This window comes from Streptomyces sp. NPDC051976 (assembly GCF_040680795.1).
In the GTDB taxonomy this organism is placed as follows: Bacteria; Actinomycetota; Actinomycetes; order Streptomycetales; family Streptomycetaceae; genus Actinacidiphila.
The window spans coordinates 56203-113873 of sequence record NZ_JBFAXL010000018.1 but is presented as its reverse complement, the minus strand read 5'-3'; the positions used below and the strand labels follow the sequence as shown (position 1 = coordinate 113873).

36 protein-coding genes, 1 pseudogene and 1 riboswitch (2 of these 38 only partly in view) are annotated in these 57671 nt (G+C 74.9%); of the genes and pseudogenes, 15 read left to right on the top strand and 22 right to left on the bottom strand.

The genetic code is table 11. The features are described from left to right. The 7 genes from AB0M29_RS19860 to hppD all read right to left on the bottom strand — a co-directional run. On the bottom strand, positions 1–1099 hold the 5' portion of the coding sequence (locus AB0M29_RS19860; RefSeq protein WP_365384202.1) for an alpha-hydroxy acid oxidase. Its footprint begins 5 nt before the window's first position; the window shows 1099 of its 1104 coding nt (coding positions 1–1099); it begins with the start codon at positions 1097–1099; the stop codon falls past the left edge of the window. Between the two features lie 6 nt (positions 1100–1105). Then, the gene (locus AB0M29_RS19855; protein WP_365384201.1) at positions 1106–1645 is read right to left on the bottom strand and encodes a YbhB/YbcL family Raf kinase inhibitor-like protein; all 540 of its coding nucleotides are present in this window, start codon (positions 1643–1645) and stop codon (positions 1106–1108) included. Between the two features lie 69 nt (positions 1646–1714). Beyond that, on the bottom strand, positions 1715–3526 hold the full coding sequence (locus AB0M29_RS19850; protein WP_365384199.1) for a pyridoxal-phosphate dependent enzyme: 1812 nt from the start codon (positions 3524–3526) through the stop codon (positions 1715–1717). Next, positions 3523–12138 (bottom strand): amino acid adenylation domain-containing protein, encoded by an 8616-nt coding sequence (locus tag AB0M29_RS19845; protein WP_365384197.1) that lies wholly within the window; start codon positions 12136–12138, stop codon positions 3523–3525. The genes AB0M29_RS19850 and AB0M29_RS19845 overlap by 4 nt, the downstream gene beginning before the upstream one ends. Then, a complete protein-coding gene (locus tag AB0M29_RS19840; protein WP_365384196.1) occupies positions 12135–15344 on the bottom strand; it encodes an amino acid adenylation domain-containing protein in 3210 nt (1069 codons plus the stop codon). The genes AB0M29_RS19845 and AB0M29_RS19840 overlap by 4 nt, the downstream gene beginning before the upstream one ends. Before the next feature lie 4 nt (positions 15345–15348). After that, a complete protein-coding gene (locus AB0M29_RS19835) occupies positions 15349–23916 on the bottom strand; it encodes an amino acid adenylation domain-containing protein (protein ID WP_365384194.1) in 8568 nt (2855 codons plus the stop codon). Between the two features lie 14 nt (positions 23917–23930). After that, entirely contained in the window at positions 23931–25022 is a 1092-nt protein-coding gene (gene hppD / locus AB0M29_RS19830) for a 4-hydroxyphenylpyruvate dioxygenase (RefSeq protein ID WP_365384193.1), read from the bottom strand. A gap of 339 nt (positions 25023–25361) precedes the next feature. Here hppD and AB0M29_RS19825 point away from each other — a divergent pair, with 339 nt between their 5' ends. The 4 genes from AB0M29_RS19825 (at position 25362) to AB0M29_RS19810 (ending at position 29144) form a co-directional block, all read left to right on the top strand. Then, positions 25362–25610, top strand: a complete 249-nt coding sequence (locus AB0M29_RS19825; RefSeq protein ID WP_365384191.1) for a hypothetical protein — start codon at positions 25362–25364, stop codon at positions 25608–25610. A gap of 75 nt (positions 25611–25685) precedes the next feature. Continuing rightward, positions 25686–26522 (top strand): SURF1 family protein, encoded by an 837-nt coding sequence (locus AB0M29_RS19820; RefSeq protein WP_365384190.1) that lies wholly within the window; start codon positions 25686–25688, stop codon positions 26520–26522. A 69-nt stretch (positions 26523–26591) separates the two neighbouring features. Beyond that, on the top strand, positions 26592–28379 hold the full coding sequence (locus AB0M29_RS19815; protein ID WP_365384188.1) for a glycoside hydrolase family 15 protein: 1788 nt from the start codon (positions 26592–26594) through the stop codon (positions 28377–28379). A 3-nt stretch (positions 28380–28382) separates the two neighbouring features. Then, positions 28383–29144, top strand: coding sequence for an SDR family oxidoreductase (locus AB0M29_RS19810; protein WP_365384187.1), 762 nt, complete (start codon positions 28383–28385; stop codon positions 29142–29144). A 21-nt stretch (positions 29145–29165) separates the two neighbouring features. Here the strand turns inward: AB0M29_RS19810 and amaP are convergent, their stop codons facing one another. The 5 genes from amaP to AB0M29_RS19785 all read right to left on the bottom strand — a co-directional run bounded on the left by amaP (position 29166) and on the right by AB0M29_RS19785 (position 31724). After that, on the bottom strand, positions 29166–29762 hold the full coding sequence (amaP, locus tag AB0M29_RS19805; protein ID WP_365384185.1) for an alkaline shock response membrane anchor protein AmaP: 597 nt from the start codon (positions 29760–29762) through the stop codon (positions 29166–29168). Between the two features lie 7 nt (positions 29763–29769). After that, on the bottom strand, positions 29770–30357 hold the full coding sequence (locus tag AB0M29_RS19800; RefSeq protein WP_365384276.1) for a DUF6286 domain-containing protein: 588 nt from the start codon (positions 30355–30357) through the stop codon (positions 29770–29772). A gap of 200 nt (positions 30358–30557) precedes the next feature. Next, positions 30558–30929, bottom strand: coding sequence for an Asp23/Gls24 family envelope stress response protein (locus tag AB0M29_RS19795; RefSeq protein ID WP_365384183.1), 372 nt, complete (start codon positions 30927–30929; stop codon positions 30558–30560). Continuing rightward, the gene (locus AB0M29_RS19790) at positions 30929–31129 is read right to left on the bottom strand and encodes a hypothetical protein (protein ID WP_365384181.1); all 201 of its coding nucleotides are present in this window, start codon (positions 31127–31129) and stop codon (positions 30929–30931) included. The genes AB0M29_RS19795 and AB0M29_RS19790 overlap by 1 nt, the downstream gene beginning before the upstream one ends. A gap of 91 nt (positions 31130–31220) precedes the next feature. Further along, positions 31221–31724 carry an Asp23/Gls24 family envelope stress response protein gene (locus AB0M29_RS19785; RefSeq protein WP_365384179.1) on the bottom strand — a complete coding sequence of 168 codons (504 nt, stop codon included), beginning with the start codon at positions 31722–31724 and terminating at the stop codon, positions 31221–31223. A 135-nt stretch (positions 31725–31859) separates the two neighbouring features. Between AB0M29_RS19785 and AB0M29_RS19780 the strand changes: the two genes are divergently transcribed. Next, the gene (locus AB0M29_RS19780) at positions 31860–32660 is read left to right on the top strand and encodes a nucleopolyhedrovirus P10 family protein (protein WP_365384177.1); all 801 of its coding nucleotides are present in this window, start codon (positions 31860–31862) and stop codon (positions 32658–32660) included. 10 nt (positions 32661–32670) lie between these two features. Here AB0M29_RS19780 and AB0M29_RS19775 read toward each other — a convergent pair whose 3' ends face one another. The 6 genes from AB0M29_RS19775 to AB0M29_RS19750 all read right to left on the bottom strand — a co-directional run bounded on the left by AB0M29_RS19775 (position 32671) and on the right by AB0M29_RS19750 (position 39181). After that, positions 32671–33462 carry an enoyl-CoA hydratase/isomerase family protein gene (locus AB0M29_RS19775; protein WP_365384175.1) on the bottom strand — a complete coding sequence of 264 codons (792 nt, stop codon included), beginning with the start codon at positions 33460–33462 and terminating at the stop codon, positions 32671–32673. 88 nt (positions 33463–33550) lie between these two features. After that, a complete protein-coding gene (locus tag AB0M29_RS19770) occupies positions 33551–33772 on the bottom strand; it encodes a helix-turn-helix domain-containing protein (RefSeq protein ID WP_365384173.1) in 222 nt (73 codons plus the stop codon). A gap of 353 nt (positions 33773–34125) precedes the next feature. Then, the gene (locus AB0M29_RS19765) at positions 34126–35724 is read right to left on the bottom strand and encodes an ABC-F family ATP-binding cassette domain-containing protein (RefSeq protein ID WP_365384171.1); all 1599 of its coding nucleotides are present in this window, start codon (positions 35722–35724) and stop codon (positions 34126–34128) included. Positions 35725–35910: 186 nt separating this feature from the next. Beyond that, a complete protein-coding gene (locus AB0M29_RS19760; RefSeq protein WP_365384169.1) occupies positions 35911–37281 on the bottom strand; it encodes a hypothetical protein in 1371 nt (456 codons plus the stop codon). 43 nt (positions 37282–37324) lie between these two features. Beyond that, positions 37325–38440 carry a prolyl oligopeptidase family serine peptidase gene (locus tag AB0M29_RS19755; RefSeq protein WP_365384167.1) on the bottom strand — a complete coding sequence of 372 codons (1116 nt, stop codon included), beginning with the start codon at positions 38438–38440 and terminating at the stop codon, positions 37325–37327. Between the two features lie 81 nt (positions 38441–38521). Next, positions 38522–39181, bottom strand: a complete 660-nt coding sequence (locus AB0M29_RS19750; RefSeq protein ID WP_365384166.1) for a class II aldolase/adducin family protein — start codon at positions 39179–39181, stop codon at positions 38522–38524. A 97-nt stretch (positions 39182–39278) separates the two neighbouring features. Here AB0M29_RS19750 and AB0M29_RS19745 point away from each other — a divergent pair, with 97 nt between their 5' ends. From AB0M29_RS19745 to cobC, 10 genes and pseudogenes are all read left to right on the top strand, one after another. Further along, a complete protein-coding gene (locus tag AB0M29_RS19745; protein WP_365384164.1) occupies positions 39279–40670 on the top strand; it encodes an FAD-dependent oxidoreductase in 1392 nt (463 codons plus the stop codon). A 266-nt stretch (positions 40671–40936) separates the two neighbouring features. Beyond that, complete coding sequence (locus AB0M29_RS19740) at positions 40937–42163, top strand: inorganic phosphate transporter (protein WP_365384162.1); 1227 nt, start codon at positions 40937–40939, stop codon at positions 42161–42163. A 34-nt stretch (positions 42164–42197) separates the two neighbouring features. Continuing rightward, positions 42198–42428: a hypothetical protein gene (locus tag AB0M29_RS19735; RefSeq protein WP_365384160.1), complete on the top strand. Its 231-nt coding sequence runs from the start codon at positions 42198–42200 to the stop codon at positions 42426–42428. A 169-nt stretch (positions 42429–42597) separates the two neighbouring features. Continuing rightward, positions 42598–42727, top strand: a riboswitch (cobalamin riboswitch). Positions 42728–42879: 152 nt separating this feature from the next. Next, the gene (locus tag AB0M29_RS19730; protein WP_365384158.1) at positions 42880–43878 is read left to right on the top strand and encodes a cobalamin biosynthesis protein; all 999 of its coding nucleotides are present in this window, start codon (positions 42880–42882) and stop codon (positions 43876–43878) included. Positions 43879–43895: 17 nt separating this feature from the next. Next, positions 43896–45392: a cobyric acid synthase gene (locus AB0M29_RS19725; RefSeq protein WP_365384156.1), complete on the top strand. Its 1497-nt coding sequence runs from the start codon at positions 43896–43898 to the stop codon at positions 45390–45392. Between the two features lie 55 nt (positions 45393–45447). After that, complete coding sequence (locus AB0M29_RS19720) at positions 45448–47493, top strand: putative cobaltochelatase (protein ID WP_365384155.1); 2046 nt, start codon at positions 45448–45450, stop codon at positions 47491–47493. Beyond that, positions 47493–48089, top strand: coding sequence for a cob(I)yrinic acid a,c-diamide adenosyltransferase (gene cobO, locus AB0M29_RS19715; RefSeq protein WP_365384153.1), 597 nt, complete (start codon positions 47493–47495; stop codon positions 48087–48089). The genes AB0M29_RS19720 and cobO overlap by 1 nt, the downstream gene beginning before the upstream one ends. Then, on the top strand, positions 48086–49597 hold the full coding sequence (locus AB0M29_RS19710) for a cobyrinate a,c-diamide synthase (RefSeq protein ID WP_365384151.1): 1512 nt from the start codon (positions 48086–48088) through the stop codon (positions 49595–49597). Before cobO ends, AB0M29_RS19710 begins: the two co-directional genes overlap by 4 nt. A 5-nt stretch (positions 49598–49602) precedes the next feature. Further along, positions 49603–49944 (top strand): annotated as a pseudogene (locus tag AB0M29_RS19705) (cobalamin biosynthesis protein); the annotation flags it as partial. A gap of 89 nt (positions 49945–50033) precedes the next feature. After that, entirely contained in the window at positions 50034–51077 is a 1044-nt protein-coding gene (cobC, locus tag AB0M29_RS19700; protein ID WP_365384274.1) for an Rv2231c family pyridoxal phosphate-dependent protein CobC, read from the top strand. 18 nt (positions 51078–51095) lie between these two features. On the opposite strand, the gene AB0M29_RS19695 is transcribed toward cobC, so the two are convergent. The 4 genes from AB0M29_RS19695 to AB0M29_RS19680 all read right to left on the bottom strand — a co-directional run. Continuing rightward, on the bottom strand, positions 51096–54137 hold the full coding sequence (locus tag AB0M29_RS19695) for an ABC transporter substrate-binding protein (protein WP_365384149.1): 3042 nt from the start codon (positions 54135–54137) through the stop codon (positions 51096–51098). Positions 54138–54308: 171 nt separating this feature from the next. Further along, positions 54309–55532, bottom strand: coding sequence for an SCO1860 family LAETG-anchored protein (locus AB0M29_RS19690; protein WP_365384148.1), 1224 nt, complete (start codon positions 55530–55532; stop codon positions 54309–54311). A 319-nt stretch (positions 55533–55851) separates the two neighbouring features. After that, entirely contained in the window at positions 55852–56943 is a 1092-nt protein-coding gene (locus tag AB0M29_RS19685) for an amidohydrolase family protein (RefSeq protein ID WP_365384146.1), read from the bottom strand. 26 nt (positions 56944–56969) lie between these two features. Then, a protein-coding gene (locus AB0M29_RS19680; protein ID WP_365384145.1) for a helix-turn-helix domain-containing protein crosses the window boundary here: on the bottom strand, positions 56970–57671 show its 3' portion. Its footprint extends 294 nt past the window's final position; 702 of the gene's 996 nt are visible here — the last part of the coding sequence; its start codon lies off the right edge, out of view; it ends in the stop codon at positions 56970–56972.

Below are 57671 nucleotides of genomic sequence, written 5' to 3'. Positions count from 1 at the left end.
CGGTCATTCCTTCCACTCGTGCGGTCAGCGCCCCGACCGCGTCCAGATCGCGGCATCCGGCGAGCGCCATGGCGTTCTCGAACTCGAGGCCGAACAGCCGCAGCGCCGCGGCCGCGCCCTCAGCGCCGTCGGTGGCCAGACCCCACAGTGCCGGGCGGCCCAGCATCGCGCCGGCCGCGCCGAGAGCGAGGGCCTTCAGCAGATCGGTACCCGAGCGCAGCCCGGAGTCCAGCAGCACCGGGCAGCGCCCGGCGACCGCGTCGACCACCGCGGGCAGCGCGTCCAGGCTCGGCAGCGCCCCGTCGAGCTGGCGGCCGCCGTGGTTGGACACCACGATCGCGGCGGCGCCCGCCTCCACCGCGCGCACGGCGTCGGCCGGATCGAGGATGCCCTTGAGGACCAGCGGCAGCCGGGTCCGCTCGCGGAGCCACTCGATGTCCGCCCAGCCGAGCGTGGGGTCGAAGATCTCGGCGGTGTGGACCATCGCCGCCGACTCCCCGTCCGCCCGCCGGTGCGCCGTCGAGGCCGACGCCCCGGCGAGGTTGGCGGCCGTGACGTCCCGCGGCAGCACGAAGGCGTTCCGCATGTCGCGCAGCCGGCGGCCCATGCGTGGCACGTCGACGGTGAGGACCAGCGCCGAGCAGCCGGCCGCCTCCGCGCGGGCGACGAGGTCCAGGGTCCTGGCCCGGTCGCGCAGCCAGTACGTCTGGAACCAGGTCGCGGCGCCGACCGCCGTGATCTCCTCGATGGGCAGGCTGCTCAGCATGGTCGCGGTGAACAGCACGCCCGCGTCCCGGGCCGCGGCGGCCAGCGCCGCCTCGCCCTCGGGGTGCACCAGGCGCTGGTACGCCATCGGTGCCACGGCGACCGGCATCGTCACCCCGGTGCCGAGCAGCCGCCCCGCGGTGTCCGCCCGCGAGGTGCCCGCGAGCACCCGCGGAACGACGTACACCCGGTCGAAGGCGCGCAGGTTGGCCGCGAGGGTGGCCTCGTGGCCGGCCCCGCCCGCCACGAAGTCCCAGACCTCGCGGGGCAGTCGGGCCCGCGCGGCCTGTTCGAAGTCGGCCAGGGTGAGCAGGGGTGACGATGCCGGTGCCATCGCGGATCAGCGCCGGTAGGTGACGACGAGCGTGGCGCGGGCCAGCTCGCTGCCGTGGATGCCGAAGCTCGCCGAGGCGGCGCTGTCGGTGTCCTCGAACTCCATGTCCTCCTCGTCCAGGGCGTGGACGGTGAAGAGGTACCGGTGCTCGCGGTCGCCGACCGGCGGGGCGGAGCCGGTGTACGCCAGCTCGCCGAAGTCGTTGCGCAGGTGCAGCGCGCCCTCCGGCAGCGCCTTGGTGTCGGCGCCCGCGCCGCGGGCCAGCTCCGTGACGTCGGCCGGTATGCCGCCGACGATCCAGTGCCACCAGCCGCACACGGTGGGGGCGTCCGGGTCGAAGCAGGTGACCGCGTAGCTGAGCGTGCCCTCCGGGGCGCCGGACCAGCGCAGGTGCGGGCTGACGTTCTCGCCACCGGCGTTCGCCTTGAGGTGCGCCGTCGGCACCTGCTCGCCGTCGACCAGGTCGTCACTGGTCAGCGTGAAGGTCGGCACCGCGGGCAGCAGGTCGTACGGGTTCGGGGCCTGGGGGCGGTCGAAGTTCGGCATGCTGTCGTCTTTCGTCGTAGGGGGATGAACGGGGTTCCGCGGTGCGGGCCCCCGCGTGGGTTTTCGGGACTACGGCCGCAGGGTGCCGGAGAACACGGCGTAGGTCTCGCCCGCCACGTCCTGGCGGGCGACGTCGGACACGCCCGCGTCGTGCATCAGCTGGGTGAGGTCCTCGTGGCTCAGGTAGTGCGAACGCCGCACGAAGCGGTACTCGACGCCGTCGACCGTGAGGACGCTGTCCCACCGCCGGGTCCTGGCGTCCAGGTCGGTGGTGACCACCTCGGTGAGGTCCACGGCGTGCTCACCGATCACCATGCTGGGATACGTGGTGCGGTGCGGGGCGGTGTCCTTGAGGTTCTGCTCCAGCGTGGTGTCGATGTACAGCCGGCCGCCGGGCTTCAGGCAGGCCGCGAAGCCCTCGACCGAGCGGCGCAGCGCCTCGCGGTCCGGCTCGGCGTCGGCGTCCCAGCTGCCCGCGTAGGGCAGTGCGCTGCCGCGGCACATCACGACGTCGAACGCGCCCGCGAACCGGTCGCCGACCTTCTCCCAGTACTCCTGGACCGCCTCGACGTCGACGCCGAGCGCGGCCGCGTTGGCGTGGAAGTACTCCAGCATCCGGGGGCTGCCGTCGGAGCAGGTCATGTCGTAGCCGCGGGCGGCGAGGTCGATCGCCGGGAAGCCGCTGCCGCACGCCGCGTCCAGGACGCGCAGGCCCTCGGGGTCGCCGAGCCAGGCGGCGATGCCGTCGACGGCCGCCTTGCGGTCCCACTCCAGGTGCACGCACAGCTCCCAGAGGGCGCCGATGTCCGGCGGACCGGCGTCGAAGGTGGCGACGACGCGCTCGTCGGTGATCCGCATCGGCTCATCGATGTCGACCGGTGTGCTGGTTTCCACGTGTACTTCTCCCTCGTTGTGCCCGTGCCGCTTCGTCGCGGGGGCGTGTGGTGTCCCGGGCGGCACGCTGCCGCCGGACAGGATGGCGACGGTGCCGCCGGGTCCCGGTGGCACCGCCCCCGCCAGATGGGCCGCGGTGGCGACCGCGCCGCTGGGCTCGGCGGTGATGCCGTACCGCTCGGTCAACCGGGCCATCGCCTCGGTGATCTGTGCCTCCGTCACGGTGACGATGTCGTCGACGCAGCGGCGGATGTGCTCCCAGGCGTGCGCGCCGACGACCGGGGCGCGCAGCCCGTCGGCCACGGTGCGGTAGGTCCGCTCCACCGGCCAGGTCACGCGGTGGCCGGCGCGCAGGCTGGCCCTGGCGTCGGCGGCGAGTTCCGGTTCCACGCCGACCACCCGGACGTCGGGTCGCAGGGCCTTGGCGACGACGGCGAGCCCGGAGAGCAGCCCGCCGTTGCACACCGGTGCCAGGAGGAGGCCGGTCTCCGGGAGGTCGGCCAGGATCTCCAGGGCGATCGTGCCGTGCCCGGCGATCACGTCGAGGTCGTCGGAGGAGACCACGGTCGCGCCGCGCTCCCGGGCGAGGTCCGCGGTGGCCGGGCCGCGCCGGCCGGCCGGGACGAGCACCGTCTCGGCACCCAACTCCCGTATCCGCGCGACCTTGTGCGCCGCGGCGGTGTCGGCGAGGACGACGGTGGCCTGGTGGCCGAACCGCCGGGCGGCCCAGGCCAGTGCGCGCCCGTGGTTGCCCGAGGACTGCGCGACGAGCCGCAGTTGCCGCCCGTCCGCGGCGGCGGTGAGGCGGGCGACCGCGTTCACGACGCCGCGGAGCTTGAACGACCGGGTGGTCTGGAGGTGCTCCGCCTTGAGCACCAGCGGGCCGCCGACGCCGATCAGCGGGGTGCGGGTGATGTGCGGGGCGATACGCTCCGCCGCCTCGTACACGTCGTCCAGGGTGACGAGGACCTTCGAGGCCGGTGTCATCGCGCCACCACCTCGTCCGGCTCCAGGGTGAGGGAACCGGCGTCGGGCAGTTCGTCCTCCATGTAGCGCAGCCGGCGGAACCGCAGGCCGAAGGCGCCCCACGCCGCCATGAAGATCCCCGACACCACCATGAACAGGGCGATCCCGCCGTGCGTCCCGGTGCCGACGACGCGGCCGACCGAGCCCGCGAGCGGGCCGCCGGGGGCGACCAGCGGCCGGAACACATGGTCGGCGAGCGGCCCGACGGTGAGGAAGCCCAGCGGCTGGACCAGCGTGGCCAGCGTGATGTTGACCGCCAGCACCCGGCCGAGCAGGTCCTCGCCCACCTTGGTCTGCAGCAGCGACAGCCAGTGCGCGTTGCCGATGTTCATGCACGCCAGCCGGATGAAGAAGCCGATCGCGATCACGGTCGTCGAGGGCACCACGCCCATCACGGCCACACCGACACCGGATCCGATGACGAACGCGATCATGCCGGTGGCGCGGCGGCGGGTACCGCCCCAGGCCACCACGATCACCGTGCCGATCACCGCGCCCACACCGCCGATCGCGGTCACCACACCGAGCCCGCCGGCCGAGCCGATGGAGAGCACCAGCGGGGTGAGGCCCACCCACATCACGGCGGTGAAGTAGTTCACGACGGCGAAGTAGCCGACCATCACCAGCAGCGGGCGGCGCCGCACGATGAACCGCCAACCGCCGGTCAGGGCGGAGCGGAACGGCTCCTCGCGGCGGAAGAACATCCGCTCGGGGAACCGTACGGCCAGCAGTGTGGCCACGCCGACCACGAAGGTCGCGGCGTCGATACCGACCAGCCAGGGCAGGCCGAGCAGCAGCACCAGCGGACCGCCGGCCAGCGGGCCCACCACCGTCCCGAGGCCCACACCGGCCTCGGCCAGTGCGCTGGCCTGCGTCAGATACGGCTTGGGCACCAGCTGCACCACGGCCGCCAGATACGCCGGGACCTGGAAGGCCGCCGCCGTCGAGGTGACCGAGACGACCGCGCAGATGCTCCACATGTTCAGCAGATGGGTGGCCATCAGCAGCGTCAGCACACCCATCGCGACGGCGCACACCATGTCGCAGGCGAGCATCACGCGCCGCCGGTCCACCCGGTCCGCGACCGCGCCGCCGACCGGTGTCAGCAGGATCATCGGGATCTGGGCGAGCGTCACCACCAGCGCCAGGTCGCTGATCCGCCCGCTGCGCTGGTACGCCCACACGCCCAGCGCGAAGGCGCTCAGCTCGTTGCCGATCACCGAGACGGCCTGGCCCACGGCGACGGTGAAGAACGCGCGCAGCCCGCGCCGCCGTTCCCTGCCGGTGACGAATCCGGCGTCGACGGGCTCCGGCAGATCGCCGTCGTCCCAGCGCGCGAGGCTGTCCCGCACGAGCGTGGCCAGGGCCTCGGCGTGGTCCCGCAGGAAGTAGTGCCGGGCGCCCGGGAGCACCGCCAGCTCGACGCGCTCGGTGAACGCCCCCCACTCCCGGTGCCGTTCCTCGTACAGCTCGGTGGCGCGGTCGAGGGAACCGACCACGCAGAGCACCGGGGCATTGAGCCGGGCCCGGCCCTCGTCGGCCAGCGCCGCGCCGAACCAGGACTGCGCGGCCCGCGCGTCGTGCCGCAGCGCCTTCACCGCGGTGGCCGCCGCCGCCTCGTCCATGCCCTCGACCAGGCCGCCGGTGGCCCGCAGCGTGTCGTTGAACAGCCGGTCGGACACCATGCGGTCACGCGGCAGGACCTTGTCCAGCCATGCGTTGAGCCGTCCCGGCAGCCGGGCCGCGGGGAAGCTGCCGCCCACGACGACCGCGGCGACGTGGCGGCCGTCGGCCTCCAGCCGCTGCGCCAGGGCGGTCGCGAGCGCCGACCCGACACAGTGCCCGTACACCACGACCGGGCTCGTCACCTGGCGGTCCGCCAGCTCGGCCGCCAGCACCGCCACCAGGTCCCCGACCGGCAGCGGTGTCTCGTCCGGCCGGGCGGCGTCGTGGCCGGGCAGTTCCACGGCCAGTACCTCGAAGGCGCTGCCGAGGGCCTGCGCGAACGGCTGGTACACCCCGGCCGTGCCGCCGCCGTACGGGACGCAGACCACGGTGGCCTGCGCCGCCACGCCGGGGGCGGGCCCGCCGAGCCGGTGCAGCAGCCGGCCGTCGTCGGCCGCCCCGGCGCCCCGGTCCAGCGCGGCGGCGAGCCCGGCGACGGTGGGGTGCAGGAAGAGGTCGATGACGCGCAGGCCGCCGCCGATCGCCCGCACCGCGGTGACGGCGGCGAAGGACTGGCCGCCGAGGGCGAAGAAGTCGTCGTCGGCGCCGATGTCCGGGATGTTCAGGATCCTGGACCAGACCTCGGCGACCCGTACCTCCGACGGTGTGCCCGGCGGCCGTCCGCCGGAGGCCGCGACCGCCGCCGCGGGTGCGGGCAGCGCGGCCCGGTCGATCTTGCCGTTCGCGTTCAGCGGCAGCCGGTCCAGGACGGTGAGCGTCGTCGGGATCATGTAGTCGGGCAGCGCGGCCCGGAGCGCCTCGCGGACGGCGGCCGCGTCGAGCGGCCGTCCGGCGTCCGGGACGAGCCAGGCGGCGAGCCGCCGCTCGTGGGCCGCGCCGACCGGCAGCACCACGGCCTCGGCCACCCCGGGCGCGTCCCGCAGCGCCACGGTGACCTCGCCGAGCTCCACCCGGTGGCCGCGGATCTTGACCTGGTCGTCGACCCGGCCGAGGAACCGTACGGTCCCGTCGAAGCCGACGGTGAGCAGGTCGCCCGTGCGGTAGCAGCGCACGTCCGCGCCGAGCGGGTCGGCGCCGAACCGCGCCTCGGTGAGGTCCGGCCGGCCGAGGTAGCCGCGCACGACGCCGGGGCCGCCGATGACGAGTTCGCCGGCCATGCCCACCGGCACCGGCTGCCCGTGGCGGTCCACCAGGTGGCCGACGACGCCCGGCAGCGGAGTGCCGAGCGGCACGATGCCGACCTGGGCGGACTCCGGGATCTCCTCCACCGCGCAGGTGAGGGAGATCATCGTGCTCTCGGTGTGGCCGTAGTGGCTCTGCACGCGCAGGTCCGGCTTCGCGGCGCGCACCCGCTGGACCAGCTCCCACGGGCACGCCTCACCGGCCAGGATCAGCAGCCTGCCGGGCAGTACGCCCGCCAGGTCGCCGTGTGCGGCGAGCAGTTCGAGGTGGCTGGGCACGCACTTGAGCACGTCGACGTCGTGGGTCACGAGGTAGGCCGCGAACGCCCCAGGGTCCAGGGCGGTGTCCCGGTCCACCAGGTGCACGACGCCGCCGGTGGTGAGGGCGCCGTAGACACAGGTGAGCCCGAAGTCGGCGGCGGGGGTGGACACCATCGCGAAGGACGCGCCGCGCGCGTCGAGGCGGTCCAGGATCCCGCCGAGGTAGTGCAGCACGTTGCGGTGCTCGACGGCGACGCCCTTGGGCGCGCCGGTCGACCCGGAGGTGAAGATCACGTGCACCAGGTGCGACGGGTCGACCGGCAGATCCGGCCGTGTGCCGGGCATCCCTGCCGTGGCCCCGGGGTCGTCGACCGCGATGACCGTGGAGGGTTCGCCGTCCAGCAGCCCGGCGAGGTCGGTGCTGGTGAGTACGGTACGGGCGCCAGCGATGGCGAGCATGTCGCGGATCCGCGACACCGGGTACCGGGTGTCGAACGGCAGATAGCCGCCCCCGGCCTTGAGGATGCCGAGGATCGCCACCGCGAGGTGGGCCCCGGGCTCCAGCAGGATGCCGACGGGCTGGTCGGCCCGGACGCCCTCGGCGATCAGCCGGTGCGCCAGCCGGTTCGCCCGGGCGTCCAGTTCGGCGTACGACAGGGTTCCCCGGGCGTCGATCACGGCTGCCGCGTCGGGGGTCCGGTCGGCCCAGCGCTCCACGAGCTGGTGCACCAGCGCCGTCTCGGCGGCGCGCTCGGGAACGGGCCCGGCGAGCGTGGGGCCGGTGACCGGCTCCAGCACGAGCGAGCGCACGGGGGCGTCCGGCGCCTCGGTGAAACCGCGCAGCAGCGCGGTGAACCAGGTGACCGTCCTGGCCGCGCGGGCCCGGTCGAAGATGTCGGTGCGGTAGGCGAGTTCGCCCTCGTAGCCGTCGGCGCCGCCGCCGAGGACGAGTCCGAGGTCGAACTTGACCCCGCCGGCCGCCGCGTCGAGGACGTCCACGGCGACGCCGCCCGGCGCGGGCATCGCCCGGTCGCTGTCCAGCACATTGAGCGTGGTCTGGAAGATCGGCGTGTGCGCGGTGGTGCGCTCGGGCCGCAGCCGGTCGACGATCCGCTCGAAGGCGATGTCGCCGTGCGCCATGGCGTCCAGCGCCGTGCCCCGCACCCGCGCCAGCACTTCGCGGGCGGTGGGGTCGCCCGACAGGTCGGTGCGCATCGGCAGGGTGTTGACGAAGCAGCCGACCAGTTGCTCGGTGTCGGGGTGGTGACGGCCCGACACCGGCACACCCACCACGACGTCGTCGACGCCCGCCAGCCGTCCGAGCAGCGTCTGCCAGGCGGCCAGCAGCACCTGGAACACGGTGGTGTCGGTCTCGGCGGCGATCCGCCGCACGGCGGCCGTGAGGTCCGGCGGCAGCACCACCGGCACGGAGCCCCCGGTCCCGGCGGCGACCGCGGGCCGGGGCCGGTCCGTCGGCAGGTCCAGCACCGGCGCGGCGCCCGCGAGCCGGCCCTCCCACCAGTCGAGGTGCGCGCTGTCCCGCGCCACGTCCTGGTGCCCGGCGAGCCACCTCGCGTAGTCGGCGTACTGCAGCGCCGCCGCCGGCAACGCGGCCGCCTCCCCGGTGCGCGCCGCGTAGAGCGCGAACAGGTCGCGCAGGATCAGGTCGAGCGACCAGAAGTCCACGGCGATGTGGTGGAACACCATGGCCAGGACGGTGTCGGCGGGGCCGGTGGTGGTCGCGGTGGCCGAGCCGGTGGCAGTGGCGGCGGTGGTGGTGGTGCCGGTGCCCGGGCTCGTACGCGTAACCGGGCTCGTACCCGTGAACAGGGTGAAGCGCGCCGGGGGTTCGCGGTCGAGGGTGAAGGGGCGGGCGGTGAGGGCCGCCACCCGGGCGTCCCTGTCCGTGGGCGACGGGTCGACGGTGATCGGCACGGAGGCGGCCAGTCGCGGGGCGGCCATCGGCTCGCCGTCCACGACGGCGACGGTGGTGCGCAGGATCTCGTGCCGCTCGACGAGGTCGCCGAGGGCCGCGGTGAGCGCGTCCGTGTCGACCGCGCCGCGAAGGCGCAGCACCAGCGGGACGTTGTAGGCGGAGCTGTCGGCGTCGTACTGCGCGAGGAACCACAGGCGCGCCTGGGCCGGGGTCAGCGGCACGGGGCGGCCGGGGTCCGCGCGGCGCGCGATCGCGGACAGGGCGCCCGGGGCGCCGGTGGCCGCGTCCGCCTGCTCGTCGAGCGCCCGCGCGAGATCGGCCAGCACCGGGTGGTCGAAGACCGTACGCAGCGGGACGTCGCGGCCCAGGCCCTGCCGCAGCCGGCCGGCCACCCGGGTCGCCGCGAAGGAGTGGCCGCCCACGGCGAAGAAGTCGTCCTCCGCCGCGGGGGCGGGGATGCCGAGCACCTCCCGCCACGCCTCGGCCACCAGGCGCTCGGTGGCCGACTCGGGCGCGCGGCCCGCTCCGTCCACGGCGCCTTCCGCCGCGTCGGGCACGGTCAGCGCCGCGCGGTCGACCTTGCCGTTGGGGTTCAGCGGCAGCGCGGGGACGATCCGCAGCAGCGCGGGCACCATGTAGTCGGCCAGCGTCCGGCGCAGCTCGCCCCGGATCCCGCCGACGTCCAGGTCGGTGCCGGGCTCGGGCACCACCCAGGCGGCGAGCCTGCGCTCGTGGGCGTCGCCCACCGGCAGCACGAAGGCGTCGTGCACTCCCGGCAGCGCGCGGCAGGCGAGCGCGACCTCGCTCAGCTCGATGCGGTGGCCCCGTACCTTCACCTGGTCGTCCAGGCGGCCCAGGAACTCCACCGTGCCGTCGGCCCGGACGCGCACCAGGTCGCCGGTGCGGTAGGCGCGCTCCTCGCCGAGCGGGCCGGGGGTGAAGCTCCGCGCGGTGAGTTCGGGCCGGTGCGCGTAGCCGCGGCCGACGCCCGCTCCCACCAGGGTCAGTTCGCCGGGCACCCCGGCCGGCAGCGGCGCTCCGGCGCGGTCCACCACGTGCACCGCGATGTTGGGCAGCAGCGTGCCGAGCGGCACGATGCCGTCCCGCTCGTCGGCCGGCACCAGCGCCGTGTCGCAGACGAACGAGAACATGCTGCTCTCGGTGGGACCGTAGTGCGTGTGGACGGCGAGCTCCGGGCGCAGCCCGCGGATCCGCTCGACGAGCGGCCACGGCACGGCCTCGCCGCCGAACACCAGGAGGCGGCGCGGCAGCACGTCAGCCAGTTCGCCGTGGGCGGCCAGCATGCTGAGGTGGCTGGGGACGCACTTCACCACGTCGACGGGGTGCCGCCGCAGGTATCCGGCGAACGCGACCGGGTCCGTCGCGGTCTCCCGCGGGACGAGGTGCAGTGTGCCGCCGGACAGCAGGGCACCGTGGAAGCCCGCCAGGCCGAGGTCGGCGGCGATGGTCGAGATCACGGCGAAGGACCCGCCGGCGGCGTCGCCGATCCGGTCCAGGAAGCCGTCCACGCAGTTGAGCACGCCCCGGTGCTCGATCATCGCGCCCTTGGGCTCGCCGGTGGAGCCCGAGGTGAAGATGGTGTGGGCGAGTTCCTCGCCCGTCATGTCCGGGATACGGGGACGGGTGCGCGGCAGGTCCGCGAGTGACGGGTCGCCGGTGAGGACCAGTCGCCGGTCGGCCGTGGCGGCGTCGGGGAGCGTCGCGGCCGTCGCCCGGTCCGTGACGAGGACGCGGGCCCCGGAGGCGTTCAGCATGGCCTCGATCCGCGCCGCCGGGAACCCGGTGTCGATCGGCAGGTAGGCGCCACCGGCCTTGAGCGCGGCGAGGATCGCGGCGGCCAGGTCGGTGCTGGGCTCCAGCAGGATCGCGACCGGTTCGTCGCGCCGGACGCCGAGCGCGGACAGCCGGTGCGCGAACTGGTTGGCGCGGCCTTCGAGGGCGCCGTACGCCAGCTCGCCGTCCGGCGCGACCACGGCGGTGCGGTCCGGCGTACGCTCCGCCCACTGCTCGAAGCGGCCGTGCACGGTCCCGCCCGCGGTGGGCGTCCGCGGCCCGGCCAGCACCGGCGCCGTGACCTCGGCCAGCGGGAGCGAGCCGACCGGCGCGTCCAGGTCGGACACCAGGCCGCCGAGCAGGTGCACGAACCACGAGCCCAGCGCTTCCGCCGTCGCGTCGTCGAACAGGTCGCGGCGGAAGGTGAACTCGCCGGACGCCGGGCCGCCGGGCTCGGCGTCGGAGAGATAGAGGTTCAGGTCGAACTTCGCCGCGTCGTTGGCCTGCATGTCGGCCTCGACCGCCAGACCGGGGAAGTCCGGCGTCGGCGCCTCGTCCGCCAGGTAGTTGAGCTGCACCTGGTACAGCGGGGTGGCGCCGGGCACCCGCTCGGTGACGACGCGCTCGACGACCTGCTCGAAACCGACCTCGGCGTGGGCGAACGCCTCCAGCACCCGGTCCCTGGTACGGCCCAGCAGTTCCCGTCCCGCCGGGTCGCCGGACAGGTCACCGCGCAGCACCAGCGTGTTGAGCAGGCATCCGACGACGCCTTCGGTCCCTGGGTGGCGGCGGCCCGACTCGGGGACGCCCACCGCCACGTCGTGGGTGTCGGCCAGCCGGGCCAGCAGCGCCTGGAGCGCCGCGAGGTAGACCATGAACGGCGTACCGCCGGTCTCGGCCGCCGCCTGCCGGACCCGGGTGGCCACCGCCGCGGGGACGGTCAGCTCCACCGTCCCGGCCGCGCCGCTGGGGACGGCGCGCCGGGGCCGGTCGGTCGGCAGCGCGGTGACGGCCGGCAGCCCGGCGAGCTCGGACGCCCACCAGTCGAGCTGGCCCTGGAGGGCTGCGCCGTCGGCCCGCGCGCGCTGCCAGGCGGCCACGTCCGCGAAGTCGAGGGCCGGTGCGGCCGGCGGCGCGGCGTGCCCGGTGCGCGCGGCGTACGCGGCGGCGAGGTCGGCGAGCAGCACGTCGAGCGACCAGGCGTCACCGGCGATGTGGTGCAGTGTCAGCGCCAGCACGCAGCCGCCGTCGGCCCGCGGGTACACGGCGGCCCGCAGCGGCGGCTCGGTGTCCAGCGCGAACGGCGTGTGCGCCATCCGGTGCAGCCGCTCGTCCAGGTCGTCCGCGGCCGGTTCGACGGTGATCGGCACGGCCTCCACCGGGACCGCCACGGCCATCGGCTCGCCGTCGATCTGCCGTACGACGCGGCGCAGGGCGTCATGGCGGCGGATCACGTCGCGGACCGCGCCGGTCAGCGCCTCGACGTCCACCGCGCCGGACAGCCGCAGCACCAGCGGCATGAGGTACGCGACGTCGTCCGGGTCGAGTTGGGACAGCAGCCACAGCCGGGCCTGCGCCAGCGACAGCGGGGCCGGCGCGGCGGGGTCGGGGCGGCGCGGGATACCGGCGGCCGGCCGGGTGCGGGCGGCCGCGATCTTACGGTCCAGCAGTGCCCTGAGGCGGTCCTCGACCGCGGTGCCGGTGGTGTCGGTCACGACGTCACCTCTTCCTCGAGCGCGGCGGCGAGACCGGCAAGCACCAGGCGCTCGACCGCGGCGGCGAACTCGGCCAGCGTCGGGTGCTCGAACAGCACGCGTACGGGCACCTCGCACTCCAGGGATTCCAGCAGCCGCCCGACGACCCGGGTGGCGGCCAGCGAGTGGCCACCGAGCGCGAAGAAGTCGTCGTCCCGGCCGATCGGCAGGTCACGGGCGGCGCCGATGGTCTCGGCCCACATCTCCGCGACGAATTCCTCCATCCCGGTCGCGGGCGGGACGAACGGCCGCTCGCCGCCGCCCGGGTCGGCCAGCGCGCCCCGGTCGACCTTTCCGCTGGGCAGCGTCGGCAGTGCGGGCAGCAGGACCCAGCGGCGCGGCACCATGTGGCGCGGCAGCCGGGCCGCCAGGAACGCCTCGACGGTGTCGGTGGCCACCGTGTCCGGGGCGACGAAGCCGACGAGCCGGGTGTCGGGCCCGCTCCCGGCCACCGCGACGGCGGCGGCCCGGACGCCGGGGCACTGGTGGAGGGCGGCCTCGATGTCGGAGGGCTCGATGCGGTGCCCGCGGATCTTCACCTGCTGGTCGCGCCGTCCGACGAACTCCAGCAGTCCGTCGGCGCGCCAGCGCACCGCGTCCGCGGTCCGGAAGCACCGGCCCCCGGGGCGGAACGGGTCGGCGGTGAACGCGGCGGAGGTGAGGTCGGGCCGGTTCCGGTAGCCGAGGGCGACCCCGGCGCCGCCGATCCACAGCTCGCCGACCGCACCGGGCGGCGCCAGCCGTCCCGCAGCGTCGACGACGTACAGCCGCGTACCGGCGATCGCGCCGCCCAGCGGCACCGTCGGGGCGCCGGACGCGTCGGTGTCGGCCGGGCGTACCCGGTGGGCGGTGGCGGTCACGGTGGTCTCGGTCGGCCCGTACATGTTCCACAACTCACCGACGTGACCGAGGAGTTCACCGGCGAGCGCGGCGTCCAGGGCCTCGCCGCCGGACAGCGCGCGCAGCTTCCCGTCGCCCTGCCATCCGGCGGCCAGCAGCATGCGGAAGCTGGTGGGCGTCAGATTGACCGAGGTCGCCCCGGTGTCCGCGATGCGCCGGGCCAGGGCGTGGCCGTCGAGGGCGCACTCGCGCTCGACGACGACACAGCGCCCTCCCGCGGCCAGCGTCGTCCAGATCTCCGACGCCGAGATGTCGAAGCTCAGCGGCGCGACGGCGAGCATCACGTCGGACGGGCCGACGCCGAGGTCGGCGCGCATCGCGGAGGCGAGCGCCGCGAGCGTGGCGTGCGTGACCTCGACGCCCTTCGGCTCACCCGTCGAGCCCGAGGTGAACAGGACGTACGCCAGGTCTCCGGCGCACGGCGCGGCCGGAAGGGCGCCGGGCGGCGCGGCGGGGTCAGCCACCACGAGCCGTGTCCCGTCGATGGCGGACGCCGCGGCGGCGGTGCCCTCGTCGGCCAGCACCACGCGCACACCGGCCCGTTCGGCCAGCCTGCCCAGCCACTGCGCCGGGTGGTCCGCGTCGAGCGGCACGTACGCGGCCCCGGCCCGCCACACGGCGAGCAGCGCGGCGGGCAGCCGCTGGTCCCGGGTCAGGCAGACGCCGACGGCATCGCCCGGCCGCACACCGGCGGACACCAGTTGTGCCGCGATCGCGGCCGAGACGGCGGTGAGTTCGGCCCGGTCCGCCGCGCGGGTGAGCACCGCGTCGAGCACCGTCGCCGGACCGGCGGGCAGCTCGGTACCGGCCCCGAGGCGCAGCAGGGCGTCCGCGGCCGGGCCCAGCAGGTCCAGCTCCGACACACGGCGCTCGGGGTCGCCCCCGAACTCCTCGGCCAGCCGCTCGAAGCAGCGGGCCCAGGCCGCGACCGTGTCCGCCTCGAACAGGTCGGTACGGAAGATGAGTTCGCCCGTGTAGCCGTCCGCCTCGGCCCTGAGGTCGAGCACCAGATCGGCCTGCGCGACGAGCGACGGCAGGTCGACCGGTACGGCCTCGGCGTCCCCGAACCGGAGGGCCCGCGACGACCCGTCGTCCTCCAGCAGGTTCAGCATCACCTGGACGACCGGTGTTCCGGCCAGGCTCCGCTCGGGCCGCAGCCGCTCCACCATCCGCTCGAACGGCGTCTCGGCGTGGCTGTACGCGTCCAGTACGTCCCCGCGGGTGCGGGAGAGCAGGTCGCACACGCGGGGGTCGCCCGACAGGTCGCCGCGCATCGGCAACGTGTTGACGAAGAAGCCCACGGTGTCGGCGACATCGGTGTGGTGGCGCCCCGAGTGCGGGACGCCGACCACCACGTCGTCCACGGCGGTGAGGCGCCCGAGCAGCACCTGCCACGCGGCGAGCACGGCCATGAACGGCGTGCACCCGGCGTCCGCCGCGGCGGCCCGCAGCGCCGCGGCCGCGGCGGCCGGGACACGTACCGGGACCTGGTCGGCGTCCCACCGCGCGACCGACGGGCGCCGCCGGTCGGTGGGCAGCTCCAGCAGCGGCGGCGCGTCCCCGAGCCGCCGCACCCACCACTGAAGGTCCTGGTCCGCGGCCGTACCGGCGAGGCGTTCGGCCTGCCAGGCGGCGAAGTCGGCGTACTGCGCGGCCTGCGCGGCGGGGAGCGGCGCGCCGCTGCCCGTCCGGTGCGCGTACGCCGCCGCGAGTTCGCCCAGCAGCAGGGCTTCCGAGTGCGCGTCGGTGGCGACGTGGTGGACGGTGACCGACAGGACGTGGTCGGCGGCGCCGAGCCGGAACAGCCGCACCCGGATCGGCGGTCGCGCGGCCAGGTCGAACGGCGCGGTGGCCTCGGCGTGCAGCGCGGCGTCCAGGTCGGTCCCGGCCACCTCCAGGACCGCGAAGTCGGGGGCCACGTCGGCGGGTACGGCCACGGGGCCGTCCTCGCCGTCCCGGAAGACGCTGCCCAGCACGTCGTGGCGGGCGATCACGTCCTCGACCGCGCCGCGTACCGCCGCGGTGTCGAGCGCGCCGGTCAGCCGGAGCACCAGCGGCACGTTGGCGGCGCCGTTGGGCTCCAGTTGCGCCGCGAACCACAGCCGCCGCTGCCCGGTCGACAGCGGCGCCGGGTCACGGCGGTCCGGCCGCCGCGGGATGCGGCTGCCGCCCGTCGCGACGGCGTCGCCGCTCAGCGCCGCGGTCGCGCGCGCCGCGAGCAGTGCCCGCACCGCGTCGGCCGGCGACTCCTTCAGATTCCCCGTCATGTGTTCAGTGCCCCTTTGCACTCTCTGCGTCCCCGTCGTGCTGGTCGTGCTCGGCGTGCTCGTGGTGCTCGTGGTGCTCGTCGCGCTCGTCGCGCTCGTCGTGCTGGCTGTGCTGGTCGGTGAACTCGACGATGGCGAGGCGCTCGACCTCGTGGGCGAAGTCGGCCAGCACGGGGTGTTCGAACAGGGCGCGCACCGGCACCCGCACCCCGAGGACCGCCGCGATCTGCGCGGTGACGCGCGTGGCGGACAGGGAGTGGCCGCCGAGCGCGAAGAAGTCGCCGCGGGCGCCGACGGGTTCGGTGGTCAGGACGTCGCTCCAGATCTTGGCGATCAGCTCGGCCACCGGTGAGTCGGGCGCCTCGTACCCGACGTCCACCGGGGCGGGCGCGGGCAGCCGTCCCCTGTCGACCTTGCCGGACGCCGACAGCGGCATCGCGTCGAGCTCGACCCAGCGGGTCGGGACCATGTAGTCGGGCAGCCGCGCGGCGGCGAAGGCCGCGACGTCCGCGATGCCCGCAGCCGATGCCGTGCCCGTATCCGCCCCGGCGCCCGCGTGCCCCGTACGCCACTGCACGTAGCCCACCAGGCTGTCCTCGCCGTCCCGGTGCACGGCGCTCACGGCGTTGGCCACCGCCGGGTGCTCCAGCAGGGCCGCCTCGACCTCGCCCAGTTCGACCCGGTAGCCGCGGATCTTCACCTGGTGGTCGCGCCGGCCGACGAACCGCAGCAGCCCGTCGGGCCGCAGCCACACGATGTCGCCGGTGCGGTAGCAGCGGCGGTCCCGGCCCGCGGCGAACGGGTCGGGGACGAAGACCTCGGCGGTCAGTTCGGGCAGGGCGCGGTAGCCGAGTGTCACCCCGGCGCCGCCGATCCACAGCTCGCCCGGGACGCCGGGCGGCGCCGGGCGGCCCGCGCCGTCCATCACATAGACGTGCTCGCCCGCGATCGGCCGCCCGATGGGCACCACGGCGCCCCCGGCGGTGTCCGCGGCGCCGACGCGGTGGATGACCGAGATGACGGTGTCCTCGGTGGGGCCGTAGAAGTTCCACAGCTCACGGCAGCGGTCCCTGACGTCCCGCGCGAGAGCGGGGTCGAGCGCCTCGCTCCCGGTCCATACGGTGAGGTCCGGGCGGCCCCGCCAGCCGGCGGCCAGCAGCATCTTCAGCGTGGTCGGGATGACGTGCAGGATCGTCGGCCGCTCCCGGTCCACCCGCCGGGCCAGCGCGTTGCCGTCGATCGCGGTGTCCCGTTCGACGACCGCGCAGCGGCCACCGGCGGCCAGCGGCACCCACATCTCCAGGCACGAGGCGTCGAAGACCAGCGGCGCGACGGCGAGCGTCGAGTCGTCCGGCCCGAAGCCGGGCCGCTCCCCGAGCGCGGCGGCGAGCGCGGCCAGCGTCCGATGGGTGACCTCCACACCCTTCGGCCGCCCCGTCGACCCCGAGGTGTACAGCACATACGCGAGCGCGTCCGGCCCGGCGGCCCGCGGCACGCCCGTGCCCCCGGCGGCCGCTGCTCCGGCGGTAGCGCCCCCGGCAGCCGCTTCTGCGGCCACCGCGTCCCCGGCGGCCGCGTCGAGGTCGACGACCTCCACGTCCGGGATCGCGTGTGCCGCGGCCAACGCGTCCAGGCCAGCAGCCCGCGGCACGCCCGCGTTCCCGGCAGCCGCGCGCCCGGCGCCTGCATCCCCGGCAGCCGCTGCTCCGGCGCTAGCGCCCCCGGCTGCCCCTTCTCCGGCAGCCGCGTCTCGGGCGCCCGCGCCCCCGACAGCCGCGTCGAGGTCGACGACCTCCACGCCCGGGATCGCGTGCGCCGCGGCGAGCGTCTCGCCGCGGGCCGCGACCACCCGGGCTCCGGCGTCCGCGGTGAGTGCGGCGAGCCGGGCCGTCGGGTGTTCGGGGTCGAGCGGCACGTACGCGGCTCCGGCCCGCCACACCGCGAGCAGCGCCGCGGGCAGGTACTCGTCGCGCGGCAGGCAGACCGCGACCAGGCGCTCCGGGCCCAGGTCCCGCGCGGACAGCAGGCGGGCGCCGTTGTCGGCGTACGCGGCCAGGGCGGAGTACGTCAGCGAGCCGCCGGGGCCGCTGGTGGCGACCGCGTCGGGGCGCCGCGCCGCGTGAGCGGTGATCGCGTCGGACACGGTCGGCGGGTGCGCGGGCAGTTCCGCGCCCCGGCCGGCGGCGAGCAGCGCGTCGCGTTCCGCGGCGGACATGACGTCGACCCGCGACAGCGGCGCGTCGAGCAGCTCCGGCAGCCGCTCCAGCAGGCCGACCAGCCAGCCGGCCCACCGCGCCACCTCCGGGGCGGCGAACAGGTCGGTGCGGAACAGCAGTTCACCGCTCAGACCGGCGCCGCCCTCGACGAGGACGAGGTCGAGCGAGAGGTCGGCGGGCGTCTGCGCCACCGGGGCCTCGACGGCCGTGACGCCTGTGCCCGGTCCCCAGCCGGTGTCGTCGTGCGGTCCGCTCTCGGTGAGCAGGTTGAACATGACCTGGTAGACGGGCCGGTTGGCCAGGCTCCGCGCCGGGGCCAGCGCCTCGACGACCCGCTCGAACGGTGTGTCCGCCCGGGCCAGCGCCTCGGTGACCTTCGCGTGGGAGCGGGCCAGCAGCCCGCGGACCGTGGGGTCGCCCGTCAGGTCGCCGCGCACCACGAGGGTGTTGACGAAGCAGCCGACCATGCCGTCCAGGTCCGCGTCACGGCGCAGCGAGTGCGGTACGCCGACGGGGATGTCGGCGGTGTCCGCGAGCCGTCCGAGGACGAGCTGCCAGGCGGTCAGCAGGACCGTGAACGGCGTGCAGCCGGTCTCGGCGGCGAGGCGGCGGACCGCGTCGGCGGCCGGTGCCGGGACGGTGACCGGCACGCTTCCGCACGACCAGTCGGCGACCGCGGGCCGGGGGGCGGCGGTGGGCAGGGCCAGGACCGCGTCGGTGCCCTCCAGCTCCCGGCGCCACCACCGTACGTCGGCGTCGGCCCCGGGCCCGGCCAGCACGGCGTTGTGCCAGTCGGCGAAGTCGGCGTACTGCAGCGCGGGCGGTGTCGGCCCCGGCAGGCCCTCGCACCGCGCCCGGTAGTGGGCCGCGAGGTCCGCGAGGATCGCCGGTTCGGAGTCGGCGTCGGTGGCGACGTGGTGCAGGGACAGCACCAGCGTGTGCCGGTCGGGGGCGAGGGTCAGCAGGTCGGCGCGGAGCGGCGGTTCGGCCGCGAGGTCGAAGGTCCGCAGGACGCGCTCGCGGACGGCGGCGTCCAGCTCCGCCTCGCCCACGGGCGTCTCGGTGACCGGCACGGCGTCGGCGGGGCCGGGTACGGCCACCGGTTCGCCGTCCTGCTCGGCGAACACGCTGCGCAGGACGTCGTGGGCCGCCGCCAGGTCGCGCACCGCCGCGAGCAGTGCCGCCGTGTCGAGCGGGCCGCGGAACTCCAGGACCAGCGGGACATGGTGGGTGGTGCTCTCCGGGTCGACCCGCCAGGCCAGCCACATCGCGCGCTGCGCGGCGGAGAGCCGCCGCGCCGCGCCGCGGTCGGCCGCCGGGGTGATCCCCGTACCGGCGTCGGGCGCGCCGCTGAGCGCGTCCACCGCCGTGGCGAAGTCGGCGAGCACCGGGCTGTCGAACAGTTCCCGGACGGTCACCCGTACGTCCAGTTCCCGCCGTATCCGGCCGACCACGCGGGTGGCGGCCAGTGAGTGGCCGCCGAGCGCGAAGAAGTCGTCGGTGCGCCCGACCCGTTCCCCGGTGCCGCTCGCGTCCGGCCAGATCGCCTCGGACCAGATCGCGGCGAGCAGCCGTTCGGTGGCGGTGGCGGGCTCGACCGTCTCCCGGGCGCCGCGCGGCGGTTCCGGCAGCGCGTTGCGGTCGATCTTGCCGCTGGTCAGGCGGGGCAGTTCGGGCATCAGCAGCCAGCGCCGCGGGACCATGTAGTCGGGCAGCCGCTCGGCCAGGAACGCCTCCAGCTGGGCGGGCGTCGTGGCGGTCGGGCAGACGTGGGCGGTGAGGTGGGCGGTGGCGCCGTGCCCCGCCACGCCGACCGCGGCGTGCTCGACGGCCGGGTGCTCGCGCAGCACGGCCTCGACCTCGCCGAGTTCGATGCGGTAGCCGCGCACCTTGACCTGGTGGTCCGTGCGGCCGACGAACTCGAGCTCGCCGTCCCCGCGCCACCGGGCCAGGTCGCCGGTGCGGTAGCAGCGGCCGTCGGGGCCCGCGACGAACGAACGGGCGGTGAGGTCGGGCCGGTTGCGGTAGCCGCGGGCGACCCCGGCGCCGCCGATCCACAGCTCGCCGACCGCGCCAGGCGGCGCGAGCCGTCCGGCGCCGTCGACCACGTACAGGCGTTCTCCGGCGATCGGCGGGCCGATGGGCACCGGCACGCCCTCGACGGTGTCGGCCTCGGTGACGACGTGCATGGTGGAGGTGATGGTGGCCTCGGTCGGGCCGTAGCCGTTCCAGAGCTGGCCCACGAGCGGCAGCAGCTGCCGGGCCAGCGCGGCGTCCATCGCCTCGCCGCCCGACACCACGCGCAGCCGCGGATCGCCCTGCCAGCCCGCGGCCAGCAGCATCCGCAGGCTGGTCGGGGTCAGCTCGGCGAGCGTGACCCCGCTGGCGGCGATACGGGCCGCCAGCGCGTGACCGTCGATCGCGACCGCGCGCTCGACGACCGCGCAGCCCCCGCCGACGGCCAGCGGCGGCCAGATCTCCTCGCCCGACGTGTCGAAGGTCAGCGGCGCCACGGCGAGCATCCCGTCGTCCGGACCCAGCCGGAGCAGCTCGCACCAGGCGGCCACCAGCGCGGCCAGGTTGCCGTGGGTGATCTCCACACCCTTGGGCCGACCCGTCGACCCCGAGGTGTACAGGACATACGCGAGATCGTCGGCGCCGGGCAGCCGCAGCCCGCCGCCCGCACCGCGCCCCTCCTCCCCGGCCGCCGGGGCGACCGACGCCAGATCGACGACCGGCACCGCAACCGCCCCCAGCGCCGCGGGCAGCTCGCCACCCGGCACCGGCACCGCGCCGCCCGCACCTCGCCCGTCCTCCCCGCCCGCCGGAGCGACCGACGCCAGGTCGACGACCGGCACCGCGGCGGACCCCAGCGCCGCGGGCAGCTCGCCGCGAATGGCGGCGAAGGTGATGCCGGCGTCCTCGATCAGTCCGGTGAGGCGGTCGGCGGGGCTCTCGGGGTCGAGTGGGACGTAGGCGGCGCCGGTGCGCCAGATCGCCAGGAGCCCCGCGGGCAGGTATTCGTCCCGCGGCAGGCAGGCGCCGACCAGGGTGCCCGGGCCGACGCCCGCCGCGGTGAGGGTCTGTGCGGCCGACTGAGACCAGTCGGCCAGTTCCGCGTAGGTCAGCGAGCCGGTGGCGCCGCGCGTCGCGACCGCGTCCGGGTGCCGTGCCGCGGCGGCGAGCACCGCCGCGGGGACGGTCTCCGGGTGTGGCGGCAGCGGTCCGCCGTCGCCCCAGGCGGCCAGTTCACGGCGTACGTCCTCGCCGAGCATGTCGAGGTCGACGACCCGGTCCTCCGGGCCACCGGCCATCGCGTCCAGCAGCGCGCCGAACCAGCCGGACCACATGGCCACCGTGCCCGCGTCGAACAGGTCGGCGCGGAAGGTGAGTTCGCCGCTCCAGTCGGCGCCGTGGTCGGCCAGGTCGAGGCTCAGGTCGAACATCGCGTCGCCGGTCGCGGGCTGGACGTACTCGGCCGCCAGGCCGTGCAGCCGGGGTGCCGGGGCCTCGTACAGGTTGAGCATGGTCTGGATCAGCGGGGTACCGGCGGCGGTGCGCTCCGGCCGCAGGCTGCGCACGATCTCCTCGTACGGGACCCCCGCGTGGTCGAACGCCTCGACCGCCGTCCGGTGCGCCCTGGCCAGCGCCTCGCGCACGGTCGGACCGCCGGACAGGTCGCCGCGCAGCACGACCGTGTTGACGAAGAACCCGACGACGCCGTCGAGTTCGGGCAGCGGGCGGCCGCCGTGCGGTACGCCGACGGGCACGTCCTCGACCGCGGCGAGCCGCCCCAGCAGGATCTGCCAGGCCACGAGCAGCACGGTGAAGGGGGTGCAGCCGGCCGCCGACGCGAGGTCGCGTATCCGCCGCATCCGGTCGGCGCCGACGGTGACGGGCACCCGCGCGGCGGTCCAGTCGGCGGCCGCGGGCCTCGGCCGGTCGGTGGGCAACGCCAGCAGCGCGGGCAGCCCGCTCAGCCGCTCCTCCCACCAGGCCAGGCCCGCACGGTCCGGTGCGCCCGACGCGAGCCGGGCCGCGTGGTCGGCGTAGTCCTGATACGTCAGCGCGACGTCCGGCAGCGCCCGGCCCGCGGCGACGCGGGCGGCGTACGCGACGGACAGCTCGTCCAGCAGCACCGCCTCGGAGCGCGCGTCCGTCGCGATGTGGTGGAACGTCCAGCACAGCACGTGGTCGTCGTCGCCGGCGCGGAACAGCCGTACGCGGCACGGCGGTTCGGCCGCGAGGGCGAAGGGCCGGGCCACCTCGGCGAGCACGGCCGCGTCCAGCTCGGACGGGGCGCACCGGACGGTGGTGACGGGCGCCGCCGAGGGCGGCAGGATCTCGGTCGCCGGCTCCCCCGCGTCGTCCACCACCACGCCGCGCAGCACCGGGTGACGGCTGATCAGCTCGCGCACGGCGTCCAGCAGCGCGTCCGCATCGAGCGCGCCGCGCAGCCGCAGCACGAGCGGCACCTGGTAGGCGGTGCTGCCGGGGTCCAGCTCCGCGGCGAACCACAGCCTGAGCTGGCCCGGGGTCATCGGCGTCCTGCTACCGGCTGCCAGCGCGGCGGACCGCGGGACGGCGGTGTCCTCCGGCGCCGCGGCGGGCTCGGCGACCAGCGCCGCCACGCGCGCGGTGAAGTCCGCCAGGCCCGGGTGGTCGAACAGCACGCGGACCGGCACCGCCCGGGAGAACCGCTCCCGCAGCCGGGCCGTGATCACGGTCGCGGCGAGCGAGTCGCCGCCCAGCGCGAAGAAGTCGTCCCCGGGGTCGGCCACCTCGGTCTGGAGGGCCTCGGACCAGAGCGCGGCGATCTCCCGCAGCAGCGGGTCCTCCTGCGCCGCGCCGCCCGCCCGCCGGACCGCCGACGGCGCGGTGTCCGGCAGCGCCCGTCGGTCCAGCTTGCCGGTCGCGGTGACCGCGAAGGAGCCGACCTCGACCCACCAGCGCGGCACCATGTAGTCGGGCAGCCGCTCGGCCAGGGACGCCTGGAGCCGCGCCAGATCGCCCCGCTCACCTTGATCGCGCCAGCGCACGTAGCCGACCAGCCGGGGCACCCGGTGCGCGGTGTCGACCGTGACGACGGCGTCGCGGACGGACGGCCCGGCCAGCACGGCGGCCTCGATCTCGCCCAGTTCGATGCGGTAGCCGCGGAACTTGACCTGCTGGTCGCGGCGCCCGACGAACTCCAGCGCCCCGTCCGCCCGGGTCCGTACATGGTCGCCGGTGCGGTAGCAGCGCCCGGCGGCGCCCGGCCCGGTGGCGAACGCGGCCGCGGTGAGGTCCGGCCGCCCCCGGTAGCCGCGGGCCACCCCGCCGCCGCCGATCCACAACTCGCCGACCGTGCCCGGCTCGACGGTGCGGCCGTCCTCGTCGCACACGTACACCGCACGGCCCGGCAGGGGCCGGCCGATGGGCAGCGAGGCGCCGTCGAGGTCCGCCTCGGTCACCCGGTACGCGGTGGTCGTGACGGTGGCCTCGGTGGGGCCGTAGGTGTTCCACAGCTCGCCGACCAGGGGCAGGATCCGCGCGGCCAGCGCCGGGTCCAGCACCTCGCCGCCGGAGACCATCCGGATCCCGGCGCCACCGGCCCATCCGGCGGCCAGCAGCATCCGCAGGCTGGTCGGGGTCAGTTCGACCACGCCGTCCCCGATGCCGTCGACGCACGCGGCCAGCGCGTGGCCGTCGGTCGCCCGCTCCCGCGGCACGATCGTCACCGGCGCGCCCAGCCGCAGCGGCGTCCAGATCTCCTCCACCGACGTGTCGAACTGGAGCGAGGCCGCGGCCAGCCAGCCCTGCTCCGGTCCCACGCCCAGCGTCGTGGCGACGGCGGACGTCAGCGAGGCGACGTTGCCGTGCGTCACCTCGACGCCCTTCGGGGCGCCGGTGGATCCGGAGGTGAACAGCACGTATGCCGCCGCCTCGGGGCCGGGTGCGGACCCGTCCCCGGCCGGGTACCCGTCCTCGGGCACCGCGTCGAGGTCGATGACGGAGACGCCCGTGATGGCCCGCGCCGCGTCCAGCGTGCCGCCCGCGGCGAGCACGAGCGTGGCACCGACCGACGCGGCCACCTCGGCGGACCGCGCCGCGGGGTGCTCCGGGTCCAGGGGCAGGTACGCGGCGTGCGCGCGCCAGACGCCGAGCAGCGCGGCGGGCAGCCGGCGGTCCCGGGGCAGGCAGACGCCCACGACCGAGCCCGCCCCGGCGCCCGCGGCGCGCAGCGCGCCGGCCACCGCCGCGGAGCGGCGGCCGAGGTCGGCGTAGGTGAGGTGTCCGCCGCCGTCCTTGACGGCCGTGGTGCCGGCCGCCCGGTCGGCGTGGCGGAGGATGTCCGTGACGAGCGACGAGGCCACAGGTCCGCCGCCCGTCAGTCGCCGCGGCGGGGGTCGGCGCCGGCGGCCCGGCGGGGCGGTTCGACGCTGTGGCCGCCCTCCCGCTCCACCGCCTCGTACAGCGCCTTGATGTTGCCGCTGCCGAAGGTGCGGGCGCCGCGGCGCTCGATGATCTCCAGGAAGAAGGTGCGCCGCGGCGGCTTCGCGGCCGCGAACAGCTGGAACAACTGGCCCGCGTGGTCCTCGTCCACCAGGATGTTCCCGGCCCGCAGCTGCTCCACCGAGTACGCGGACGGCGTGATCCGCTCCTCCAGGTGGGCGTAGTACGCCGCCGGGGTGGTGAGGAACTGCACGCCGCGTGCGGACAGCCACGCGACCGTGTCGGGTATGCCCTGCGTGGTGAAGGCGAGGTGCTGCACGCCGGCCCCGCAGTTGTTCTTCAGGAAGTCGTCGATCTGGCCGGGCTCGGCGCTGGTGTCGGGCTCGATGACGGTCAGGGTCACCTCGCCGGACGCGCTCTGGACGACCTGGGACAGCATCGCCTGGGCGCCCACCACGATGCGCTCCTCGAAGATGACCCGGAAGCCGAGCGCCGTGACGTAGTACGCCACGGTCCGCTCCAGTTCACCGGCCTCGACGCACACCGCGATGTGGTCGACCACGCCGAGCCGGTCGGCGCCGGGCCCGCCTTCCACGGGTGTGAAGCCGTCGGGCAGTTCGGTGCCGCCCGCGACGAAGCTGTGGACGACGTCACCGAACGCGACGACGGCCGGTCGCCCGGGTGTCCCGGCGGGGATCGCGCCGTCCCGTACCGCCTCGTCGTAGGCGGCGCGCGGGTCGGCGGTCCGCAGCGCGAGGTCCGCCACGCCGTCGCCGTGCGTGAGCACGAAGGACGAGGCCGGGTGGTCGTCGTCCAGGCCCTGGGTCAGGACCAGGGTGATCCGCCCGTGGCGCAGCGCCAGGGACTCGGCGTCGGCGGCGCCCCGGTCCGCCCCGGACGCCCGTCCGACCACCGTGAACCCGTACAGGTCCACGAACTCCTCGGCACTGCGCCGGGCGTCCGCCACGTACATCTCGACGTACTCCACGACGACATCGGCGCATGCTGCGCCCACAACCCCGTTCATCCCCCGTAGCCTCTCCGTCACCCATCACTGAGGACCGTCGACGACGGTGGAGAACGACAAGAGCGCAAGGCAGGCGGAGTACGCGGACCGCGCGGTCAACGCGGCCCAGCTCTCTACGCCGAAAAACCCCCGTGCGGGCCGAATGGCCCAATCCCCGTTACAACCCCCGTTGTCACCGGTCCCTGAGGAACCCACGGGCACACTGTCAAGCCCCGTCCCGCATGTCAAGAGTCGGCAGGTGGAGGCGGCGAGTCCGGCGGCGCCCCCATTCAGGTGACCTCGCGCCCGACTCGCCTTTCCAGCGTTGCCTCGCTCCGGCTCCGGTCGCAGCCTGGGCGCATGGCCCGATGTGAGGTTTGCGGAAACGACTACGTCATGAGCTTCGAGGTGCACGCCCAGGGGGCGGTGCACGTCTTCGACAGCTTCGAGTGCGCCATCCACCGCATGGCGCCGATCTGCGAGCACTGCAGGGTGCAGATCGTGGGGCACGGGGTGGAGGTCGAGGGCCGCTGGTTCTGCAGCGGGCACTGCGCGAAGGCCGAGGGCGGCGCGGGCATCGTGGACCGGGTCGGGGCCATTCCCTCGTGAGCCGTGGCGGGGCCGGGGGCGCCGCAGCCACCCCCTACCCACGGCCGCCGCGCGGCCGAGTTGTACCGTCGTGGGGTGTACCGCTTCCTCTGGTCCCGCCAATGGGTGATTCTCACCCTCCTCGGTCTGGTCATGATTCCGACGATGATCAGACTGGGTTTCTGGCAGCTCCATCGGCATGAGCACCGGGTGGCGAACAACAACATCATCGCGGCGAGCCTGCGGGCCACGCCGCTCCCGGTCGAGAAGGTGACCCACCCCGGCGCGGTCCTGCCGCACAGCGACCTGTACCGGGCGGTGACCGCCAAGGGCCACTACGACACGGCCCACGAGTTCGTCGCCCGGCAGCGCACCGCGGGGAACACCCAGACCGACGACCAGTCCGGCGGCCAGCAGATCGGCTACCACGTCATCACCCCGCTGGTGCTCGACGACGGCCGGGCGGTGCTGGTGAACCGCGGCTGGATCGCCCCGGGCGACGACCCGGCGGCGTTCCCGAAGATCCCCGCCCCGCCGTCCGGCGAGGTGACCGTCACCGGGCGGCTGCGCCCCGACGAGACCACCTCGGCCACCGGCATCCGCAACAAGCACGGCCTGCCCGAGCGCCAGGTGATGCTGATCAGCAGCGTGCTCGACGCCGAGGACGTACCGGCGCGGCTGGTCTCGGGGTACATGGAGCTGGTCTCCACCTCCCCGAAGCCCGCGGCGGGCCAGCCCGCGCTGATCCCCGAGCCCGACCACAGCAGCATCGGCCCGCACATGGCGTACGCGATCCAGTGGTGGCTGTTCACGCTCATGGTGCCGGTCGGCTGGATCGTGCTGTTCCGGCGCGAGCGGGCGGAGATCCTGGCGGCCAGGGCGCGTCCCGAGACCCCGCAGGAGCCGGAAGGCAGCGTTCCGGTAGCGGTCTGACACCCCGCCCGGCACGCTACGAAGAGGCACCGCGCAGCGGACCCGAGCAGAAGGCGGCGAGAGGGCACTGTGGCAGGACGTATCGAGGACTACGCGCTCATCGGCGATCTGCAGACCGCCGCGCTGGTGGGCAAGGACGGCTCCATCGACTGGCTGTGCCTGCCGCGCTTCGACTCCGCCGCCTGCTTCGCCGCGCTGCTGGGCGACGCGGACAACGGCCGCTGGCGGATCGCGCCGGTCGGCGCCGACGTCTGCTCCGCCCGGTCGTACCGCGGCGACACCCTGGTGCTGGACACCGTCTGGGAGACGCCCACCGGCTCCGTCCGGGTGACCGACCTGATGCCGCAGCGGGACAGGGCGCCCGATGTGATCAGGGTCGTCGAGGGGCTCTCCGGCAGCGTGGACATGCGCAGCGAGCTGTCGCTGCGCTTCGACTACGGCAGCGTCGTGCCCTGGGTGCGCCGTGTCGACGGCCACCGGGTGGCCATCGCGGGCCCGGACTCGGTCTGGCTGCGCAGCGTCCCGGCGATGCCGATGTACGGCAAGGACATGCGCACCTACGCGGACTTCACGGTCGCCGCGGGTGAGAAGACGGCCTTCGTCCTGACCTGGCACCCCTCGCACGAGAAGCGGCCGCGGCGCGTCGACCCGTACCAGGCGCTGGAGACCAGCCTGCAGGACTGGAACGAGTGGTCGGCGCAGTGCCGCTACGACGGCCCGTGGCGGTCGGCCGTGCTGCGCTCGCTGATCACCCTCAAGGCGCTCACCTACGCCCCCAGCGGCGGTATCGCGGCCGCCGCGACCACCTCGCTGCCCGAGGAGATCGGCGGGGTGCGCAACTGGGACTACCGCTACTGCTGGCTGCGCGACGCCGCGCTCACCCTGAACTCGCTGGTGGCGGGCGGCTACCTGCAGGAGGCCAACGCCTGGCGCGAGTGGCTGCTGCGGGCGGTCGCGGGCGACCCGGCCGACCTGCAGATCATGTACGGCATCGAGGGCGAGCGGCGGCTGACCGAGTACGAGGTGCCGTGGCTGCCCGGCTACGAGGGCTCCGCGCCGGTGCGGGTCGGCAACGGCGCCGCGGGCCAGTTGCAGCTCGACGTCTACGGCGAGGTGCTCGACTCGCTCTACCTGTCGCGGGAGGCGGGGCTGCCCGCCGAGACGCACGCCTGGAACCTGCAGCGCGCGCTGATGGACTTCCTGGAGTCCAACTGGCGTGAGCCCGACGAGGGGTTGTGGGAGGTGCGCGGCCCGCGCCGGCACTTCGTGCACTCCAAGGTGATGGCCTGGGTCGCCGCCGACCGCGCGGTGCGCACCGTGGAGGCCGACCCCAAGCTGCGCGGCGAGCCCGACCTCTGGCGGTCGATGCGCGCCCAGGTGCACGCGGAGGTCTGCGAGAAGGGCTACGACGCGGAGCGCAACACCTTCACGCAGTCGTACGGTTCGCGGGAGCTGGACGCGGCCACGCTGCTCATCCCGCAGGTGGGTTTCCTGCCGCCCGGCGACAAGCGGGTGATCGGCACGGTCGCCGCGGTCCGCGAGGAGCTGGACCACGGCGGCTTCTGCCGCCGCTACTCGCCGGAGGCCGGTGGGGTGGACGGGCTGCCCGGCAGTGAAGGGGCCTTCCTGGCCTGCTCGTTCTGGCTCACCGACGCGCTGCACGCGACCGGGCAGAAGGACGAGGCGGCCGCGCTGTTCGAGCGGCTGCTGGCGGTGCGCAACGACGTCGGGCTGCTCGCGGAGGAGTGGGACCCGGTGGCCGGGCGGCAACTGGGCAACTTCCCGCAGGCGTTCAGCCATGTCGGCCTGGTCAACAGCGCGCTCACCCTGTCCGGCGACCCGACGGCGCGGTGCTGAGCGATGGATCTCGGACTGCGGGACCGGGTGTACGTGCTGACCGGCGCGAGCCGCGGGCTGGGCTTCGCCGCGGCGCGTGAACTGGTCGCGGACGGCGCGAAGGTGGTGGTGTCCGGCCGCACCCCGGACAACGTCGCCGTGGCGGCGGCCGAACTCGGCGGCATCGAGCAGGCGTTGGGTGTGGTCGCGGACAACGGCGACCCCGAGTCGGCGCACCGGCTGCTGACCACCGCGCGGGAGCGGTTCGGGCGGCTGGACGGGGTGCTGATCAGCGTCGGCGGCCCGCCCGCGGGCAACGCCACCGAGATCACCGACGCGCAGTGGCAGTCGGGTTTCGAGACGGTCTTCCTCGGCGCGGTGCGGCTCGCGCGGGCCGCCGCGGCTGAGCTCGGCGAGGGCGGCGTCATCGGCTTCGTGCTCTCCGGCTCGGTCCGCGAGCCGATCCCCGGGCTCGCCGTCTCCAACGGCCTGCGCCCGGGTCTCGCGGGCTACGCCAAGGCCCTGGCGGCCGAACTCGGCCCGCGCGGCATCCGCGTGGTCGGCCTACTGCCGTCCCGGGTCGACACCGACCGGGTCCGCGAGCTTGACGCCCTGAGCGGCGACCCGGACGCCGCCCGCGCCCGGCACAGCGCCGCGATCCCGCTGCGCCGCTACGGCACCCCCGAGGAGTTCGGCCGCGCCGCCGCCTTCCTCCTCTCCCCCGCCGCCTCCTACCTCACCGGCGTCCTCCTCCCGGTGGACGGCGGCGCCCAGCACGGCATCTGAGGCAATCCGCCCGGAGGGCGGCTAGTTGACGCGGGACGCGCGGTGGCGGACGGCGCGGAGGCGGGCTTCGGCGGGGAGGCGGTCGAGGCCCGCGGAGGTGCGGGCACGGGCGAGGACGGCGGTGTCGAGGCCGGTGAGCACCTCGTCGGGGGTGGCGTGCGGGGCCAGGCCGAGGACCATCCGGGCCTCGGGGGTGCCGCGCTTGCCGGTGAGCAGGGCGCCCGCCCACTCCACGCCCTCGTACGCCTCGGCCTCCGAGGTCAGCACCTGCTCCAGCGCCCGGCCGCGCAGCAGCGCGCCCTGTCCGTCGCCGCTGTCGACCCTGATCTGCCGCAGCCGCCGGGTGCGGGCCTGGGCGAGCAGCCACCACAGCCCGCCGAGCATGAGGACGCCGAGCGCCGCGATGACCACCGGCCACCACCAGCCGTGCGCGCGGTAGCGGGTCCTGTCGTGCGCGGTCAGCAGGACGTCCTTGGGGCCGGTGAAGGGCCACCAGTGCGGCATGGTGAAGCCCCAGCGGCGCTGCAGGTCCAGGCCGCCGATGAGCACGGCCAGGCCGAGCGCCAGCAGGATCAGGCCGGTCAGCGCGAGCAGGACCCGGTTGAGTGTGGTGCGCATCGCCCGGTCACCCCTTCTTCTCGGCCCGCTGGAGGTGGACGCTGAGCTGCGGCTGCCGGGCCAGACCCAGCTGCCGTACGGCCTCCCCGAGCGCCGCCGTCAGGTCGCGGCGCACCTCGTCGAGTTCGCGGAAGTGCGAGGAGGCGCGGACCCCGATCCGGCGGCGGCCGACGGTGACCCGCGCCCAGCGGATGCCGGAGACCTCCATCGCCCGGTCGCGCAGCACCAGTTCGGCCGCGTGCCGGTCGAGTCCCGCCCGTACGCTCGCCGGGCTGCGCCGGGCCATCGGGAGCACCCCGCGCTCGCCGGGGGTGACGGCCAGCACGATCAGCCACACACCGAGTACCGCGGCGAGCGCGGCGCCGCCGATCACCCAGCCGTTGTCGAGGGGCCGGGTGGCCAACTCGTGGGCGAGCCGCTTCCGCCAGGCCATGGCCTCGCGGCCGGCGCGGACCGACGCCACGTCGTACAGGAACAGCCCCGAGACGCCGAGGACGACCGCGGCGGTGATCGCGGCGGGCACCCGGCGACTGGACCAGAACCGGCGCGCCTTCACCCCGCCGTGCTCGTCGGAGGTCAGCGCGTACGGCTCGATGGCGGGCGCTCCGGGCGCGGCGGCCACGTCGGTGTCCACCAGGGTGCGCTCGGGCTCGGGAACGCCCTCGGGACGCCCCGGTTCCGGGCGGCCGCCCGGTTCGGGCTTGCGCCACGGATCGGCGTCGCCGCCGCGCGCGCGGTCGTCCGCGCCGCCCGTGCCGCGCTCGCCGTCACCGTCGCCGGCGCTGTGGCCGTCGCTCACTGGACCCTCCCCTCGTCCTTGAGCCGGTCGGCCGCCGAGTGCAGCCGTTCGACCTCGACGGCGACCTCGGGCACGCCGAAGCCGGTCAACTCCTCCACCCGGGCGGCGACATGACGCCGTACCGAGCCGCAGACCGCGCCGATGTCGGTCGGGTAGCCGAGTTCGAGGGTGAGCCGCAGCCGGGCGGAGTCCTTGCGTACCGACACCGACGCGTGCGGGTCGCTGTCCCGCGGCACGAGCTCCGCCCCGGGGGCGTCGGCCAGCACCTCATCCGCCGCGCGGGCCGCGATCTTCGCCACCACCCGGTCGGCGATCCGGAGCGAGCCGCGGTCCGCGGCGGGGAGCTGGGCGGGGACCACTGTCCCCATCAGCGCCGCCGGTCGCGGTCACGGTCGCGGTCACGCGTGCGGAAGAAGTCGCCGGGTTCCAGGTCGCCGTCGAGGAACTTCCCGGCCACGAAACCGACCGCACCCAACGCGGCCACCAGCAGAAAGGCCGCGAACCCACCGAAATATCCGGCGAATCCGAGCGCCATTCCGACGGCCAGGCCGATCACCGCCATGCTCATCGTCCGCTCTCCGTCCCTTGGACCCTCACGGGCCGGACCCCCATGGTCCCGTTGCCCGACGACCCGCTACCCCCGCTTACCCGCGGGATGCCTACTGCACCCGCTGTTCGCGGTCGTCGTCGTCCTCCTCGTCGGGCAGCTTCACATCGCCGACGGCCACATTGACCTCGACGACCTCGAGCCCGGTCATCCGCTCCACGGCGGCGATCACGTTCTCGCGGACCGCGCGGGCCACCTCGACGATCGAGACGCCGTACTCGACGACGATGTCCAGGTCGAGTGCCGTCTGCACCTCGCCGACCTCGGCCTTCACGCCGCGCGTCACGGACTTGCTCGCGCCGGGCACCCGGTCGCGCACCGAGCCGAACGTACGGGCGAGGCCGGTGCCCATGGCGTGCACGCCGACCACGTCACGGGCGGCGAGGCCGGCGATCTTCTCCACCACCCCGTCGGCGATGGTCGTACGGCCGCGGGTGGCCGGATCGCCCAGCGCCTTGCGGCCGCCGCCCGCGTTGCCCTTCTCCAGAGTCCTGCCCTCGGACGGACCCGAGGATCCGTCGGGCTCCTGCCGGTTGTGCTGTGCGGTGTCGGTCATCGCGAGTCGTCCCTTCGGGTGGGCTGCTCTGTGCTCCACACTATGTGCGCATGCCCTTTCGCGCCGGGGGGATGCGGCCAGAGGGCACTGCCGACCCCCCGATCGAGTGGTCGGCCGGAGGAAGGCGGGAGCCGTATGACCATGGACCGACTGACCCGGACGGTTCGGGAGCAGGTCGCACTGGGACGGCTGCTCCCGCTGGGCGGCGCCACCGACGCGGCCTGGATCACCGAGAGCGCCGCCGTACGGGCGCTGGAGCGGGCGGCCGCGCTGGTCCCGGGGGTGCGGCTCGGCCCGGTGTCGCTCGCGCTGGCCGACCCGGGCGGCGACGGGGCGACGGACCTCCCCGCGGTGGCCCCGATCGGTGCGCTGCCGCACGTCCCGGTACGGATCGAGGCCGCCTTCGAGGCGTCCCCCGACGAGCCGCTGCCGCTGGCCGCCGACCGGCTGCGGGACGCGCTCTGGGACGCCGCGGAGGCCGGTGTCGGCATCGCCGTGGCCGCCGTCGACCTGCGGGTGACGGGTCTGCTGGACGGCGAGCGGGCCGCCGCCGCGGCGGACGGGGAAGCGGGCCCGGAGCCGGACGAGGCCCTGGATCCGGGCCCGGAAGCGCCCGGGCCCGGTCCGGGGGCGGCGGGCGGGGTGGCGGCCGTCGTCCGGACCGTCCCCGGCGTCGCGGGGCTCACCGGCCGGCTGGCCGGCCTCGGCTCCGGGGTGCGGGTCCAGGACACCGCGGCCCCCTCGCGGGCCGCCGAGGGCCCCGAAGGACCCGGCCCCGGCGCGTCCGGCCGCCGGGTCCAGGTGCAGATCGCGGTGGCGGCGGGCCACTCCCCGCTGGCCGTGGCCCGCGCCGTCACCGCCGTCGTCCTGGCCGTCGCCGCCCAGGACGCGCCCGGCCCGGTGACGACCGCGGTGGTGGTGACGGACGCGGGCTGACCGGCGGGGTCTACTCCCCCACGCCCGCCAGGTCGCGCAGCCGGCGGCCCTGGGCCGCGCGTTCGGCTGCCTGCTGCTCGGTGTCGGTGCGGGCGGCCGCCTCACGCAGCAGCGCCTTGGTCTCGTTGACCGCGTCGCGCGGCGGGGCGAGGAGGGCGGCGACCAGGTCCGTGACGGTCGCGTCGAGTTCCGCGGCGGGGACCACCAGGTTGGCCAGGCCGGTGCGCTCGGCCTCGTCGGCGCGCACGAAGCGGCCGGTGGCGCAGATCTCCAGCGCGCGGGCGTAGCCGACCAGGTCGACCAGCGGCTTGGTGCCGGTGAGGTCGGGGACCAGGCCCAGGCTGGTCTCGCGCATGGCGAACTGCACGTCGTCCGCGCAGACCCGCAGGTCACAGGCGAGGGCGAGCTGGAAGCCCGCGCCGATCGCATGACCCTGGACGGCGGCGACCGTGATCAGATCGGTGCGCCGCCACCAGGTGAACGCCTCCTGGTACGTGGCGATGGTCGCGTCGAGTTCCGCTTCCGAGCCACGCGCGAGGTCGAGGAACGACGGCTCGCCGTCGAAGCCCTCGGGCGTGAAGGCCTGCCGGTCGAGGCCCGCGGAGAAGGAGACCCCCTCACCACGGAGCACCACGACCCGTACCTGCCCCGGCAGCAGCCGGCCCGCCTCGCTCAGCGCACGCCACAGGGCGGGCGACTGGGCATTGCGGCGTGCCGCGTTGCACAGGGTGATGTGTGCGACGGAGTCGTCAATGGCAAGCCGGACTCCGTCACGTTCAAGCAGGATCTTGGCATCGGGCATCGGGCACCTCCGAGCGGACCGCGGACTGGATTACCGAAGAGTAACCATCCAGTCCGACCGCCGGGCCGCCGGGCCCACCCGCGGGGCCTCAGGCTGCGGCAGCCTTCTTGCCCCGTGTGGCACCGCCGCGACCGCGCAGGGTCACGCCGGACTCGCTGAGCATCCGGTGCACGAATCCGTAGGAGCGGCCGGTTTCCTCGGCCAGCGCCCGGATGCTCGCACCGGAGTCGTACTTCTTCTTCAGGTCCGCCGCGAGCTTCTCGCGCGCGGCGCCGGTCACCCGGCTGCCCTTCTTCAGAGTCTCGGCCACCCGTGCCTCCTCCAGGGAAGTGCGCTATGGACTCTCATGATCACCCCTAAGGGCGTTCCTGGCCACCCATTCGACAAGTTCCGTCACGGGACATTCGCCCAGGGAATGCCTGGATAGGGCGCCGAGAAGGGGCCGGGAGCGGCATTTCCACCCCGCGAATTCCGCGCGCCGAACTGCGGCCGGGGAATACTGGCAGGTCAGCAGCGGTTGGTAAGGGGTTAGCCGCCGTGACACCACTGGTCACCGCGCGTCCCGGCCGTACCGCGCCGGGGGCGCGCGCGGTACGAGCCGGACTCACACAGATGAAGGATCAACAGTGGGCCGAATGATCGAATCGGCATGATCACCACGGGTCAGGCCAGCGAGACCAGGTCCGCGTACTCCTGGCCCCACAGGTCCTCCACGCCGTCCGGCAGCAGGATGATCCGCTCCGGCTGGAGCGCCTCGACGGCGCCCTCGTCGTGGGTGACCAGCACGACGGCGCCGGTGAAGGTGTGCAGCGCGCCGAGGATCTCCTCGCGGCTGGCCGGGTCGAGGTTGTTGGTGGGCTCGTCGAGCAGCAGCACATTGGCGCTGGAGACGACGAGCGAGGCGAGCGCGAGCCGGGTCTTCTCGCCGCCGGAGAGCACTCCCGCGGGCTTGTCCACGTCGTCACCGGAGAAGAGGAACGAGCCGAGGATCTTGCGGATCTCGACCAGGTCGGTGTCCGGGGCGGCCGACCGCATGTTCTCCAGCACGGTGCGCTCCGGGTCGAGCGTCTCGTGCTCCTGGGCGTAGTAGCCCAGCTTCAGCCCGTGCCCGGGGGTCACCTCGCCGGTGTCGGCGGTCTCCACCCCGGCCAGCAGCCGCAGCAGCGTGGTCTTGCCCGCGCCGTTCAGACCGAGGATGACGACCCGGGAGCCGCGGTCGATCGCCAGGTCGACGTCGGTGAAGATCTCCAGCGAGCCGTACGACTTCGACAGCCCCGAGGCCATCAGCGGTGTCTTGCCGCACGGCGCCGGGTCGGGGAAGCGCAGCTTGGCGACCTTGTCGTTGACCCGGACCGCGTCCAGGCCGGACAGCAGCCGCTCGGCGCGGCGGGCCATGTTCTGCGCGGCGACCGTCTTGGTGGCCTTGGCACGCATCTTGTCGGCCTGCGAATTCAGGGCGGCGGCTTTCTTCTCCGCATTGGCCCGCTCGCGCTTGCGGCGCTTCTCGTCGGCCTCGCGCTGCTGCTGGTAGAGCTTCCAGCCCATGTTGTACACATCGATTTGCGACCGGTTCGCGTCGAGGTAGAACACCTTGTTCACGACCGTCTCGATGAGGGTGACATCGTGCGAGATCACGATGAATCCGCCCCGGTACGTCTTCAGGTAGTCGCGCAGCCAGGTGATGGAGTCGGCGTCGAGGTGGTTGGTCGGCTCGTCGAGCAGCAGGGTGTCGGCGTCGGAGAACAGGATCCTGGCCAGCTCCACGCGGCGCCGCTGGCCACCGGAGAGGGTGTGCAGCGGCTGGCCGAGGATGCGGTCGGGCAGGCCGAGCGCGGCGGCGATGGTGGCGGCCTCGGCCTCGGCGGCATATCCGCCCTTGGTGAGGAATTCGGTTTCCAGGCGCGCGTATTTCTTCATCGCGTTGTCGCGGGTGGCGCCCTTTCCGGTGGCCATCCGCTGCTCGTTCTCCCGCATCTTGCGCAGGACGGAGTCGAGGTCGCGGGCGGACAGGATCCGGTCGCGGGCCAGGGTGTCGAGGTCACCGGTGCGGGGGTCCTGCGGCAGGTAGCCGACCTCGCCGGAGCGGGTCACGCTGCCTGAGGCGGGCTGGCCCTCGCCTGCCAGCACCTTGGTGAGGGTGGTCTTCCCCGCTCCGTTGCGGCCGACCAGGCCGATGCGGTCGCCCTTGGCGACACGGAAGGAGGCGGAGTCGATGAGGACGCGGGCGCCGGCGCGCAGCTCAAGGCCGGTGGCAGTGATCACGGGAAAAGCTCCAGGGCATGACGGACGACAGGTCGGGGGCGTCGAGGTCGTACGCCGCGGCTAATCGAGGAGGGGAACTGCCATGCGGACAAGTCTACTGGCGCCCGGCAAACGGATTACCCCTCCCGCACCCCGGCCTCGCTCCCCGCCCCCGACCCGCTGCCCCGGCCCTGCCCCCGGCGACCGCTACGCCTCGCCGGTGTGCACCTGGAACGCGGCCCTGCGCATGGCCTTCGCCATCGCCGGGTCGGGGTGCGCGGCGGCCAGCGCGACCAGGACGTGGACGGTACGGGGGTGGCCGACGTTGCGCACCTCTTCGAGCAGCCCGGGGACGGAGCCCTGGACGGCGGTCTCCAGATGGCTGACCAGGAGGTGGTCCTCGCCGTGGTCGGCGACGGCCGCGGCGGTGTCCACCCACAGCCAGGTGGCCTCCTCGCGGGTCAGCAGGCCGGTCGCGGCGTCCGGGTCGTCGCCGTCGAGTTCGGCCAGCCACAGCACCACGTACGGGCGCAGCGTCGGCTCGGTGACGGCGGCCCGCACCGCGGGTTCCGCGGGGTCGCCGACCACCCGCAGCGCCTCGAAGGCGAGACCGCGCAGCAGGGCGTCGTCGCCGCGCGCGGTGTCGAGGAGTTCGGCGACGGCCAGCGCGACCGGGCGGGCGGCGAGCCAGGCGCGGTACTCGGCGCGGGCCGGTCCCGGGGACAGCCGGGCGCTGGCCCGCAGCATGGTCTCCGCGGACTGCTCCATGTGCCCGGCGGGTCCCTGCGCCGCCACGCAGATCTGCTCCAGCTTGACCCAGACCGCCCAGCTGCCCAGTGCGGTGAGGGTCACCTCGTCGGGGCGCAGCGGGTCGCGGGGGCGCAGCGCGCCGACCCGGACCGCCGCGTCCAGCGTCCAGTCGAGGAGCGCGGGCAGCGGGTCGCCCGCGCCGTCGGCGGGCGGCTCGTGGCGCTCGGTGCGCAGTTCCGCCACCCGCTGCCGGAGCAGGTCGAGCAGCGTGTCGACCGGCACCGGCTCGTTCGACAGGTGCAGGAACGACAGCAACTGCGGTGCCGCTTCCACGACTTCGGCCACCAGCGACGGATCGGGCGCCGCCGGGTCGCCGGGCAGGAAGGGGTGGGCCAGCGACCAGGCGTCGAAGAGCGCGACCCAGCCGCGCAGCACCGCGGTGTCGTCGGTGTCCCAGGCCCGCAGCCGCCAGCCGGGGCGGGCGGCGCCGCCGTGCAGTTCGATCAGCCCGGACAGCCGGGCGCGGTCCCAGGCGGTACGGATCTGCCGGCTGCTCAGGTCGAGCGCCGCGGCGGCCAGCGCCGCCTCGTCGTCGGGCAGTATGCCGGTCGGCCCCGCGGTGCCGGGGCCGGTGCCCGCCCAGCGCGCCAGCCGTACGGCGTCGGCGAGTTCGGCCCGGGCCAGCCGGGCGAGCTGGGGCAGCGGCGGCGTCCCCTCAGGGGGGCGCGGTGGCCTTGACCGGCGCGTCGTGGCGGTCCGGCGGGCGGCGGTCAGCGGCCGTCGGGGGACGAGGCGGAGCGGAGTGTCTCGCGGGCTACGGGACGTCACTGGAGCAGTCTCTCCGGTGAGCGCCCATATTCCCAAACGCGGGTCACATGAGCGGGGTCAGGAACCGCCGCAGGATCTCCTCGTACGGCTCGGGAGCGGCGTTCCACATCGCCGCGTGCGGCGCTCCGGGGACGGTGTGCAGGGACACCAGATCCGGTCGGCCGGCGGCGAGTTGGCGGCTCGCGGCGAACGGCGTGAGGGTGTCGTCGGGGCCGTGGAAGAGGAGCGTGGGGACGGTGATCCGGTGGGGCTCGGCGGCGGCCGCGACGCCGTTCGCGTGCAGTCCGGTGCGGCCCTGCGCGGCGCGTACCGCCAGCGGCATCAGCGGGGCCGGGAGGCCGTGCCACTCGGCGGCGGCGCGGACGGTGGACCGCCAGTCGAGCACCGGCGAGTCCAGCACCAGGCCGCAGATCCGGTGGCGTACCGGGGAGCCGGCCAGCGCGCGCAGCGCCATGGTGGCGCCGGTCGACCAGCCGTACAGCACGATCCGCTCGGCGCCGTAGTCCGCCGCGAAGCGCATCGCCGCGTCGAGGTCGCGCCACTCGGCGTCGCCGAGGTGGCTGATGCCGTCGGCGGACGAGGGGGCGCCGGGGTCGTTGCGGTAGGCGAGGGCGAGCTGGGTGAAGCGCTGGTCGTGCAGGAGTCTGAGCACGTTCAGGGCGTGCTCACGGGTGGCGCCCAGGCCGTGCACGGTGATGACCCAGGTGCGGCGGTCGCCGGGCACGTACCAGCCGGGCAGCGGGCCGAGCTCGCCGGGCACGTCGACCTCGGTGTACTCCAGGCCGAGTGCGGTGCCCGGGTCACCCGCGTACACCTGCGGCGTCATCCGCACCACGTCGCCGGGGGCCAGCACACCGCGCTGGACGTGCAGCAGTCTGCGAGTCACCGAGTAGGGCGTACGGTCCAGCAGCTCGCCGACGCCCGCGTGCACGCCGTCCCCGGTCAGGCCGTATATGCCGGGGCGGCCGGTCGAGGGGGTGCGGGTGAGGACGACACGGTCGCCGGTGACGGTGTGGACGGTGGCGGTGCTCTCCGGCACCGGGCCCCCGGGCGTCGGCCTGAGGGCGAAGCCGGAGCCGTACCGGCCCGCCGCCAGTGCGGCCGTACCGGCACCGATCACGGTGGTGGCCGTCACGGCCACCGCGGTTCGGATACGCATCACCTCCAGTGTGGGCCGGGGGCGGCGATGCGGCCAGACGGCGTCGGCGGGCGGGTGACGGCGGGCGCCCGCGGACGGGCCCTACGGCTTGGGCTGCCCCGGCTGGCCGTAGTCCCGCAGCTTCTCGGCGACCCGGTTCAGCTCGCGCCCGGAGAGCGTGTGCGGCGCGTGGTCGGTGGCCGAGCGGGCCAGCAGCCAGACCCGGCACATCCACTCCAGCTGGGCGGTGTTGTCGAACGCCTTGGCCAGGGTGTCGGCGTACACCAGGGTGCCGTGGTTGCGCATCAGGCAGCCGCTGCGGTCGCGCAGGGCCCGCAGCACGGCGGCGGCCAGCCGGTCGGTGCCGTAGGTGGCGTAGGCGGCCACATGGATCTGGCCGCCGAGGGCCGCGGCCATGTAGTGGATGTTGGGCAGCCGGTCGACGAGCGTGGAGACGGCGGTGGCGTGCGGCGCGTGGGTGTGCACGATCGCCCGCGCCGGGGTGCCGCGGTAGACCGCCAGGTGGAGCGGCAGCTCGCTGGTCGGCCGCAGCTCGCCGCTCACCTGCCGCCCGTCGAGGTCCACCACCACCGCGTCGCCGGGGCCCAGCCGGTCGTACGGCACGCCGGTCGGGGTGACCAGCACCAGATCGCCGACCCGCGCCGACACATTGCCCGAGGTGCCGACCACCAGCCCGTCGGCTACCGTGCGGCGTGCCGTGTCCACCACGTCCGACCAGGCTTTCTCCAGGGAGTCCTGCACCGCGGGTTCCTTTACACGTTGGCCGTTGCCGCGCGCTCGTGGTGGGCAGTAGCGTCCCGCCACACCACCGAGCCACACGGACTCCAGGGGCAGCATTATGACCACCGTCAACGGCGGTATCTCGTTCTGGTACGCGCGCACCGGCATTCCCGTACCCCGCGAGCCGCTGCCCGGGGACGGGGACGCCGACGTGGTGATCGTCGGCGGCGGCTACACGGGGCTGTGGACGGCGTACTACCTGAAGAAGGCCGTGCCGTTCCTGCGGATCACCGTGCTGGAGGCGAAGTTCTGCGGGTACGGCGCGTCCGGACGCAACGGCGGCTGGCTCTACAACGGGATCGCGGGCCGCGACCGGTACGCCAAGCTGCACGGGCACGAGGCCGCCAGGACGCTCCAGCTGGCGATGAACGACACCGTGGACGAGGTGGTGCGGGTCGCCGCGCAGGAGGGCATCGACGCGGACATCCAGCGCGGCGGGGTGCTGGAAGTGGCGTACTCCCCCGCCCAGTTGGCGCGGCTGAAGGCGTACCACGCGACCGAGACCGCGTTCGGCGAGAAGGACCGGGTGCTGCTGGGCGCGGCGGAGTCGGCGGGCCGGATCAGGGTGGCGGGCACCGTCGGCGGCACCTGGACGCCGCACGGCGCGCGGGTCCACCCGGTGAAGCTGGTTCAGGGGGTCGCGGCGGCGGCCGAGCGGCTCGGCGTGGTCATCCACGAGTCGACGCCGGTCACCGAGATCCGCCCGAAGCACGCGGTCACCCCGTACGGCACGGTGCGGGCGCCGTACGTGCTGCGCTGCACCGAGGGCTTCACCGCCTCGCTCAAGGGGCAGCGGCGGACCTGGCTGCCGATGAACTCCTCGATGATCGCCACCGAGCCGCTGCCGCCGGAGATCTGGGAGACGATCGGCTGGGAGGGCGGCGAGACGCTCGGCGACATGGCGCACGCGTACGTCTACGCCCAGCGCACCGCCGACGGCCGGATCGCGCTGGGCGGCCGCGGTGTCCCGTACCGCTTCGGGTCCCGTACCGACAACGACGGGCGCACCCAGGCGGCGACCGTCGAGGCGCTGCGCGAGGTGCTGGTGCGGCTGTTCCCCTCGACGGCGGGGGTGGCGATCGACCACGCCTGGTCGGGGGTGCTCGGGGTGCCGCGCGACTGGTGCGCCAGTGTGCAGCTCGACCGCAGTACGGGGCTCGGCTGGGCGGGCGGCTACGTCGGCAGCGGGGTGGCCACCGCGAACCTGGCGGCGCGCACGCTGCGGGATCTGGTCCAGCTCGACTCGGGGCAGGGCCAGCGGACCGAGCTGACCGCTCTGCCGTGGGTGGGGCACCGGGTGCGGCGCTGGGAGCCCGAGCCGTTCCGCTGGGTGGGGGTGCGCGGGATGTACGCGGCCTACCGCGGCGCCGACCGCAGGGAGTTGTCGGGGCGGAGCGCGGCGACCGATCCGGTGGCGCGGTACGCGGACCGGATCTCTGGGCGGCACTGAGCTTCCGGACCGGGCCTGCGGACCGGGCTTCCAGGAGGCACTGACTCAGCCCTGGGCGAACACCGGGCGGCGGCGGATCGGGGTGCCGCGGGGCATGGTTGCGGCCTCGCGGCCCGCACTTCGGGGTCCGATCCAGCCGATCGCCCCGATACTGGCGACATACACCGGGCCACCGGCACCGCAAAGCCGCTGTCAGTTCACCTTCCGTTCATTCACAGTCCGTACGGTCGCCTCGCCACTGTCCGCTCGAACGAATGCCTGGGTCCATGGAACACATCACGCTCCTGATCGGAATCGTGATCGCCACCGCACTCGTGTTCGACTTCACGAACGGTTTCCACGACACCGCCAACGCAATGGCCACCACCATTTCGACCGGCGCGCTCAAGCCCAAGACGGCGGTGGCCATGTCCGCCGTACTCAACCTCGTCGGCGCCTTCCTCTCGGTGGAGGTCGCCAAGACCATCTCCGGCGGGATCATCGACGAGTCCGCCGGGATCAGACCCGAAGTGATCTTCGCGGGCCTGGTCGGCGCGATCGTCTGGAATCTGCTGACATGGCTGGCGGGACTGCCCTCCAGCTCCTCCCACGCACTCTTCGGCGGCCTGATCGGCGCCACGCTGGTCTCGGTCGGCACGCACGGCGTGCACGGCCAGGCCGTCGTCATGAAGGTGCTCATCCCCGCCGTCGCCGCGCCGATCGTGGCCGGCCTGGCCTCGACGCTCGCCACCCGGCTCACCTACCGGATCGGCCGCGACGCCGACCCGCAGGCCACGTCCAGGGGTTACCGCGCCGGGCAGATCGCCTCGGCCGGCCTGGTCTCCCTCGCCCACGGCACCAACGACGCACAGAAGACCATGGGTGTGATCACGCTCACGCTGATCACCGGTGGCATCGTCGCCCCGCACTCCGACCCGCCGCTGTGGGTCATCGTCTCGGCCGGTACGGCGATCGCGCTCGGCACCTACCTGGGCGGCTGGCGGATCATCCGCACCATGGGCAAGGGCATCACCGACATCCAGCCGCAGCAGGGCTTCGCCGCCCAGACCGGCGCCGCGGCCACCATCCTCGCCTCGTCTCATCTCGGCTTCGCGCTGTCCACCACGCAGGTCTGCTCCGGTTCCGTGATGGGCGCGGGGCTGGGCCGCAGCGGAGCGGTGGTCCGGTGGAGCACCGCGGGCCGCATGGTCGCCGCATGGGGCCTGACGCTGCCCGCGGCCGGTCTGGTCGCGGCGGGCGCCGCGCTCCTGGCCGACGAGGGCGCCTGGGGCATCACCGCCGTCGCCGTACTCGGCCTCGCGGTCTGCGCCGCCATCCGCACCGCCTCGCGCCGCAAGCCGGTCACCCACGCCAACGTCAACGACCCCGAGACCGGGTTCGCCACGGAGCCGCAGGGCGCGGTCACGGCCGCGATCGCCGCGGTCATCCCGCCGCCCGCCGGCGCCACCCCGCCCGTCAACGACGCCGTTCCCGGCGCCGCGGCCACGGCCTGACACCCCGGCACCCGGACCGGACAAGGACACGCACATGACCATCGACTGGCAGGCCCTCGGCACCGTCCTCGGCGTCACCCTGGTGGCGACCGTGGGCCTGGTGGGCCTCTTCACCCTCGGCATCGTCGGTCTGTCCAAGACCGCCCCCGCCGCCGGCGGACAGGGCGGGGGCGGCGCCGCCGTGCTCGCCCGCGCCGCCGGCTACCTCTGCTTCGCGGCCTGCGCGGCGGCGGTCTCCTGGGGCATCTACCTGATCGTCGCCTGACCCCGGCCCGCACCCGCGGGCCACGCGCCACGCCACCTCGGCGGCCGTCGACTCCGGTCGGCGGCCGCCGTCGTGGTGTGGACCTGGACACACTCAGTCTGCCCAGGTCAAGGGTCAGTTGACGGGCCTGCGCGCACGTGGTGGACTGCGGAGGCCATGCGGCGGCAGGAGAGGAAGTCCGGTGCGAATCCGGCGCGGTCCCGCCACTGTCACCGGGGAGTGCACTCCCAACCCGTACGTCACGGCCGGAAGTCCGGCTGGAAGACCGGGAGTGCGTAGATCCGGGAGCCAGGAGACTCTCACCGCCGGTACGTCGAGCCAGGGCGCGGACCCTGAGTGAGGACTTCTGCCATGCCCGGCACGCGAAGCGCGCGAGCGGTCCGCCCCACGGACCCCGACACGCCCACGCCCTCCCCCGCGTTCCCCGCGGATGTGACGGCGGCCTGAACAGATGCGTGCCGACCGCGTTTTCGCGTACGGCGCCACGCTCGGCTTTCTCGGCGACCTCCTCGCGGGCGACCCGCGCCGCGGCCATCCGGTCGCGGCCTTCGGGCGCGCGGCGGGTGCGCTGGAACGCCGGCTGTGGCGCGACGACCGGGCCAGTGGCGCGGTCTTCACGGCGCTGTGCGCCGGGGGTGCCGTGGGCGGCGCCGCGCTCGCCCAGCGAGCCGTACGCTCCTGCGCCGCGCTCTCCGTGGCGCTGACCGCCGCCGCGACCTGGTCGGTGCTGGGCGGTGAGTCGCTGGCCCGCGAGGCGCGGCTGATCGGGGCGGCGCTGGAGGCCGGCGATCTGGCGGCCGCCCGCGCGCGGCTGCCGCATCTGTGCGGACGCGACCCGCAGGCGCTGGACGCGGCGGGCATCGCGCGGGCCGTCGTCGAGTCGGTCGCCGAGAACACCTCGGACGCCGTCGTCGGCGCCCTGGTGTGGGGCGCCGCGGGCGGAGTGCCGGGCCTCGTCGGCTTCCGCGCGGTCAACACCCTGGACGCGATGGTCGGCCACCGGTCGCCGCGCTTCCTGCGCTTCGGGTGGGCCGCCGCCCGTCTCGACGACGTCGCGGGCTGGCCGGGCGCCCGGCTCACCGCCGGCCTCGCGGCGCTCGCCGGACCCGATCCGCGCGGCGCGCTGCGCGTGTGGCGGCGGGACGCGGCGCTGCACCCCAGCCCCAACGCGGGCCCGGTGGAAGCCGCGTTCGCCGGGGCGCTGCGGCTGCGGCTGGGCGGCACGCTGTCCTACGCGGGCCGCACCGAGCACCGCCCGGTCCTGGGCGCGGACCTGCCGCCGCCCACCGCCGCCGACATCGCCCGCGCCGTCCGGCTCTCCCGCCGCGTCAGCGCCCTGGCCCTGGCCACCGCCGCCACCGCCCGTCTGACCGCCGCCGCGATCCGCCGTGCCCGGCGGGGTGGTTCCGCCGTGTCCGGCGGGCATCAACCGAAGGGGGGACCGAAGTGAGCCCGAGAGGTGGGGGGTTGCTTGTCGCCGGGACGACGTCGGACGCCGGGAAGAGCGTGGTGACCGCGGGCATCTGCCGCTGGCTGGTCCGGCAGGGCGTGCGCGTGGCGCCGTTCAAGGCGCAGAACATGTCGCTGAACTCGTTCGTCACCCGCGAGGGCGCCGAGATCGGGCGGGCCCAGGCGATGCAGGCGCAGGCGGCCCGCGTGGAGCCGTCGGCGCTGATGAACCCGGTGCTGCTCAAGCCCGGCAGCGACCGCAGCAGCCAGGTGGTGCTGCTGGGCAAGGCGGTGGGCGAGATGAGCGCCCGCGGCTACCACGGCGAGCGGCGGCCCGCGCTGCTGGAGACCGTCGCCGGGTGCCTGGAGGAGCTGCGCGGCCGGTACGACGCGGTGATCTGCGAGGGCGCGGGCAGCCCGGCGGAGATCAACCTGCGGCGTACCGACATCGTCAACATGGGCCTGGCCCGTAGGGCCGGACTGCCGGTGGTGGTGGTCGGCGACATCGACCGCGGCGGCGTCTTCGCCTCCTTCTTCGGCACCACCGCCCTGCTCGCGCCCGAGGACCAGGCGCTGGTCGCGGGCTATCTCGTCAACAAGTTCCGCGGCGACGTCTCCCTGCTCCAGCCCGGCCTGGACATGCTGGACAAGCTCACCGGCCGCCCCACCCTCGGCGTGCTGCCGTACGCGCACGGCCTGGGCATCGACGAGGAGGACGGGCTCAACGTCTCCTTGCGGGGCGCCGTTCGGGAGTCCGTGGTGCGGCCGCCGCACGGCGAGGACGTGCTGCGGGTCGCGGTCGCCGCGGTACCGCTGATGTCGAACTTCACCGACGTGGACGCGCTCGCCGCCGAACCCGGTGTCGTGGTGCGGTTCGTGGACCGGCCGCAGGAGCTGGCGGACGCCGATCTGGTGGTGCTGCCCGGCACCCGGGGCACCGTGCGGGCGCTGGAGTGGCTGCGCGCCCGCGGCCTGGCCGACGCGGTGGTGCGGCGGGCCGCGGAGGGCCGCCCGGTGCTGGGCGTCTGCGGCGGCTTCCAGATGCTCGGGACCCGGATCGACGACGACGTCGAGTCGAAGGCGGGCAGCGTCGCCGGTCTCGGCCTGCTGCCGGTACGGGTGCGGTTCGCCGCCGAGAAGACGCTGGCCCGGCCGGTCGGCGAGGCGTACGGGGAACGCGTCGAGGGGTACGAGATCCACCACGGCGTGGCCGAGGTCGGCGGCGGCGACGAGGAGTTCCTCGACGGCTGCAGGTCGGGCGCGGTCTGGGGCACCCACTGGCACGGCTCGCTGGAGAGCGACGGCTTCCGCCGGGCGTTCCTGCGGCGGGTCGCGGCCATGGCGGGCCGCCGGTTCGTCCCGGCGCCCGACACCGCGTTCGGCGCGCTGCGCGAGGAGCAGCTCGACCGGCTCGGCGATCTCATCGAGGAGCACGCGGACACCGCGGCGCTGCTGCGGCTGATCGAGGACGGCGCGCCCGCCGGACTCCCGTTCGTCCCCCCGGGGGCCCCGTGACCACCCCATCCGCGATCCCTGTGATCAGCGGTATCCGCGACAACGAGGAGGCAGCGTGACCCCGTACCCGTTCACCGCCCTGGTGGGCCAGGAGGACCTGCGGCTGGCGCTGCTGCTGAACGCGGTGAGCCCGGCGGTCGGCGGCGTCCTGGTCCGCGGCGAGAAGGGCACCGCCAAGTCGACGGCGGTACGCGCCCTGTCCTCGCTGCTGCCGGAGGTGGGCGTCGTGCCCGGCTGCCGGTTCTCCTGCGACCCCGCCGCGCCCGACCCGGCGTGCCCCGACGGCCCGCACGCCGCCGATGTCCGCCCCGGATCGCGGGCGGCCCGGATGGTGGAGCTGCCGGTCGGCGCCTCGGAGGACCGCCTCGTCGGCGCGCTGGACATCGAACGCGCCCTGGCCGAGGGCGTCAAGGCGTTCGAGCCCGGCCTGCTGGCGGCGGCCCACCGAGGTCTGCTCTACGTCGACGAGGTCAACCTGCTCCACGACCACCTGGTGGACCTGCTGCTGGACGCCGCCGCGATGGGCGCCAGCTACGTCGAGCGCGAGGGCGTCTCGGTCCGGCACGCGGCCCGCTTCCTGCTGGTCGGCACGATGAACCCCGAAGAGGGCGAGCTGCGGCCGCAGTTGCTCGACCGGTTCGGTCTGACGGTGGAGGTCACCGCCTCCCGCGAGACCGACGAGCGGGTGGAGGTGGTCAGGCGGCGGCTCGCGTACGACGCCGACCCGGCCGGTTTCGCGGCGCGTTGGGCCGCCGAGGAGCAGGCGGTACGCGAACAGATCACCACGGCACGGGAGTTGCTGCCGACGGTGCGGCTCGGCGACAGCGCGCTGCGCCAGATCGCCGCGACCTGCGCGGCGTTCGAGGTGGACGGGATGCGGGCTGACATCGTGATGGCCCGCGCCGCGACGGCGCTGGCCGCGTGGGCGGGCCGTACGGAGGTGCTTCCCGAGGACGTACGGCAGGCCGCGCTGCTCGCGCTGCCGCACCGGCGCCGCCGCAACCCCTTCGACGCGCCCGGCCTCGACGAGGACAAGCTCGACGAGACGCTGGAGCGGTCCCGCGGCGAGGACGAGGACGACCCGGACCCGGACGGCGGTCCTGACGGCGACGGGCCGGACGACGGCGGTGGCCCCGGTGGCGACCGGCCGCCCGCCGACGGCCCCGAGGAGAGCCGGGCGCCCGACAGCGGCGAGCGCGAGCCCGGTGTGCCCGAGCCGCGTGAGTCCGAACCGGAGGTGCCCGAGCCCCGGCCCGCCCTCGCCGGCGGCGGCGAGCAGGCGGCGGTCGGCGCCGCGGAACCCTTCAAGGCACGGCACTTCGACGTGCCGGGGCTGGGCGAGGGCGCGGCCGGACGGCGCTCCCGGGCCCGTACCGCGCACGGCCGCACCACCGGGGCGCGGCGGCCCCAGGGCCAGCTCACCAAGCTGCATCTGGCCGCCACCGTCCAGGCGGCGGCCCCGCACCAGCACGCCCGCGGCCGGTCGGGGCCCGGCCTCGTGGTGCGCCGCGACGATCTGCGGCAGGCCGTCCGCGAGGGCCGCGAGGGCAATCTCGTGCTGTTCGTCGTCGACGCCTCCGGTTCGATGGCCGCGCGGCAGCGCATGAGCGCGGTCAAGGGCGCGGTGCTGTCGCTGCTGCTCGACGCCTACCAGCGCCGCGACAAGGTCGGCCTGGTCACTTTCCGCGGCTCCGGCGCCGAACTGGCCCTGCCCCCGACGTCGTCGGTGGAGGCGGGCGCCGCCCGGCTGGAGCGGCTGCCGACCGGTGGCCGTACGCCGCTGGCCGCCGGGCTGCTCAAGGCCCGCGAGGTGCTGCGGATCGAGCGGCTGCGGGACGCCTCGCGCCGCCCGCTGCTGGTCGTGGTCACCGACGGCCGGGCGACCGGCGGCCCGGAACCGGTGCTGCTGGGCGCCCGCGCGGCCCGGCTGCTGGCCGCCGAGGGCACCGCGTCGGTGGTCGTGGACTGCGAGTCGGGCCCGGTGCGGCTGGGTCTGGCGACCGCGCTCGCCCAGGAGTTGGGCGGCGTCGCGGTGAGCTTGCGGGAGTTGCGCGCGGACGCCGTGTCCGCGCTGGTCAAGGACGTACGGAGGGCCGCGTAATGCCACAGGGACAGCCGAGTTCCGTACCGGACGACGGACTGACGACCCGGCAGCGCCGGAACCGTCCGCTGACGATGGTGCACACCGGTACCGGCAAGGGGAAGTCGACCGCGGCCTTCGGGATGGCGCTGCGGGCCTGGAACCAGGGGTGGCCGGTCGGGGTGTTCCAGTTCGTCAAGTCGGCGAAGTGGAAGGTCGGCGAGGAGCGGGCGCTGCGGGTGCTCGGCGACTCCGGCGAGGGCGGCACCGTCACCTGGCACAAGATGGGCGAGGGCTGGTCCTGGGTGCAGCGCGACATCTCCTCCAGCGAGGAGGCGGCCCGCGAGGGCTGGGAGCAGGTCAAGCGGGACCTGGCAGCGGAGCGGTACCGGTTCTACGTGCTGGATGAGTTCGCGTACCCGATGCACTGGGGCTGGGTCGACACCGACGAGGTGGTGTCCGTGCTACGCGACCGCCCCGGCGCCCAGCACGTTGTCATCACCGGCCGCAACGCGCCCGCCGCGCTGCTGGACGCCGCCGATCTGGTCACCGAGATGACGAAGGTCAAGCACCCGATGGACGCGGGCCAGAAGGGCCAGCGAGGGATCGAGTGGTGATCTCCGTCCCCCGGCTGGTCATCGCCGCGCCCGCCTCCGGCAGCGGCAAGACCACCGTCGCCACCGGCCTGATGGCGGCGTTCACCGAGGCCGGGCTCGCCGTCTCGCCGCACAAGGTCGGCCCCGACTACATCGATCCCGGCTACCACACGCTGGCGACCGGGCGCCCCGGCCGCAACCTCGACGCCTACCTGTGCGGCACCGAACGGCTGGTCCCGCTCTTCGCGCACGGCGCCGCGGGCTGCGAACTCGCCGTCGTCGAGGGCGTGATGGGCCTGTACGACGGCGCCTCCGGGCTGGGCGAGCTGGCGTCCACGGCGCAGGCCGCGAAGGTGCTGCGGGCGCCGGTGGTGCTGGTGGTGGACGCCTCGTCGCAGTCCCGCTCGGTCGCCGCGCTCGTCCACGGCTTCGCCTCCTGGGACCCCGAGGTGCGGATCGGCGGCGTCATCCTCAACAAGGTCGGCACCGACCGGCACGAGGCGCTGCTGCGGGACGCGCTCGACGAGTCCGGTGTGCCCGTCCTCGGCGTCCTGCGGCGCGCCCCCGTCGTCCAGGTGCCCTCCCGGCACCTCGGGCTCGTGCCGGTCGCCGAGCGGCGCGCCGACGCGGTCTCCTGGGTGCGCGAGCTCGCCGGGCGCGTGCGCGAGACCTGTGACCTGGAGGCCCTCCTCGCCCTGGCCCGCAGCGCCCCGCCCTTGCCGGGCGACACCTGGGACGCCGCCACCGAGGTGGACGCCTGCGGCGGGCCTTCTCCCCTGACCCGCCCCTTCCCGAAACCGGGGCTCCGCCCCGGACCCCGGTCCTCAAGCGCCGGACGGGCTGAATTTTCAGCCCGTCTGGGGGCACCTCCCGGACGGAGTCTGGGGGAGATTGAGGACTTCGGGAAGGGGCGGGGTGGGGGAGAGAAGCGCCGCGGGTGGCCGGTGGTGGCGGTGGCCGCGGGGCCCGCGTTCACGTTCGGGTACGCCGAGCAGGCGGAGTTGCTGGCCGCCGCGGGGGCGGAGGTCGTGCCGTTCGATCCACTGCAAGACGAGTGCCTGCCGCCCGGCACGGCCGGAATCGTGCTGGGCGGCGGCTTCCCGGAGGTGTACGCGGCCGGACTGTCGGCGAACGCGCCGCTGCGCAAGGAGGTCGCCGCCTTCGAAGGCCCGATCGCGGCGGAGTGCGCCGGACTGCTCTATCTGGCACGGGAGTTGGACGGCGCCCCGATGTGCGGGGTACTGGACGCGGCAGCGGCGATGGGCGAGCGGCTGACCCTCGGCTACCGGGAAGCCGTCGCGCTCGGCGACAACATCCTCGCGGCGGCCGGAACCCGGGTCAGGGGCCATGAGTTCCACCGCACCCAGCTCACCCCGGGCGCCGGCGCGTCCCCCGCGTGGGGCTTCGCCCGGCCCGAGCGCCGGGTGGAGGGGTTCGCGCAGGGAAACGTCCACGCCTCCTACCTCCATGTGCACTGGGCGGCCGAGCCGTCGCTCGCGCGGCGCTTCGTCGAGAGCTGCGCGCCGTGAGACCGCCGCCGGTGGTGGTGGCCGGGGTCGGCGGGAGCCGCGGGGTCGCGGCCGCCGAGGTGATCGCCCTCGTCGAAGAGGGCCTGGCGCGGGCCGGGTTGGCGCCCGGGGACCTGACGGGCCTGGCGACGGTGACGGCGAAGGCCGGGGAGGCCGGGATCGTGGCCGCCGCGGCGCACTTCGGGGTCCCGCTGACGACGTTCCCCGCCGAGGCGCTCGCCGCCACACCCGTGCCCACCCCCTCCCCGGCACCGCTCGCCACCCTCGGCACCCCGTCGGTGGCGGAGGCCGCAGCCCTGCTGGCCGCCCCGGGGGGCGAACTCCTCGTACCCAAGCGGAAGTCGGCGCGGGCCACGGTGGCGATCGCCCGCGCGCCGCGAGGCGGCCCCTCCCCCGTACGTCCGTTCAAGGAGACCGACCGGTGAACCCATTGCGCATGCCCGCCGAGGCCGGGGAGTACGACCTGCGGCACCACGGCGACGCCGAGGTCGGCGAGGGGCTGGTCGATCTGGCCGTCAACGTGCGGACGGGGACGCCTCCGGTGTGGCTGCGGGAGCGGATCGCGAAGTCGCTGGCCGGGCTGGCGAGTTATCCGGACGGGGCCGAGGCGCGGCGGGCGGTCGCCGCGCGGCACGGGCGGCCGGACGACGAGGTGCTGCTGACCGCGGGGGCCGCCGAGGCGTTCGTCCTGCTGGCGCGGGCGCTGACGCCGCGCCGGGCGGTGGTGGTGCACCCGCAGTTCACCGAGCCGGAGGCCGCGCTGCGCGACGCCGGGCACGCGGTGGAGCGGGTGCTGCTCAGCGCGGCGGACGGCTTCCGGCTGGACCCCGCGGCGGTGCCCGGGGACGCGGACCTGGTGGTGGTCGGCAACCCGACCAACCCGACCTCCGTCCTCCATCCGGCGGCGCTGCTGCGCCAGTTGGCGCGCCCGGGGCGCACCCTGGTGGTCGACGAGGCGTTCATGGACGCGGTGCCCGGTGAGGGCGAGTCGCTGGCCGGGGACGGCGCCGTACCGGGTCTTGTGGTGCTGCGCAGCCTCACCAAGACGTGGGGGCTGGCCGGACTGCGGATCGGCTACGTCCTGGCGGGACCGGGGACGGTGGAGGCGCTGCGGCGCGCCCAGCCGTTGTGGGCGGTGTCGGCGCCCGCGCTGGAGGCGGCTCGCGCGTGCATGGGCGCGGACGCGCTCGCGGAGGCGGCGGAGGCGGCCCGTACGGTCACCGGCGACCGGGCGTATCTGCTGGCCAGGCTGGCGGAGCTGCCCGGGGTCGAGGTCGCGGGCGACGCCCCCGCGGGGCCCTTCGTGCTGCTGCGGATGGCGGAGGCCGCCGAGATCCGGCTGCGGCTGCGGGAGTTGGGCTACGCGGTGCGCCGCGCGGACACCTTCCCCGGCCTCGGCCCCGACTGGCTGCGGGTCGCGGTCCGCGACCACCGGACGACCGACGGGTTCGTCAACGCCCTGGCCACCGCCGTCGCGTGACGGCGGTGGCCGGCGCGGTCAGGACGTGACGCCGAGCGCGGTGAGGTCGACGGCGCCGAGCACCTGGTGCTCGTAGACGTTGGTGAGCCGCGCTCCGCGGTAGGACAGATGGCGGACGTAGACCAGCGGCACCATCGTGGACTCGTTCATGACCTTGGAGTCGATGGACCGCCAGGTGTCCGCGGCCTGCGCCGGGTCGGACTGGGTGTCGGCGGTGGTGACGAGGTTGTTGATCTCGCTGTCGTCGAGACCCGAGTAGTTGTTGATGCCGCCCGGCTCGATGAGCGCGCGCAGGAAGCCGCCGCCGGTCGGCCAGTCGGCGGCCCAACTGGTGAAGACGATGCCCCAGTTCGCCGCCTTGAGCTTGGTGGGCGACAGCAGGGTGTCGTAGAAGGTGGTCGCGTCCTCGGTGACCACGTTGGCCTTGATGCCGACGGCGGCGAGGGAGGTGCTGACCGCCTGGATGGCGTCCTGGACCCGCGGCAGGCCCTTGACCCCGGCGAGGGTGACGGAGAAGCCGTTCGGCTTGCCGCACTTGGTGAGCTGAGCCTTGGCGCCGTCGGTGTACGGCGTGCCCGCGTTCGAGCCGTACGGCGCCGCGTTGGGGTCGTGGCCGTCGGTGGTCGGCGGCAGCATGGTGGTGGCGATGTCGCCGCCCTCGTAGTTGCCGCCGAGCCGGGCGAGCACCGCGGATTTGTCGACCGCGTACTGCACGGCCCTGCGGCACTCGAAGTTGTCGAACGGCTTCACGCTGGTCTGCAGGCTCAGATAGCGGGTGCCGCCGGTGAAGACCAGGTCGGTGTTGGCCTTGATCTTGTCGTCGTTGAGGATCTTGGTCTCGGTGGCGTCGGTCAGCGTGGTGCCGTACAGGTCCAGGTCGGCGGTGCCGTTGAGCAGGGCCGTCTCCACCTTGTCCTGGGTGTCGAGGACCTGCAGGTCCACCGCGTCCAGCAGTTGGGAGTGGACCTGGTCGGTCGCCGGGTTCCAGTGGGTGTTGCGGACCAGGTGCAGCGCCTTGCCGGGCTCGTAGGACTCGACCTTGTACGGGCCGCTGCCGACCGGGTGCTTCTCGAAGTCCTTGCCGCCGCCGGTGTCGGCGGACTGCGGGATCGGCGCGCCGATGGACAGTGCCAGGACGTAGCGGAAGTCCGCGAACGGCTTGGACAGGCTGAAGACGATCGTGGAGTCGTCGGGCGTCGTCACCGAGCGCAGGCCGAGCTTGGCCGGGTCGGTGTCCTTGTAGGGGCCCGGGTAGTTCTGCCCCTGGTCGAGGAGTTCGGGGAAGTACGACGGGCCGCCGGGGAAGACGCTGCGGTCGAAGGTCCGCTCCACGCCGTACTTGACGTCCTTGGAGGTGATCGGGGCGCCGTTGTCGAAGGTCACACCGGACTTGAGGTGGAAGGTCCAGGTGCGGCCGTCGGCGCTGACCTTGCCGGTGTCGGTGGCCAGGTCCGGCAGCAGCTTGCGGCCTCCCGCGCCGGGCGCGGGCGCGTAGTCGACGAGCTTGCGCAGGTAGAGCCGCTGGAGGTTCCACGCGGGCTGCTCGTAGGTGGCGGCCGGGTCGAGCAGGTTGTCCGTCGCGTACGAGGTGACCAGCTTCAGGGTGCCGCCGGTCTTCGTCGACGGCCGGACCACGCCGTCGAGTCCGCCGCTGTAGCCGTTGCCCTGCTTGCCGCCGTGCAGGGTGAGCGCGGCGTTCTGCACGGGGTGGTTGGTGGGCGTCGGGTCGTGGCCGCCGTGGCCGCTGAACGGCTGGAAGGCGAGCGTGACGGTCACCGCGACGGCCGCCACGGCGACCCCGGCCACCGGCGCGATCCAGCGGCGCCGGGCGCGGGCCTGGGGTGTCAGGCCGCCGGGGGTCGCGGGCGCCCCCGGGGTCAGGGCACCGAGGCTGTGGGGTCCGCCGCCGCCCGCGTTGCGCGGCGGCGGGGTGGACGGGAAGTACGGCGGCGGCAGCGGCACCTGCGGGGAGCGGGAGTACGCGGGGTGCTCCGGCTGCCGCGCGGGGGGCGGGGTCGGCGGCGGGGTGGAGTCGAGCACGGCGGCCGGGGGCGCGGAGACGGGGGTCTCGGCCTTCGGCGGCAGCGCGGGCAGCTTGGCGCCCACCCCGAAGGTGGCCCGCGGGTCGGCGGACGGGGACTGCGGCCCGCCGTCGGGCTGCGCACCACCGCTCCGCTCACCGTCGTCGGCCGGTATCGCGGCGGAGCCGTTGAGCACGGCGGGGTGGACGGCCGACAGCCATTCGCGCAGCCGGTCGCGGAAGGCGGCCGCCGTGGCGGGGCGGTCCGCCGGGTCCTTGGCGAGCGCGGCCAGCACGAGCTCGTCCAGCTCGCGCGGTATTCGCCCGTTGCGCGAGGAGGGGGCGGGCGGTGGGGTGTGGACGTGCCAGTACATCAGGCTCATCTGGCTGCCGTCGGTGAACGGCGGCTTGCCGGTGAGCAGTTCGGTGAGCACACAGCCGACCGCGTAGACGTCGCTGCGGGCGTCCACGTCCGCGCCGTTGATCTGCTCGGGCGACATGTAGGCGGGGGTGCCGATCGCGGATCCGGTGGTGGTCAGCCGCGCGTCGGTGTCCAGGACGCGGGCGATACCGAAGTCGGCGACCTTGACGACGCCTTCGGTGGTCACCATCACGTTGGCCGGTTTGACGTCGCGGTGGACGGTGCCGCGGCTGTGCGCGTGGGCGAGCGCGTCGAGGATGTCGCAGGTGATCCGCGCCGCCCGATCGGGGGCGAAGTACACCCGCTCGCGCAGGAGATGGGCCAGGGTGCTGCCCGCCACGTACTCCATCACCAGGAAGGGCACGACGGCGTCGTCGGTGCGGACCTCGTCCTGGTCGTGGACGGTGACGATACCGGGGTGGTTCAGCGCGCCGGCGGCCTGCGCCTCACGGGCGAACCTGCGGCGCGCGTCGGGGTCGCTGGCCAGTTCTGGCAGCAGCGTCTTGACCGCGACGGTCCGGCCCATGCGGGTGTCGCGTGCCCGGTGGACCCGGGCCATTCCGCCAGAACCGAGCAGATCCGCCAGTTCGTAGCGACCCGCGAAAAGCCCACCAGACATGTACCGCCCGCCCGTTCGGTCAACCCAAGCGAACGGTAGTGAAGTGCCGCTCGTGAGGTACAGAGTAGAGGGCGGCACCGACACCGGTGCCGCCCTCCCCCATTTCCCCCGGATTCCCCCCGATCCGCCGGATCCCCGGTGGATTCCGCCCGAGTCCGCTGCCGCCCGAGGTCAGCGCTCACTGTCGGCCGGCGCGGCGGCCCTGCGGCGGCGGTTGGTGAGCAGGAAGGCGCCCCCGCCCGCCGCGACGAGGACGGCCGCGCCGCCCGCCAGGTAGGGGGTGGACGAACTGGCTCCGGTCTCGGCGAGGTTGCCGGCGGTGGCACCGGTCTGGGCGTGCGCGCCGCCACCGCCCGTACCGCCGCTGCCACTCGTACCGCTGCCGCCGCTGGTGCCGCTCGTGCCCGCCGAACCGCCGCTCGTGGAACCGCCGTTGGCGGAGCCGCCGGTCGAGCCGCCCGAGGAGGAGCCGCCGGACGAGGACCCGCCGCTTGTGGGCCCACCCGACGTCGAGCCCCCGGAGGCCGAACCCCCGGACGTGGAGCCGCCGTTGGTGGAACCACCCGTCGAGCCGCCGGACGATCCGCCGGACGCACCACCAGAGGAACCGCCGGACGAGCCGCCCGAGGTGGCGCCGCCCGTGGAGCCGCCGGCCTGCGGGGTGCGGCAGGTGGCCTGGGCCAGGGTGACCTCGCCGGTGACCGCGGCGACGCCCAGGTTGAGCGGGTTGACCCGCACGTTCAGCTTGAGGGCGGTGGCGGCGGCGGTACGGGAGGTGGTGGCGGTGCGGGTGAGGTCGAGGCGGACCTCACCCACGCCCGGCACCCGGACGTCGGTGGTGCCGACGGCGGAGACCGCGAGGTGCCGCCCGAGGACCGTCACCCCGGCCAGGGTGGAGGTCGCGGTGGGCCACGCGCCGACCCGGCAGGTCGCCGTCGAGGTGAGCGCGTCCACCTTCACCAGCGCGAGCAGCGGCAGTCCGGGGACATGGACCTCCGCCTTCACGACGTTGGCGTAACCGCGGGCGCTCCAGCGGTCGGTGGTGGCCTGCGCGGTGGCGACGTCGGCGCGCAGCAGGTTCACTTCGCGGCCCCGCTCCACCCCGCTGCCGACCTTGACGGTCAGCGCGGTCTCCTTCGCGTCGGCGGGCGCCTTCACGTCGTTCAGCGAGGCGTGCACCGGTACGTCGACGGTCTTGCCGAGCAGCGACACGTCGAGCCCCGCGCGCAGGACGGTCGCGGTGGACGTGCCGCCGCCGGACGCGGTGGCCGGGGCGGCCGGGACCGCCTGCGCGCCCGGCGCCAGGACGGCGGCGCCTGCGGCGAGGGCGACGGCCGCACCGGCGGCGGCCGCCGAACGGCGTGCGGGCAGCGGGACGTTGATGGTGCTGTACACGGTGGAAGAACCCCCACGGGTGGCATGGAGTCCCCGGCGCGCACTGTTTCGGGGACAGCCGCCGGAGACCTCGACCCGGGCAACTATTTACGCACTGAGGGTGAACGGACGGCTACACGGCGCCAGTTCACCCATAAGGGTGGTGACCGGCAACGTCTTCGAATCCCCCGGCACGGCCGTTCCCACGCGTCACCCACATCACGGGGTGACGCCTCCCACCTCCGTTGACGCTCCGGCGTGTGCGCGGTGACGTCCAACGCGGCGCGCCGGGCGCCGGTCACGGCTCGTCAACACCGCGCCCGCCGCACGCGGTACGGGCTCAGCCGATCACCGCGCCGCGCAGCACGATCCGGCGGGGCGCGGCCAGCACCCGGACGTCGGCGCGCGGGTCGCTGTCGTAGACCACGAGGTCGGCGGGCGCGCCCTCGGTGAGCCCGGGGCGGCCGAGCCAGTCGCGGGCGCCCCAGGTGGCGGCGGACAGCGCGGCGGTGGCCGGCAGTCCGGCCCTCACCAGCTCCGCGACCTCGTCGGCGACCAGGCCGTGGGCGAGACCGCCGCCCGCGTCCGTACCGGCGAAGACGGCGAGCCCGGCGTCGTACGCGGCGCGTACGGTGTCGTAGCGGCGCTCGTGCAGCCGTCGCAGATGGGCCGACCAGCGGGGGAACTTGGCCTCGCCGCCCGCGGCGAGGGACGGGAAGGTGGCGATGTTCACCAGCGTCGGCACGATGGCGACGCCGTGCTCGGCGAAGAGCGGGATGGTGTCCTCGGTGAGCCCGGTGGCGTGCTCGACGCAGTCGATGCCCGCGAGGACCAGGTCGGCGAGCGAGTCCTCGGCGAAGCAGTGCGCGGTGACCCTGGCGCCTTCCTCGTGGGCGGCGGCGATGGCTTCCTTGAGGGCGTCCGCAGGCCAGCAGGCGGCGAGGTCGCCGGCCTCGCGGTCGATCCAGTCGCCGACCAGCTTCACCCAACCGTCGCCGCGCCGCGCCTCCTGCCGTACGTAGGCGGTCAGGTCGCCCGGCTCGATCTCGTGGGCGTAATTGCGGATGTAGCGGCGGGTGCGGGCGATGTGGCGGCCCGCCCTGATGATCTTCGGCAGGTCCTCGCGGTCGTCGATCCAGCGGGTGTCGCTGGGCGAACCGGCGTCCCGCAGCAGCAGCGCGCCGATGTCCCGGTCGGTGAGCGCCTGCTTCTCCGCGGTGGCCCGGTCGACCGCGCCGTGCGCGTCGAGGCCGACATGGCAGTGCGCGTCGACCAGGCCCGGCAGCGCCCAGCCGGTGACCGTCACGGCCTCGGCGGCGGGACGGTCGTAGCTGACCCGGCCGTCGACGACCCAGAGTTCGTCGCGGACGTCGTCGGGCCCCGGGCCGACCAGCACCCGGCCCTTGATGTGCAGCACCTCGCGTTCAGCCATGCCACGCACTGTACGAGGCGGCGCCGTCAGACGGCGACGAGGCGGCTGAAGGTGGCCCGGTAGTCACTGGGCGTGAGCCCGACCCGGCGCAGCAGGTGCTGGCGCAGCGAGTCCGCGGTGCCCAGTCCGCTGGCCCTGGCGACCTGCTCGACCGGGAGGTGGGTGGTCTCCAGCAGCTCCCTGGCCCGCTCGACGCGCTGGTGCAGCAGCCACTGCAGCGGGCTCAGCCCGGTCTCGGCGTGGAAGCGCCGGGTGAGGGTGCGGACGCTGACGGCGGCGTGCCGGGCCAGGTCGCCCAGGGTCAGCGGCTGGTCGAGCCGGGTCATCGCCCAGGCGCGGGTGTCGGCGAAGGACGTGCCGGTCTCGGGCGGCAGCGGGGTGCTGGTGAACTGGGTCTGCCCGCCGCACCGTACCGGCGCCACCAGCGCCAGCCGGGCCACGGTGTTGGCGACGGCCGCCCCGTAGTCGGTACGGATGAGATGCAGGGTCAGGTCGATGCCCGCCGCGTAGCCGGAGGAGGTCAGCACACTGCCGTCCTGGACGAAGAGGACGTCGGGCTTGAGCACCACCGACGGGTACCGCTCGCCGAGTTCGGCGGTGTACGCCCAGTACGTGGTGGCCTGGCGGCCGTCGAGCAGTCCGGCCTCGGCGAGGACGAAGGCGCCGGTGCAGATCGAGGCGACGCGCTTGCCCGCGCGGGCGGCCTCCCGCAGAGCGGCCAGGATGCG

Coding starts and splice junctions, on each gene's coding strand:
- amaP (WP_365384185.1), bottom strand. CDS start 29,762: ATGCGCACCACACTCAACCGGGTCCTGCTCGCGCTGACCGGCCTGATC.
- AB0M29_RS19795 (WP_365384183.1), bottom strand. CDS start 30,929: ATGGGGACAGTGGTCCCCGCCCAGCTCCCCGCCGCGGACCGCGGCTCG.
- AB0M29_RS19780 (WP_365384177.1), top strand. CDS start 31,860: ATGACCATGGACCGACTGACCCGGACGGTTCGGGAGCAGGTCGCACTG.
- AB0M29_RS19840 (WP_365384196.1), bottom strand. CDS start 15,344: ATGACGGGGAATCTGAAGGAGTCGCCGGCCGACGCGGTGCGGGCACTG.
- AB0M29_RS19825 (WP_365384191.1), top strand. CDS start 25,362: ATGGCCCGATGTGAGGTTTGCGGAAACGACTACGTCATGAGCTTCGAG.
- AB0M29_RS19695 (WP_365384149.1), bottom strand. CDS start 54,137: ATGTCTGGTGGGCTTTTCGCGGGTCGCTACGAACTGGCGGATCTGCTC.
- AB0M29_RS19735 (WP_365384160.1), top strand. CDS start 42,198: ATGACCATCGACTGGCAGGCCCTCGGCACCGTCCTCGGCGTCACCCTG.
- AB0M29_RS19685 (WP_365384146.1), bottom strand. CDS start 56,943: ATGGCTGAACGCGAGGTGCTGCACATCAAGGGCCGGGTGCTGGTCGGC.
- AB0M29_RS19740 (WP_365384162.1), top strand. CDS start 40,937: ATGGAACACATCACGCTCCTGATCGGAATCGTGATCGCCACCGCACTC.
- cobO (WP_365384153.1), top strand. CDS start 47,493: ATGCCACAGGGACAGCCGAGTTCCGTACCGGACGACGGACTGACGACC.
- AB0M29_RS19855 (WP_365384201.1), bottom strand. CDS start 1,645: ATGCCGAACTTCGACCGCCCCCAGGCCCCGAACCCGTACGACCTGCTG.
- AB0M29_RS19810 (WP_365384187.1), top strand. CDS start 28,383: ATGGATCTCGGACTGCGGGACCGGGTGTACGTGCTGACCGGCGCGAGC.
- AB0M29_RS19790 (WP_365384181.1), bottom strand. CDS start 31,129: ATGAGCATGGCGGTGATCGGCCTGGCCGTCGGAATGGCGCTCGGATTC.
- hppD (WP_365384193.1), bottom strand. CDS start 25,022: ATGAACGGGGTTGTGGGCGCAGCATGCGCCGATGTCGTCGTGGAGTAC.
- AB0M29_RS19785 (WP_365384179.1), bottom strand. CDS start 31,724: ATGACCGACACCGCACAGCACAACCGGCAGGAGCCCGACGGATCCTCG.
- cobC (WP_365384274.1), top strand. CDS start 50,034: ATGCCCGCCGAGGCCGGGGAGTACGACCTGCGGCACCACGGCGACGCC.
- AB0M29_RS19745 (WP_365384164.1), top strand. CDS start 39,279: ATGACCACCGTCAACGGCGGTATCTCGTTCTGGTACGCGCGCACCGGC.
- AB0M29_RS19850 (WP_365384199.1), bottom strand. CDS start 3,526: ATGACACCGGCCTCGAAGGTCCTCGTCACCCTGGACGACGTGTACGAG.
- AB0M29_RS19755 (WP_365384167.1), bottom strand. CDS start 38,440: ATGCGTATCCGAACCGCGGTGGCCGTGACGGCCACCACCGTGATCGGT.
- AB0M29_RS19730 (WP_365384158.1), top strand. CDS start 42,880: ATGCGTGCCGACCGCGTTTTCGCGTACGGCGCCACGCTCGGCTTTCTC.
- AB0M29_RS19775 (WP_365384175.1), bottom strand. CDS start 33,462: ATGCCCGATGCCAAGATCCTGCTTGAACGTGACGGAGTCCGGCTTGCC.